The 49,319-nt window shown below is 41.9% G+C and carries 47 protein-coding genes (1 of these 47 only partly in view); 26 read left to right on the top strand and 21 right to left on the bottom strand.

The window, feature by feature from the left end; translation table 11 throughout:
• Positions 1-986: 986 nt before the first annotated feature.
• Positions 987-2,087 (bottom strand): hypothetical protein, encoded by a 1,101-nt coding sequence (locus tag ABEB05_RS13555; RefSeq protein ID WP_265790946.1) that lies wholly within the window; start codon positions 2,085-2,087, stop codon positions 987-989.
• Positions 2,088-2,205: 118 nt separating this feature from the next.
• Between ABEB05_RS13555 and ABEB05_RS13550 the strand changes: the two genes are divergently transcribed.
• Positions 2,206-4,611, top strand: a complete 2,406-nt coding sequence (locus ABEB05_RS13550) for a BTAD domain-containing putative transcriptional regulator (protein ID WP_265790944.1) — start codon at positions 2,206-2,208, stop codon at positions 4,609-4,611.
• Between the two features lie 1,122 nt (positions 4,612-5,733).
• Here the strand turns inward: ABEB05_RS13550 and ABEB05_RS13545 are convergent.
• The gene (locus ABEB05_RS13545) at positions 5,734-6,909 is read right to left on the bottom strand and encodes a serine hydrolase domain-containing protein (protein WP_345694295.1); all 1,176 of its coding nucleotides are present in this window, start codon (positions 6,907-6,909) and stop codon (positions 5,734-5,736) included.
• A gap of 737 nt (positions 6,910-7,646) precedes the next feature.
• Here ABEB05_RS13545 and ABEB05_RS13540 point away from each other — a divergent pair.
• The 6 genes from ABEB05_RS13540 to ABEB05_RS13515 all read left to right on the top strand — a co-directional run bounded on the left by ABEB05_RS13540 (position 7,647) and on the right by ABEB05_RS13515 (position 12,356).
• Entirely contained in the window at positions 7,647-7,856 is a 210-nt protein-coding gene (locus ABEB05_RS13540; protein ID WP_265790941.1) for a hypothetical protein, read from the top strand.
• Position 7,857: 1 nt separating this feature from the next.
• Positions 7,858-8,016 (top strand): hypothetical protein, encoded by a 159-nt coding sequence (locus ABEB05_RS13535; RefSeq protein WP_265790939.1) that lies wholly within the window; start codon positions 7,858-7,860, stop codon positions 8,014-8,016.
• A gap of 324 nt (positions 8,017-8,340) precedes the next feature.
• Positions 8,341-10,026 carry a hypothetical protein gene (locus ABEB05_RS13530; RefSeq protein WP_265790937.1) on the top strand — a complete coding sequence of 562 codons (1,686 nt, stop codon included), beginning with the start codon at positions 8,341-8,343 and terminating at the stop codon, positions 10,024-10,026.
• A 315-nt stretch (positions 10,027-10,341) separates the two neighbouring features.
• Positions 10,342-10,695: a VOC family protein gene (locus ABEB05_RS13525; RefSeq protein WP_265790935.1), complete on the top strand. Its 354-nt coding sequence runs from the start codon at positions 10,342-10,344 to the stop codon at positions 10,693-10,695.
• 254 nt (positions 10,696-10,949) lie between these two features.
• A complete protein-coding gene (locus ABEB05_RS13520; protein WP_265790933.1) occupies positions 10,950-11,705 on the top strand; it encodes a hypothetical protein in 756 nt (251 codons plus the stop codon).
• Between the two features lie 255 nt (positions 11,706-11,960).
• Complete coding sequence (locus ABEB05_RS13515) at positions 11,961-12,356, top strand: hypothetical protein (protein ID WP_265790931.1); 396 nt, start codon at positions 11,961-11,963, stop codon at positions 12,354-12,356.
• A 34-nt stretch (positions 12,357-12,390) separates the two neighbouring features.
• Here ABEB05_RS13515 and ABEB05_RS13510 read toward each other — a convergent pair whose 3' ends face one another.
• Positions 12,391-13,371, bottom strand: coding sequence for a GlxA family transcriptional regulator (locus ABEB05_RS13510; RefSeq protein ID WP_265790929.1), 981 nt, complete (start codon positions 13,369-13,371; stop codon positions 12,391-12,393).
• Positions 13,372-13,556: 185 nt separating this feature from the next.
• Between ABEB05_RS13510 and ABEB05_RS13505 the strand changes: the two genes are divergently transcribed.
• The 6 genes from ABEB05_RS13505 (at position 13,557) to ABEB05_RS13480 (ending at position 17,172) form a co-directional block, all read left to right on the top strand.
• Positions 13,557-14,003, top strand: coding sequence for a DinB family protein (locus ABEB05_RS13505; RefSeq protein ID WP_265790927.1), 447 nt, complete (start codon positions 13,557-13,559; stop codon positions 14,001-14,003).
• A 278-nt stretch (positions 14,004-14,281) separates the two neighbouring features.
• Entirely contained in the window at positions 14,282-14,587 is a 306-nt protein-coding gene (locus ABEB05_RS13500) for a putative quinol monooxygenase (RefSeq protein ID WP_265790925.1), read from the top strand.
• Between the two features lie 539 nt (positions 14,588-15,126).
• Positions 15,127-15,711, top strand: coding sequence for a Crp/Fnr family transcriptional regulator (locus tag ABEB05_RS13495; RefSeq protein ID WP_265790923.1), 585 nt, complete (start codon positions 15,127-15,129; stop codon positions 15,709-15,711).
• Positions 15,712-15,798: 87 nt separating this feature from the next.
• The gene (locus tag ABEB05_RS13490; protein ID WP_265790921.1) at positions 15,799-16,194 is read left to right on the top strand and encodes a VOC family protein; all 396 of its coding nucleotides are present in this window, start codon (positions 15,799-15,801) and stop codon (positions 16,192-16,194) included.
• Positions 16,195-16,210: 16 nt separating this feature from the next.
• Complete coding sequence (locus ABEB05_RS13485) at positions 16,211-16,714, top strand: DUF4199 domain-containing protein (protein WP_265790919.1); 504 nt, start codon at positions 16,211-16,213, stop codon at positions 16,712-16,714.
• 11 nt (positions 16,715-16,725) lie between these two features.
• Entirely contained in the window at positions 16,726-17,172 is a 447-nt protein-coding gene (locus ABEB05_RS13480) for an SRPBCC family protein (protein ID WP_265790917.1), read from the top strand.
• A gap of 250 nt (positions 17,173-17,422) precedes the next feature.
• Here the strand turns inward: ABEB05_RS13480 and ABEB05_RS13475 are convergent, their stop codons facing one another.
• The 4 genes from ABEB05_RS13475 to ABEB05_RS13460 form a co-directional block, all read right to left on the bottom strand.
• Positions 17,423-19,351 carry a methyltransferase domain-containing protein gene (locus ABEB05_RS13475; RefSeq protein ID WP_265790916.1) on the bottom strand — a complete coding sequence of 643 codons (1,929 nt, stop codon included), beginning with the start codon at positions 19,349-19,351 and terminating at the stop codon, positions 17,423-17,425.
• A 326-nt stretch (positions 19,352-19,677) separates the two neighbouring features.
• Positions 19,678-21,117: an esterase/lipase family protein gene (locus ABEB05_RS13470; RefSeq protein ID WP_265790914.1), complete on the bottom strand. Its 1,440-nt coding sequence runs from the start codon at positions 21,115-21,117 to the stop codon at positions 19,678-19,680.
• 277 nt (positions 21,118-21,394) lie between these two features.
• A complete protein-coding gene (locus ABEB05_RS13465; RefSeq protein ID WP_265790912.1) occupies positions 21,395-22,783 on the bottom strand; it encodes a glycoside hydrolase family 140 protein in 1,389 nt (462 codons plus the stop codon).
• Positions 22,784-22,795: 12 nt separating this feature from the next.
• Positions 22,796-23,032, bottom strand: coding sequence for a DUF5060 domain-containing protein (locus tag ABEB05_RS13460; protein ID WP_265790910.1), 237 nt, complete (start codon positions 23,030-23,032; stop codon positions 22,796-22,798).
• Positions 23,033-23,293: 261 nt separating this feature from the next.
• Between ABEB05_RS13460 and ABEB05_RS13455 the strand changes: the two genes are divergently transcribed.
• From ABEB05_RS13455 to ABEB05_RS13410, 10 genes are all read left to right on the top strand, one after another.
• Positions 23,294-23,920 (top strand): hypothetical protein, encoded by a 627-nt coding sequence (locus tag ABEB05_RS13455; protein ID WP_265790908.1) that lies wholly within the window; start codon positions 23,294-23,296, stop codon positions 23,918-23,920.
• Positions 23,921-23,932: 12 nt separating this feature from the next.
• Complete coding sequence (locus ABEB05_RS13450) at positions 23,933-24,232, top strand: winged helix-turn-helix domain-containing protein (RefSeq protein ID WP_265790906.1); 300 nt, start codon at positions 23,933-23,935, stop codon at positions 24,230-24,232.
• Positions 24,233-24,289: 57 nt separating this feature from the next.
• Positions 24,290-24,484, top strand: coding sequence for a hypothetical protein (locus ABEB05_RS13445; protein ID WP_265790904.1), 195 nt, complete (start codon positions 24,290-24,292; stop codon positions 24,482-24,484).
• A gap of 70 nt (positions 24,485-24,554) precedes the next feature.
• Entirely contained in the window at positions 24,555-25,142 is a 588-nt protein-coding gene (locus tag ABEB05_RS13440; RefSeq protein WP_265790902.1) for a hypothetical protein, read from the top strand.
• 7 nt (positions 25,143-25,149) lie between these two features.
• The gene (creD, locus tag ABEB05_RS13435; RefSeq protein WP_265790900.1) at positions 25,150-26,481 is read left to right on the top strand and encodes a cell envelope integrity protein CreD; all 1,332 of its coding nucleotides are present in this window, start codon (positions 25,150-25,152) and stop codon (positions 26,479-26,481) included.
• A gap of 80 nt (positions 26,482-26,561) precedes the next feature.
• A complete protein-coding gene (locus ABEB05_RS13430) occupies positions 26,562-26,990 on the top strand; it encodes a hypothetical protein (protein ID WP_265790898.1) in 429 nt (142 codons plus the stop codon).
• A 69-nt stretch (positions 26,991-27,059) separates the two neighbouring features.
• Positions 27,060-28,991 (top strand): sialate O-acetylesterase, encoded by a 1,932-nt coding sequence (locus tag ABEB05_RS13425; RefSeq protein WP_345694299.1) that lies wholly within the window; start codon positions 27,060-27,062, stop codon positions 28,989-28,991.
• A gap of 198 nt (positions 28,992-29,189) precedes the next feature.
• On the top strand, positions 29,190-29,558 hold the full coding sequence (locus tag ABEB05_RS13420) for a hypothetical protein (RefSeq protein WP_265790896.1): 369 nt from the start codon (positions 29,190-29,192) through the stop codon (positions 29,556-29,558).
• Between the two features lie 115 nt (positions 29,559-29,673).
• Positions 29,674-30,606, top strand: a complete 933-nt coding sequence (locus ABEB05_RS13415) for a M28 family peptidase (protein ID WP_265790895.1) — start codon at positions 29,674-29,676, stop codon at positions 30,604-30,606.
• Between the two features lie 199 nt (positions 30,607-30,805).
• Entirely contained in the window at positions 30,806-32,767 is a 1,962-nt protein-coding gene (locus ABEB05_RS13410) for a fructose-1,6-bisphosphatase (protein ID WP_265790894.1), read from the top strand.
• Between the two features lie 72 nt (positions 32,768-32,839).
• On the opposite strand, the gene ABEB05_RS13405 is transcribed toward ABEB05_RS13410, so the two are convergent.
• The 7 genes from ABEB05_RS13405 to trhA form a co-directional block, all read right to left on the bottom strand.
• Positions 32,840-33,412: a DUF2911 domain-containing protein gene (locus tag ABEB05_RS13405; RefSeq protein WP_265790893.1), complete on the bottom strand. Its 573-nt coding sequence runs from the start codon at positions 33,410-33,412 to the stop codon at positions 32,840-32,842.
• Between the two features lie 68 nt (positions 33,413-33,480).
• Positions 33,481-36,351: a TolB family protein gene (locus ABEB05_RS13400; protein WP_265790892.1), complete on the bottom strand. Its 2,871-nt coding sequence runs from the start codon at positions 36,349-36,351 to the stop codon at positions 33,481-33,483.
• Positions 36,352-36,588: 237 nt separating this feature from the next.
• Positions 36,589-37,335 carry an SDR family oxidoreductase gene (locus ABEB05_RS13395; RefSeq protein ID WP_265790891.1) on the bottom strand — a complete coding sequence of 249 codons (747 nt, stop codon included), beginning with the start codon at positions 37,333-37,335 and terminating at the stop codon, positions 36,589-36,591.
• Between the two features lie 67 nt (positions 37,336-37,402).
• On the bottom strand, positions 37,403-38,011 hold the full coding sequence (locus ABEB05_RS13390; RefSeq protein WP_265790890.1) for a Crp/Fnr family transcriptional regulator: 609 nt from the start codon (positions 38,009-38,011) through the stop codon (positions 37,403-37,405).
• An 11-nt stretch (positions 38,012-38,022) separates the two neighbouring features.
• Positions 38,023-38,601 carry an NAD(P)H-dependent oxidoreductase gene (locus tag ABEB05_RS13385; protein WP_265790889.1) on the bottom strand — a complete coding sequence of 193 codons (579 nt, stop codon included), beginning with the start codon at positions 38,599-38,601 and terminating at the stop codon, positions 38,023-38,025.
• An 80-nt stretch (positions 38,602-38,681) separates the two neighbouring features.
• Positions 38,682-39,248, bottom strand: a complete 567-nt coding sequence (locus ABEB05_RS13380; protein WP_265790888.1) for a Crp/Fnr family transcriptional regulator — start codon at positions 39,246-39,248, stop codon at positions 38,682-38,684.
• Positions 39,249-39,368: 120 nt separating this feature from the next.
• Positions 39,369-40,046 carry a PAQR family membrane homeostasis protein TrhA gene (gene trhA, locus ABEB05_RS13375; protein WP_265790887.1) on the bottom strand — a complete coding sequence of 226 codons (678 nt, stop codon included), beginning with the start codon at positions 40,044-40,046 and terminating at the stop codon, positions 39,369-39,371.
• A 148-nt stretch (positions 40,047-40,194) separates the two neighbouring features.
• Between trhA and ABEB05_RS13370 the strand changes: the two genes are divergently transcribed.
• On the top strand, positions 40,195-40,638 hold the full coding sequence (locus tag ABEB05_RS13370) for a hypothetical protein (protein WP_265790886.1): 444 nt from the start codon (positions 40,195-40,197) through the stop codon (positions 40,636-40,638).
• Positions 40,639-40,709: 71 nt separating this feature from the next.
• Here the strand turns inward: ABEB05_RS13370 and ABEB05_RS13365 are convergent, their stop codons facing one another.
• Positions 40,710-41,162 (bottom strand): fasciclin domain-containing protein, encoded by a 453-nt coding sequence (locus ABEB05_RS13365; RefSeq protein WP_265790885.1) that lies wholly within the window; start codon positions 41,160-41,162, stop codon positions 40,710-40,712.
• A gap of 212 nt (positions 41,163-41,374) precedes the next feature.
• On the opposite strand from ABEB05_RS13365, the gene ABEB05_RS13360 reads away from it, so the two are divergent.
• On the top strand, positions 41,375-42,268 hold the full coding sequence (locus ABEB05_RS13360; RefSeq protein ID WP_265790884.1) for a DUF72 domain-containing protein: 894 nt from the start codon (positions 41,375-41,377) through the stop codon (positions 42,266-42,268).
• 85 nt (positions 42,269-42,353) lie between these two features.
• Positions 42,354-43,451: a Gfo/Idh/MocA family protein gene (locus tag ABEB05_RS13355; protein WP_265790883.1), complete on the top strand. Its 1,098-nt coding sequence runs from the start codon at positions 42,354-42,356 to the stop codon at positions 43,449-43,451.
• A gap of 79 nt (positions 43,452-43,530) precedes the next feature.
• Here ABEB05_RS13355 and ABEB05_RS13350 read toward each other — a convergent pair whose 3' ends face one another.
• The 6 genes from ABEB05_RS13350 to ABEB05_RS13325 all read right to left on the bottom strand — a co-directional run.
• Positions 43,531-44,904 carry a cytochrome-c peroxidase gene (locus ABEB05_RS13350; protein WP_265790882.1) on the bottom strand — a complete coding sequence of 458 codons (1,374 nt, stop codon included), beginning with the start codon at positions 44,902-44,904 and terminating at the stop codon, positions 43,531-43,533.
• Between the two features lie 143 nt (positions 44,905-45,047).
• Positions 45,048-45,932 carry an RNA polymerase sigma-70 factor gene (locus tag ABEB05_RS13345; protein ID WP_265790881.1) on the bottom strand — a complete coding sequence of 295 codons (885 nt, stop codon included), beginning with the start codon at positions 45,930-45,932 and terminating at the stop codon, positions 45,048-45,050.
• 35 nt (positions 45,933-45,967) lie between these two features.
• A complete protein-coding gene (locus ABEB05_RS13340) occupies positions 45,968-46,546 on the bottom strand; it encodes a carboxymuconolactone decarboxylase family protein (RefSeq protein WP_345694294.1) in 579 nt (192 codons plus the stop codon).
• Positions 46,547-46,744: 198 nt separating this feature from the next.
• The gene (locus ABEB05_RS13335; protein WP_265790879.1) at positions 46,745-47,161 is read right to left on the bottom strand and encodes a DUF1801 domain-containing protein; all 417 of its coding nucleotides are present in this window, start codon (positions 47,159-47,161) and stop codon (positions 46,745-46,747) included.
• Positions 47,162-47,330: 169 nt separating this feature from the next.
• Positions 47,331-48,611 (bottom strand): serpin family protein, encoded by a 1,281-nt coding sequence (locus ABEB05_RS13330; RefSeq protein WP_265790878.1) that lies wholly within the window; start codon positions 48,609-48,611, stop codon positions 47,331-47,333.
• 114 nt (positions 48,612-48,725) lie between these two features.
• A protein-coding gene (locus tag ABEB05_RS13325; RefSeq protein ID WP_265790876.1) for a class I SAM-dependent methyltransferase crosses the window boundary here: on the bottom strand, positions 48,726-49,319 show its 3' portion. Its footprint extends 63 nt past the window's final position; 594 of the gene's 657 nt are visible here — the last part of the coding sequence; its start codon lies beyond the right edge, outside the window; the stop codon is at positions 48,726-48,728.

Here is a 49,319-nt window from a genome sequence, read left to right as displayed (position 1 = left end):
GAATGTCCATTCCTGCGTAATGTGTAGTTGTATTCATAAGAGGACCTCCTGTTGGGTTGGTAGTGAATGTGGATTCTTACCAATCTACAGGTGTCCTCTTTCTAATGCATAATACCGGACAAACATCCCTCCTGCGCTAAATTGATAATCGGCCGATAGCTTATAGCGCAGGCCTGGCTACGGAGAACATAGCACCTGTTCTTGCCCGTAGTTAACCTTTCATTTGTAAACAATTTCAGTACGTTGGCGCCAGCACCTTAAGCGCGGGATTGTTATGTTTCTAAAACTAAATCCTAATTAAAGGAAAAAATGGATCAGTACTATCTGGAAGCCACACAAGAGTCGGGAAAAGTATTCTTCTCCCAAGATATACCTGAGGAGTTTTATATGCTAAATCTGCTACAATTTTGAGAGCTGGCCGATTATTCTGACTTCCCAAAACTAAACCCAACGGAATCAATTTCAGGGAAGAAAGGCTACCAGAGATATATAAAACATACTCTTCCTTTGCTTAATGCAATCGGCAGTGAAGTTGTATTTCAAGGGAGTCGCGGAACGTTCCTGATTGGACCGCAAGCAGAGCAATGGGATTGGATGCTTCTTGTTCGCCACAAATCACGTAAAGCGTTTATGGGTTTGGCTTCTAACAAAGAGTATCTGGCTGGGAAAGACCATCGAAATGCTGCACTACATGGCTCAAGGTTGCTGCCAATTGTGGAGGGTTCATACGCAACATAATCAGTGCTTCAGCGGGATGCCCCGTCACCTTTTTGGGCTTTTAGGCCCTTCGTTCGTTATTTAACTAATCAACCTTAATTCGTGTGCCGGTTATGCGTAATTTCGTTATTCTCCGGAATAAAAACATTAGAAAAATAAGTGCGATATTAATCAAGCCCTGACTATATTCATAAGTCAGGGCTTGATTATACAGCTTGCTCAAGCGTTTCAAATATTAGTCACGGCAGTCAATGAACTCAATTAGTGCTTCACTGGGCAGCTGTATTGCCAAAAGGAACAGTGAACGTTTTTAGCATTCCTTTTGATTGCGGATCGGGTACTTCTGCTATCCATGCATAATCACCGGGTACTAAGTTGACGTTGAAATATGCCGTGTTGCCACCCAGCATTTCCATAGCACCACCGATGAAAGTGGCTCCCTCCGGAGCTCGGTTTACGAGACCATCCATTTCAGTCCAGTCCATCCATATCCCCAATTCTTCAAGTAACTGCGAATCATAACCCTCATCAAAATATACAAGCTGTACATTATGGCCCAACAAGTGCTCATAACCGAAAGCTGGTTGCTCCCCGAAATGAATGGCGACAGTATGTGCTCCGGGACGCACTAGTTCTGGGTTCTCTATTCCTGATTGCGAAATCATTACGTCCATAGTGGCACGCGGTTCCCGTTCACCGGAAGCTTGACCCGTAACTGTAACCATTTCCAACATTCCGTTATAAGAATGGAATTCCCCATTTTCATCTCTTACATAACATTCTGCAATATAGACCCCCTCGGTGAGGTGCACTGTTGTCTCTGAGACCTGTCCTGGAGAGGTTATTCCCGGGCCCCCAACCGTTATTGCGTTTGGAAACCAAGGCGCGGAAGACAGCACTGCACCAAATAAATTATTCACAAAGACTCCAAACCCGATATCCCCATTTATGTAGGGGTTCCACTCCTCTTGAAAGGGTGCGGTAACAGTTTGGTACCAGTGATCTAATAACGTTTGATTTGCAGCCTCGGCAGCGTCTATCGCTCCCTGAGGTACCTCATATAGAAGGAAGAAATGATCAACATGAGTGGCATTCTTCAATCTAAATCGAGTCCAGCCTTCCGGCACTTCGTTTACATTCAGGTTGAATAGGTGTTCATCGGAATCATGGTCGTGTTCGGTGGTTATTTCAACCACGTTTGGCCCGCCTTTTACAACAAGTTTTGATTTCTGCTGGCTATTTTTATCCGCGTTAACTTTTTCTATATCAAAGGAAGAACTTTGAAAATCCGAGCAGGCGGAAAACATTAAGAATATTATTACTAGTGATACTGTATGTAACTGATAATAGAACCATTTAAAATGTTTCATAAGACCTCGTTTTTAGGTGAATAGATTTAGGTTCAGTATTACTATAAGGGAGCCCTCTTTGTTTAATCCGTTATTCCTCTTAGATTGCAACTAAGAAAGAAATTTATCCGGCAATGATATGATTAACTTTCGTATTCTCGGCTCCTTAACTATCCAAGAGGACAACAAGGAGCATGATCACTCGTTTTTGTATGGGCCAAAAAGATTAGCTCTTTTTACATATCTACTGCTTGCCCGCCCCCGCGGGTATCACAGAAGAGATAGGTTAATAGCTATTTTTTGGCCTGATATGGGCCAAAAAAATGCCAGGAATGCGCTCAGCAATCTTCTTTATAATATTCGGGATGCTTTGGGAAAGGAGATTATCATTAACAGGGGCATGGAAGAAATAGCTATAAATAGGGATCTGGTCTGGTGTGATGTAATAGAATTTGAGGAGGCAATGGACAAAGGTCAATTCCAAAAAGCTATTGACTTCTATAAGGGAGATATGCTTCAGGGATTACACGTAAAAAAAATTTCCAATCATTTTCAGGACTGGCTTGATAGAGAAAGAGCAAGACTCCGAAAGCGGGCGGCCGATGGATACATTTTACTTTCTGATGAATTAGAAGAGGAAGGTAACATCAGTTACGCAGTAGAGATGGCGGCAAAAGCTATACAGCTGATACCTTTGTCCCAGCAGCACCAGAGTAGCTATTTAAAACTTTTAGTACGCAATGGTCTAAATAGCAATGCTGTAAGAGCCTACGATGAGTATAAATTGCATCTGGAGAAAGAATTGGGAGTACAACCTCCCGATGACCTTCAGTTGCTTGCTAAAAACCTAAAGAAAGGATATTTCTCTAAACAGGCCCAAAATGAGCAAGATATAGCCCCAGAAAATCCCCAATCTTTCTCCCCTAATAAAAAATCAAAGGCAAGCTCTGCTGAAGAAAATACACGGGGAGCTAACAAAATTTCAGATCAACCGCCTGTTAAACCCACGAGTAAAAAAATGATATTTTGGCCTGCAGGGGCAATCGTTGCTGGTATCATCATTCTGTTAATAGGATTCTATACTTGGAGCTGGCAGCCAAACCAACAGTCCGCAGGCATAATCGGCGAAGGTCATACTATAGCGGTTTTGCCATTTACATATATTAATGCACCTGACAGCATTGATTATTTTAGCATCGGGATGACCGAAGAAATACTTACAAAGTTGGCGCGCGTGCCCGACTTGTCAGTGATCTCCCGAACTTCAGTAATGCAATACCTGGGTCAGCAAAAGGGTATTCGGGAAATTGCTCGTGAACTTGGAGTTAACGCAGTTGTTGAGGGAAGCGTGCAGAGAGCCGGAGACGATATCCGGATTACCGCTAAATTAATCAATGCCCGGTCCGGTCATAACTTATGGACGAAAAGCTACTACAGAAGAATGGAAAATATTCTTGCTGTGCAGAGTGAAGTTGCAACTCATATAGCGGATGAACTTGAGGCTGAATTGCTGCCTGTAGAACGACAGTATATTTCCGACCAAAGAGATGTAAATGAAATTGCATACCATCTTTATCTGAGGGGTAAATATTTGTTGGATATGAATGAACCCGGCAATATTGTTAGTGCCGTTGAGTATTTTGAAGAATCTATTAACATCGATTCAACATTTGCTCCAGCCTATTCTGAATTGGCACTAGCGATTCAACGCCTGGGGCGAATTTCCAGATTCAATAAAAATGTGACAGGAGTTGAAGGAATATCTATTGAAAATGCATCAAGATTAGCAATGGAAGCTTCTGAAAAGGCTCTTTCCCTGGATTCAACAATGGTTAATGCTTATCTGGTACAGGCCATTGCTTACGGGTATGTATACAGAAACTGGGAACAGAGTAAAAATTCATTCGAGCGGGCATTGGAGTTGAATCCCAGTCACAGTGAAACATTAGTTGAATATGGATGGCATCATTTGAGAATGGGCGATATTAATGAGGCCTTAATTAAAATGGAGAAAGCCGTAAGCGTTGACCCAGTATCCTGGGCGGCCCACCATGGTTTAGGATATACCTATTACTGTGATCGAAAATATGAAAATGCTATCACAGAACTGGAGACCTCGTTAAAACTTGGCAGCTTATATCCCAATACTAAAAAGTATTTGAGTACAGCCCGTTTAAAACGGAGCCAACAACTTTTTAACAAGGGTAGAGAAGAAGAGGCCATTGCATTAATTGAGAATGCAAGTACAATGCTTAATGAAATATGGGGACATAATACCGGTTGGAAAAAAACCATCATCTCTGCAGCAATGGGGCAAAGGGCTGAAACTCTTAAAAGCTTTAAAAATGATTCTTTACCTAACCCGCCACGACTTTACTCTTCATTAATGATTGGTGAAATAGAAGTTGCATTACAGCTTATAGACCAAAATCTAAGATTCAACCATCGCGTATTTATTGATCCCATATTTGATTCAATTCGCAGCGATGTACGATTTAAGAAACTTGTTGAAACGAAACTTGAACGGAAGTTTGACGTTCTGTAGATACTTTTTCAGGCAAAATATACATCCCTTATTTTAAAAGGAATTTTTGAAGAATATATTGTAAGCTACTATTTAAGTACCACTTATTTTCTCCATATTAACTAAAAGAAAATAATGGAAGCATAAACAGCGTATCAACTTGGCAGGTCTCCCTCCTGCGCTAAAGTGATATTCGGCTGAAGATTATAGCACTAGGCATGGCTTTGGAGGGCACGGCGTCTGTTCTGTTTTTTAGTTTTCCGTTCATTATTAATCAACTCAACATTCTTGCGCCTTCCGCTTAAACGCTGGGTCGTTATAGGGCTTACAGTTAAAAACAACGCAGTTCGTACAATAAATACTTTGATATACTCTCATTTCTACATTAATACTCATGGGTCTTATGAAGCAAACGCCTTAGAGTGGGTCTTCTCTGAGCCGTTGCAGCAAGACGTTATATAAGTTTTTATTTCGATGAGAACATGAATTTAAAATTATAAATGAAGCTAGCACGAGCTGAATTGTAAAATGCTAATGCTGGTGATCATTACATAAATTGAACTTGGACATGGATAAGTCTTGACTCATAATTGCCATTACTACTCTTCATTTCAGCATGTTCTAATAATGATGAGCCTGAATTCGATTTAATTATTGCCAACGTATTCCTGATTGATAGGACCGGAAAGGGTGTTCAATCGGGCGTGAACGTCTATGTAGAGGATGACACCATTGCAAGTAATTGACGAAATGAAATTAATCATTCCCATAGGGTGATTGACGGTTCTGGAAAATACTTGATTCCCGGCCTGTTTGATAGCCATTATCATCTGCAGGATGTTCCTAATGATACAGTGTTGAGTTCGCTATCACTGAAGCAACTTGAAACCACTGGAGAGATCACAACTCCCCACCTTTTTTTACTAGCCTTATGGGTAGCTGAAGAGAATCCGGCACCGAAATCCGCACTTGCATAGCTCCGACCGTTAAATAATTTCAAGTTTACTCATAAGGCACCCTATAATAACGGCATCAAGCGGATTGGTAAAAGCTTGATTATGGCCCTCTACATTGCGATTATCGTTTTGTCTGTTAAATTGGGTGCATAGTCTCCAAACTGCTAATGCGTAAGGTCGTTATACCTCACTCTGAAATAACCTCGGAAGAATTTGATTTGAAGTGATTGAAGAAGTCTGGAATAACTGTTAACGGATAGCTAGAGTGGGTATTGATAAGAATGCAGATTCCCACACCATCATCAGGAGAAAAAGCTATTTCGCTACGGTATCCGTTTACATATCCTCCGTGGTATACAATCTTCTGACCATGATTATCAAGAACTCTCCAACCCATTCCATAATGCGATTTGTTCACCCCATCCCAATACCTGCTAAATCGTCGATTATTGATGGTAGCTAACGGATCATAAATCTCTTCAAGTGTTTCTTCAGAAATAACATCAGGATAATGCCCTGTTAACAGAAGCAACCACCTGCCCATATCTGAGGCAGAAGCATTGATCCCGCCGGAAGAAACTGCATTGTAATATTTCTTTGAAATGGAAGTGGGAACGTGCCCCCGTGATCGGGAATAATACACATGAGGCAAAGCTGTATTTCCGGAAGATCGTATGCTGTCATAGCTTGCCGAGGAATGATCCATCGCTAATGGCTCGAACAGTTTTTCATCCAGCAGTGTGTTAAAATCGGCGTTGGTTTGGACTTCCAGCACTTTTTCTATCGTTGAATAGGCCGCATTCTGGTAGGCAAGTTGTTCACCTTCTTTTGCGATCAAAGGAACTTGTTCCAATCGTGGTATAATGCGGTTCAAGGAAAGTCCATCTTCCACCAAATTCGTATACGCATGGCGTGGTAAACCTGAGGTATGAGATAATAAATGCCTAATTTGAACCCGATCAGTCTGGTCCGGATTATTCAGCTTAAATTGTTCCACGTAATGGGATACAGGCATATTCCAGCTTACGACTCCTTCTTCTACAAATACTCCCGTCAGAACCGATGCGAAACCTTTAGATACACTTCCCAATCTAAATACGGTATGTTCATCTACTTCTTCTCCCTTCCCTTTCTCTTTTACACCAAAGCCTTTTTGTAATACAACCCGACCATCCTTTACGATGGCAACTGCTGCCCCGGGGATGAGATTGGCGTTTAGCCCTTCTTCAAAATTGTGTTCAAATTGTTCCAGGTAGAGAGCCAAGGATTCATCCATCACCCACACCTCGGGTTCAGGCTCTACAACTTCGGGCTCCGACTTGATATCGGTAAAGGCCAAATGAAACCCCAAAATAATAATCATTAGAAGAAATGCAGAGAAAATCCGAATCACAGAATATCGATGTGTGGCTTAAAATTGCTGTTCCTGTTGTTGGTACCAGTTATAACCAACAAATATTACAAACTAACTTCTATAAAACAGCACTGAGCTAAAATTTAGTTCGAATGTAACTTATTGTACAGAGTGAAAGTTAACATAATGATTATTCATATTGGCTTCCAATCGCAAATAAATCGGGATAAGTCTTAGAGAATGTGAAAAATACTTTACCTAGGCAACCTTGGCTGCAGGAATTCGCAAAAATATCAAAGAAATATACTCAAGTAGTTTGTTTAGAGGTGAATTTATGTGCTATTAAACTAACCACCAATATGAAGTTGGAAACGACCGCAGTGCCTGAAGTTTAGCCGAGTTTCAGAATTAGAGGCTGGAACCTCACAGTAACCAGATGATATTGTTCCCGATGAGATATAATCCGTGTATTAAGGGGACGGGCCTCCCACCTACAATCAGCCGAAGCTTAAGGCATGGCTTCGGAGGACAAGCGCCCTTTCTTTTCCGCCTGCCATTTATTAGTTAACCTTTTGTAAGTAATAGTAAACAATTTCAACAGAATGGCGCCTGCTCCTTAAGCACTGGGTCATTATCAACCAGTAACCGCGCAGGATATTGAGGAATATGATACATGTCCTGATGATCCCACCTATCAATTGATTCCAGGCTACCATCCGGCATTTGTAGACTTACAGATAGATGATATGGGACGACCATGGTTCAATTTAGGAGAGTTGGAAGACGATGTGAACACGTGGATAATTTTAGATGATGAGGGATTATTGGTTGCATCTGTTACATTGCCAAGCACATTCAATGTTCAGCAAATTCACGGGCAAAATATTTATGGGATTAATCAGAACGACATTGGCCAACAAACGATCATGGTTTATTCCGTATCTGTTTTAGATTGAATTGAAGGGATCTCTTTTTGAATTTTTACCTGTGATTGCCAACCTGCCATTCAAGGGAACGTACCGCCCCGAGAAGTTAGTATTCAGCATCCAACTTATCCATGAAGAAGGCCAATGGCAGGTAATCCGCGAAACAGCTTTCGTTCAGCCGATCAAATAGTCCTCAATTTTGACGTATTGATCAGCGTATAACCAACCTTTAAACTGACACACCTTGCTCTCCTACCCCAAGGTTTCGGTGAGCCGGCACTCCCAATTTCTGGCTTTTTTGCTTTCCGTTCGTTATTTATCATATCAACACAGAATCAAACAGCGCCTTCCTGATGTTGTAGTTTCGAAATAGTACGGACGGCACACCGGTCCGCGTTGGGCTTTTTTAATACACCCACAGACAGCAGACATAAATTTGAATGAAACCACCATTATGACCATGAGTATGCTGAACCGCCTTATATTACCTGTCAAAATATTGTGTATTCTGCTCATGTCCGTGATTTGTCTGCCAGCTGGCTACGGCTATAGCCAAACGGTGGTCGTTGATGCATCCGACTTTCTCGATCGCCTGCAGCACGATCATTATATCACCGACGCCGATCGGCTTGATCTTTCCTGGGTATTCAATAATACCGGACTCTATATCGGCTCCCGGTCTCAGTATGTCATTGATGTGGATATCCCCGAAGAGGGAACTTGGCATCTTTTCGCCCGCACTCACGGGAACGAGGAGAGTTATATGAGAATTGCTGTGGATAACAAGCTTAGTGACGGACTCGTGGGGAATGCCCCCATGGACGTGGTCCATAACGGGACGTTTGAGCTGCAAAAGGGCACGGTTCCGGTTCGGCTAATGCAAATAGATGACGGACCCGTTTTTGATGTTCTTGTGCTGACAAAAAACAAAGATTTTACGGAAAAGGATCTGTCAAAACATGAATTTCACCCGGATGTGAAGTTATTAAAAGATTACGACATCCCGGAAGCCAGCTCTGTCAAGTTTGGTGATCTGACAGGGAACGGGCAAACCGATTTCCTTCTGCTCACGCCGGACTATTCCGCCATCGGATTTAATAACAAGGGGGAGCAGCTTTGGGCGTGGGAGTCACCGGAGGAGTATAGCGACCGGCGGGCTAGTTTCGAGGCGCCGGGTCTAGTATGGGACTTGGACCGGGATGGAGCTTCAGAGGCAATTTTTTGGTATTATGAAAATGGAACCGAATGGCTGGTAGCAGCCGATGGGGAGACGGGAGAAATCATACATCAAGCGGAATGGCCCACAGCCCCGCTGCCTCATGCCTATAATAATTTTCGCTTAGCCGTCGGCAACCTTGATGGCGGCTACCCGGATAATGTTATCGTGTATACCGATCATGGCGGCCAAAGTAATGTATCGGCCTACAGCAGCGAGCTGGAACGGATCTGGAAGCACAAGGAAGATAAACAGAAAGATCACCTGGGCCATTATGTCTATCCACGTGACTTTACAGGTGACGGGAAAGATGAAGTGGCGGTCGGTTCTATGCTTCTAAGTCCTGAAGGAGAGGAGATATGGAACCGGTTTGACCTGTTTTACAACAACCGTGATCATGTGGACAGCTACCGGTTTGACGACCTGAACGGAGATGGCGTTGACGAGATGATTGCGGCCCACAGTGAAGTCGGGGCATTGGTTTACGATTCCCGAAACGGAGATATCCTCTGGCAAAATACGGCCGAACATACCCAGCAGGTTGAAACCGGGAACTACCTTCAAGGTGTTGAAGGCCCGCAGGTGGCTTTTGGCGCGCGGACCTACGGAAACCGGTCAGCCGGTGAGCATTATCTTTGGGCCCAGGTGCAGTGGTATACCCCGGACGGTGAGCTGGTTAAACTGTGGCCTGAAAAGCCGATCAACGGGAATCCTGTTTTTGTGAAAGGAGACTGGGATGGTGACGGACAGGAGGACCTGTTCTGGCACAAATTCAAAATGCAGGATGATGGCAGCGGCACCCTTTATTTTGGGGATATGGTTTATCATATGTTTGACTTTACGGGGAATGGCGCTGATGAGGTCATCACTCTGGGTGATGGCAGACTTCGCATTTACGGTCATCGCGATCCGTCCACTTCAGAAGACAGGAAGTTCGACCCGGACTATATAAAGAATCGCATCGCCAACCATACGCATTATTGATCGGATAAATGCTTATTAACTATGCTGGATATATTATTTTACACCAATCCCTTGAAATGCAATATGAAGAAAAGATCTGTTGATTCTTTTTTGCCTTGTCCCCCCCCTCCCACAAAAGGCTAACTCGTACAGGCAAGTGGTCCTCGCTCTTTGCGCTTCTTATACATCAGATTGTTAGCCATACTTAACGCCTTCCCCAAAATCATTTAAATTAATTTTGTAAGAATACTGTAATTTAAATTGTTATATGTATAGGCTATTTGCAATTTACACAGGAAAAAAGAGGCTGGATCCTATAATATAAATTTTAATCCTATGAGTAAGCACGAATCAATAAATTATGTAGAATTTCCTTCTAATAATTTATCAGCTACAAAAGAGTTCTTTAAAAAGGTATTTGGATGGTCCTTTGAAGATTATGGCCCTGAGTATACTGCCTTTGCAGATGCGGGATTAGAAGGGGGCTTTTTTAAGGCTGATCAAAAAAGCAGCACGGAAAATGGGGCTGCTCTGATTATATTTTACAGTAATGATTTGGAAGCTACCCAGGCTAAAATTCAGGAAGCGGGTGGAAAGATCATAAAACCAATCTTTTCATTTCCCGGAGGACGCAGGTTTCATTTCACAGAACCAAGTGGTAATGAATTGGCTGTTTGGTCAGATCAGTAGCGGCCAAACTGAACAGCCAAGTAAATAAATTATGCCTCGCGTTAGCTATCGGTTTCGATTTGTTCAGTTTTAGAGTACATTAAAATAAACTAACCACTATTCTACCCTTATGTTAGGCCCAAATTACATTGCACTTGCCGGGGATTTGTTTGAAGCTTCGTCTATAATCCGAAAATAGATTTTGTGGCGAGGAAGGGATATTATGTATTCTGTTTTTAGCATAGATATGGACCTATAAACCAATGACTGGCATATTGAAACCATTCTATATTACCGTTCTGTTTACTTTTATCTCATTACAGGCCTATTCACAACCTGATTTTGCTTTCATACAAAATGATTGGATTTCATCAGTCAACAAGGGAGAGTCATTTCAACAACTGCTATTTCCTAAAGGATACCTGTTATATTTTAATGGGAATCCTACCTTCTCAAGCCAAGAGAATCCTGTGGATGATTTTGGGATTGACGGGGAACTGGCTGACTATCAGCAAATAAAACAATTCGAGCATGATCAATTTCGATTTCTTACGCTGGCAGACGTTTCGCTGGATCAAAAGGTGTGTTCATTGCTAACGGGCTGGAGGAAGACAGAAACCAAGTGGAGTAAAGAGATCGATATTTTGCTTGCTCAAACTTCTGACTCCAATGTTTCAGATTCTGCTAAACAGCAATTGAACAACGAGAGAAAAGAATGGATTGAATTTGCTAATAGGCATGACCCGGCGGAACATATCCGTACTTCTTATACAAAAGATGCGGTGTATTTTAGCAATGGAATGCGCTCAGACGGCCATTCGGGGATTACGGAACGCTATGCATACATGAAAAACCCGAATTACCAGGTTGATCTCGAAGTAGCGTACCTGCGACAGACTTCGGATACCCAAATTATTGAAGTCGGCCGCTATTTTACTGGCAAAGTACATCGTGGAAGCGGCGGCATTTACGTAATTTTATGGCAAAAGCAGGCTGAAGACTGGCAGATCGGGATGGATTTTAATTTTTGACGGGTTAATTTGATATATGTATTACGATTGTATCATTAACCTAAGGAAGAAGCTTCTTTTCGGAAAATACTTCCCCCCTCTTGCTCCTCTGCGCTTTAAGTCTCAAAGCTCCGGTGAGCAGGGCCTGCCTACTTAACTTCTGGCTTTTTGTCTTCTCGTTTATTATTTAGCAAAATCAACATTTATGCGTGTGTCCCTTATGCATCATTACCGTTAAGTGTTTTCAACTAGATCAGGAAATAAATTTGTTTTTCCTTGCTAGACCTGTTTAAGCCTATACCTGTTTATATAAAGCTATTCTCTGATAGAATAGAAATAACCAGATTAGACAATGGAGAAACTATATCAAGGAATGCTTCTAAAAAATTTTCAAATTCCAGACTGGTACTTGCCCATTTTGAGAATGCGCAAATGTTGCTAAGATCAATGTTAAGCAAATGGGCAGCAAAGATATTAATATTTCAGAGAGGATTTAATGTCGTGAATCAGCAAATTGAAAAAATGGATGACGGTCTTTCAGAGATTGAAAGACATGCGTTAACCGAAATTGCTGAATATTCTGGGGCAAAAAATGTACATGCAATTGGACATGCAAGAAAATTAACCAATGAAAAAGCCCGAAGTTTATTAAGTAAAAGCAAAAACACTTAAACAAGTACTTCAAAGATGTTTTGTCAATGTCTTATCAAACCACCGTCTCTTTATTATACCGGTTCCTATACTCCACGGGTGTTAGACTCGTAATTTCTTTAAATACCCTGCGAAACGCACTAGCATCGGAATAGCCCACCTCATACATTACTTCCGTAACCGTTTTACTGTCTACCTCCAGTTGTTTTTTAGCTGCTTCTACTTTTACCCGTTGTATATATTCAAACGGAGTATTTCCCGTGGCATTGATAAATCTTCGGTCAAATTGCCGTCGGCTGACCGCAAATTGGGAGGCCAGTTGCTTGACTGATATTTTTTCATCTACATTACTTTCAATATGGGCTTGCGCCTGTTGGATTATTTCATCCCCGTGCATCTTTTGCCCTTTAAATATGACAAATGCCGACTGGCTTTGCCTGTCCATTTCTATCTGAAATACTTTGGAACATAAAATAGCTGTTTGCCGGTCATAATATTTCTCAACAAGATAAATCATCAGGTTCAGGAAAGAGTAAGCCCCGCCATTTGTATAAATACCATATTCATCTGTAATCAATTTATCCGTTTGTAAATCCACTTCGGGAAACATCTTTTCGAAATTGTCCGCAACAGACCAGTGGGTAGAGCAGCTTTTTCCATCCAGCAACCCTGTAGATGCAAGTATAAATGCACCGGTGCATATGCTTGCCACTTCAGCTCCGTTTTTATACTGTTTGGCAATCCAGTTAATTAACTCTTCGTTTCCCTTTACCGCTTTTTGATAATTATGATTCAGCGAGGGAATAATGATGAGATTGGTTTTGGATATAGACGATATGTTGGTCTGTGGCTTCACGGAAAACAAGTCGCCATAGAAATCCACTTCTTTTGAGGTGCCGGCTAATTCGATTTCAAATAATGATCTTTTACCGCTTTTCTCCCAAAGCTTATTAGCTCTTGTAAATATATTGTAAGGACCTACAATGCTTTCCAGGTTATTTTGTCCCTCAGGAACGATGATAGTAAGGTGATTCATAATGTTTTCTTATTAAGGTAGAAACTTAAGGATGTCTAAATCAACCCACTATAAAGTCTATTTTACCCACTGGCAAAGTAGTCTTTAGACTGTTTACTTGTTGTATGAGCGTTAAAACATTGAGCGGTCGACTGCATATAATCATACAGGCACCAGCAAAAAATCTTTACTAAAAATTAAAGTACATGCAAAAACAGATTTTACTTCAAATGGTAGAACAGAGCCGAAAAGACTGTTTTAGAATCTTAGAAGACATAAATACGGATAACGTCGATTTCCGTTTAACGGAAGAAACTGCATCAGTCGGTTTCATTTATAGACATATTGGTGAAGCAACTAATTTAATGGCGCAATTCTTTGGGTATGAAACAGACGTTGAAGGAACAACGATGGGGCAAACAGATACAGGAAAAGATTATGACCTTGAAACAAGTCGTATGCTTGTTGAAGATGGTTACACTAAGCTTGAGAAGTTGGTAAATGAAACATCAGAGAATGAATGGCTTGAGGAAATAGAGACTACTTGGTTTGGGAAGCTTTCACGAATTAACCTTTTGGCAATCACCCTCTATCACAATTCCCATCACTGCGGACAAATAGCATCGGCTATCGTGAAGGGAAAGAAGCATTGAAAACTATTCCGTATTTCTCACAAATATTTATGGTGTATTGTTGTAACCTCATGATATAGATTAAACTTATAACAAAGTTTGCGATCAAAAAATAATAACAGTGTAACATACTGTGAACTTTGCCCATCAGCGGCGTTGAAGGTAAAAGTAGCGTGCTCAACGTACCAAGGTACGTTTCCGCTACTATTTTTCCTTCGCCTTGCTGAAGAACAAATTTCTTGATGAGAAATCCGGGCTACCTGCATTGAAATACCAAATCATTCGAAAACCTGACTGAAATGGAAAACTCCGATTTTGTTGTCATGACAACTGCTGAAGCCAAACCCGGAGAAGAAAAGATTGCTCAACAAGCCTTGCGTGATGTCGCCGATGCAGCACGCAAGCAGTCCGGCTGCATTGAGTATCGTGTATTTCGCTCCGCAGAGAATCCTGCCGTAACGGTTAACGTCGAGCAGTGGATCTCAAAAGACGAACGCGACGCGTTTCTAGCGGGCGCAGATGTGGAGAAGTTCGTTTCGGCCGTATCCGGCGCGTTCGTTGAATCACCGCAACCAGAGACGTATGAAATACTGGACGAAGCGTAATACTATGGCCAAAGAGAGCATGAACCTCTCTATTCCCCGGGATCTATTTATGATCCCCGTCAGTAGAGGATAACCCATAATCGTTTTTTAGTTGGTATGCCCTGTACTTCTAGCTACGGTGCGAGGGTAGTTAGAAGTACACTCGGTATGTTCCGGTAAGTACAGTGCGAATGGAGTAGTAAGTACATTCGGTATGTACTTAGAACTCCATGAGGTAGGAAGTAATATGCCCCTTCCGGAAATTTTGAAAAAGCTGTTTTTTGTTGCTCCGTTCTGTTAGCACTTCTCTTAGCAACAATAGCCTTCGCATCGCACGATCGAAAATGACCTCTTTGTCTATTATGCAGGGAACGCCTAACTATGACATATAAAGATCTATCGGAATAGGAAAGCTAGGCTTTGACAAAGTAAAGGCCCTTCTCCTCAGAGACCCTTTCAGGATTTCCTATGTTAAAATATGATTTTACAATACACAATAAGTTTGTTAAATAAATCTTAGGGAATACTTATTACAAGCCAGGATTGGGAAAACTGAGGGTATGGACAAATACACTATGTTAAAGAAGATTTATCAACATCCTGAATTGAATTCCGATGAACTTCAAATAATCTGTTCTGCCCATGATAAAGTGGTTATGAAGAAAGGCGACTACCTTTTAAAAGAGGAACAAGTACCCAATGAGTATTACTGTCTGGAAAGTGGGTTGATACGTTCTTTTGCCACAAACAGTGAAGGGGAAGAAGTAACCACCGGGTTTTTTAGTTCCGATGAAGTTGTCATTGAAGTGGCTTCCCTGTTTCTGCGAACTCCAACTAAAGAAAATATTCACACCCTTACGGATTGCGTATGCTGGAAAATCAGTCTGGATACCTTTCAGCAGTTATTTCAAAAGATTCCGGGTTTTTCCGCATGGGGACGCGACTGGATGTCTGAAGTACTGTTCTCCACCAAGCAGCGTTCGCTTTCCATGATCACCGATTCGGCCACCGAGAGATACCTGACCCTTCGAAAAGAACATCCCGAAATCATACAGCAGGCTCCCCTTAAATATATCGCTTCTTACCTTGGCATTACGGATTCATCCCTGAGCCGAATTCGAAAAGAAGTTGCAAATAAGACGTAATTTCTTGTCATATGGCAAGATGATTTATTAAAAAAATCTGCATTTTTAATTGTTGTTTTTTGAACTATTCACCTAATCATCAATGCTATGAAAAATCCAGTCAATTGGTTCGAAATTTATGTGCAGGATTTGCACCGAGCCAGAAAGTTCTACGAAAAGGTTTTAGGAGTTGAAATGGAGGAAATTATTGTCCCAGACGAAGGTCAGGAGAAGGAAGACCCTGTGTTCCAGATGCTCGGCTTCCCTTTCGTTAATGATGAACCCAATGCAAGCGGTGCTCTTGTAAAGGCCGAAGGTGTGGAGTCCGGAGGAAACAGCACTATGGTTTATTTCACCTGCGATGATTGCAGTGTTGAAGAAGGGCGCGTGGAAAAGGCCGGAGGTAAAATCCAGAAAGAGAAGTTTTCAATTGGAGAATTTGGTTTTTGTTCCATTTGTATGGATAGTGAAGGAAACACCTTCGGACTGCATTCAATGAATTAAAAAGCTGGTGATTCCTATGTTTAATAGTTTTAGAACCGAGATTAAATGGGCGCTAATTTTTGTAGCTACAATGTTGGCATGGATGCTGCTGGAAAGAGTGATCGGCCTCCACGATACCCATATCGATAAGCATGCTATTTATACCAACTTTTTCGCCATTCCAGCCATTGCCGTTTACGTGTTTGCCCTCCTCGATAAGCGGAAAAATGATTATAACGGGGTAATGAACTATAAGCAGGGGTTCCTTTCCGGATTGATTATTACGGTGATTGTAACGGTGCTAACGCCAATAACCCAGTATATAACCACGGTCGTTATTACGCCCGATTTCTTTACCAACATTATTGAATATTCGGTTCAGCAGGGAGAAATGACGCGGGAAGCTGCCGAAGGTCAATTTAATACAAAAAATTATATTATCATGGGAATGGTCGGAGCGCTGATTATGGGAATACTCACCACGTCGGTGGTGGCTTTTTTCACGAAAAAGAATACCCCCACCAGGGAAAATGACATTTGATCCTCAAAAAGATGGCACGAGAAATTACACAGGAGTATACCATAAACTCAGATCCTGGTACAGCATTTGACGTACTGCTCAAACCTTCAATGATTAAGAAATGGTGGTATGCCAGCAGTGCCATTGTAATGCCTGAAGAAGGAGGAATTTATGCGGTAACCTGGGGCGATGACATTGATCATCCGGATTATATCTCCGTTGCAAAAATTGCTAAAATAGTAAAACCGGAATTATTATTGTTAACTCACTTTCAGTATCGGTCGAAAGATGGTACCCTCCCCTTTGAAGCTGATCTGGATGTGGAATTCACTCTCGAGCCCGGTGACTCCGGAACAACGCTGAGGGTCAGCCAGAGAGGTTTTCCTGACGATGAAATAGCAGACGAATTTTATAACGGCTGTGTACAGGGATGGATTGACACCATGACTTCTTTCAAGAAAGTGGTTGAGGAAAAATAACCGCTCCCCATACAACAACTCGGTGTGGGATAAATAAAATGGGGACGCTAAAAGGGTTAATTACGTTTGTTTTCATTGCATTGACGTGTACTGCTGTCTCAGTAATTACTCGCCCGGTTTTCCCGTCTTTCTTGAAGACCCCTTGAAAGCCGGAAGGGTTAATGGCAGAATTTAAATATCCGGATAATTTTTCTGACTTTTATGGGTTATATACAACATCAAAAGCAGATATGAGTATACCAGACGTACGTTAATCTACATTTATCTTCGGATAATTTCTCGGATTAAGTCGCATTGCTGCCGCGTCTAATATTGCCCCAAGCATTTGTGAATAATCCATTTCAGCAAGACTACACATCTTAGCTAAATGGCCGTCCCAGCACCATCCGGGATTTGGATTTACTTCTAAAAGCTTTGGTTCTCCCTTACTGTTTAATCTCCAATCGAAACGGCAATAGTCTCTGCAGTCTAATCTTTTAAATAGCTTGAGACTGTGGTGAATGAGTGCCTGTTCCGTATGTGGCGGTATGGAGGCCGGAATAGATTTCAGGGCGTTCATATAGGGAGAATCCGGTAACCATTTCGCTTCGTAGCCGCATATTTTGGGCAGGTGGTCAGGCAAATTAGAATAGTCCTCTTCAATGATGGGTAGCACAGTGTATTTTTCCGTATTTCCGACAACACCGACGGACAGTTCAGCACCGGTTAAAAATTCTTCAATCAGTATTGGTTTGGCATACCCAAACTGTTTCCGTATTCTATATATGGCATCTGCAAGCTCCTCGACTGAATGGGCCACATTATTTTTTGTAATTCCAAAACTTGAATCGCCGAAATTAGGCTTGGCAATGACCGGAAAAGGAACATTAAGTTCAAATAACTTTTCGTTTTCCGTTATGACAAAAGCATCGGCAACAGGCACATCCACTTCGGTAGCGATGCCTCTTATAAGTGATTTGTCATAGCAGTAGGCCAGCGTCTGGGGATTTGATCCCGTATAAGGGATGTTGAGCATCTCCAGAAGAGAAGGGATATGCAATTCTTTGGTCGCATCATTTTCAAACCCCTCATCACATAAGTTCAAAACAATATCCGCTTTATCCTGTATTTGTTGTAAATCCGAAACCAACGTTTTGTGATTATTCAGATAGTTAAACTTATAATTATCTAATTTATTAAGTGCTTCTACAAGCTTTTCAATGGTATCAAAATCATCCGAATCAAATACTGCATCCGGTTTAACGGCGTCCCTGAGAGAAGGGTCACCCATCACCACAACCACGTTTCGCACTTTTTTCTGGTTTTTCTGGGACGTCCGTTCCTTAACCGCGTTGGCTGTGAGGATAAACCGCTGCTCCATCATGCCCAGGTCTTGATCGCGGAGGGACTCAGGTTTGGTATTTCCGTGAAAACTTACCTTTTGGAAATTTGCTCTTTCAATAAGGTCGGACAACTGTTCTTTTGTGTATAGCCGCTCCGCATAAAATTGATCAACGATCACCCCTTTTTCGCTATGTGTAATGATTTCCCTTGTGATGAGCCGTTCATTATCTTGCGCCAATGATCGTTCCCTGCAAACAAAATGCTTATCATCAATCCATTCCCAACTTCTTGGGGTAAAGTTTTCCCTTATATAGCTACCGTCGGCAATATCCAGTAATACTTTTCCTCCGGGCTTCAATACTCGGAATATCTCCTCAAGTATTTTAATATCATCATCAAGGGTTTCGAAATACCCAAAGCTATTGCCGAGATTTGTTACATAATCAAAGGAATCAGCAGGATATGGCAATTTCCTTATATCTCCTTCTTTAAAGGCAATGGACAGTCCTTTTTCCTTTGAGATCCTCCTGGCTCTTTGGATCAGGTAACGTGAGCGATCTAATCCGAATAAGTTATAACTTCCTCGGGTAGCCAGTTCTATAAGATGACGTCCTTGTCCGCAGGCAAGATCTAAAATAGTATTTCCATCCTCGATATTGAGAATTTCGTGGAAGGTGGTTACCTCCTTTTCAGTAATTCGAGGATCTTCCACAACATCGGCATCTGTTTTTAAGTACATGGAATTAAAAATTCGTTTCCACCAATCCGAGGTCAAATATTGTTCAAGGCTCTCAACGGGTCCTAACGTTTTTGAATGCTTAGAAGATTTCTGTACCTGGTTGCTTCCCTTTTCCATAAAATAGCCTGTCACTTATAATCTTTGAATATATTCGCTGGGAGTCTATTGGGTTTGGCATAATAAACTTCGAACCCGTCCCTCCTTATAATTACTAATTAAATTACGGAATTTTTTGCTAAAGTCGACCCTCCTTCCTTATTTGAATCCGCCAGTGGATGCCAGCGAACCCATCAGTAGAATTAATACCAACCGAGTATTTAGTAGGTAAATAAGCGCAGTTTATCTAAACCATTTATTCCTGGATTGCTACGATGGTGTCACCCCGGTAGGCATACTTTAAAAACACCATTAACATCATCCCAATAAATCATGTTATTAATAATTTAATCGGTATTTGATAGCCAGCCGACTATATTTTTTACTAATTGTGGATTATCCCCATATTTTAAAGTAGTAATTTTCCAACTACTGGATAGCACAACTCTGCCCTTCCCATATTCAAAAGCTATTAAAAGAGGTACAGAAGCCGTTTCCCTAACATTCCAAGTATGGATTGTTCTTCTTTTGTACTCTTTAGGTCCGATTGGTCCTTCTGGATCCCAAATCCTGGAATTTGATGGACTATTTAATGTTAAAACTAACTCTCTGCTCCCAAAGTCTGTATTTATGGTGCATGAAGATATGAAACCTATCTTATTTACATCTTTTGTTATTGCATGATCAATATCTTCTACCTCAAGCTTAACAGCATACTTATCATCCAGTACATTAACATGAACGCGAATTTTATTTTTATTGATATCATTAGGAGCTACCAGATCATCCCCAAAACTATAACCGAACTCCCTGGCAATGCGACTTGGATTCCCACCATGATGGGTGTCAGCGGCATAATATCCCATTAAAAATAATCCCCCTCCTTCATAGACCCATGTTTTGATGTATTCTGCTTCTCTATCTAAGATTTGTGATTCAAAAGGAGGAGCAAAAAACATTACGGATGATCGGTCAATTTGGCTTCGCTCATTTAGTAGATCTGATTTAACTTCAAGTTTTTCTTCTGAAAAACCGTCAATAAATTCTTTATAGCTGTCCCAATTTTCTTGACCATGAGAAAGGTCAAATGTGATTACATTTGATCTTGTTTGATCAATAAAATTTTTCAGTAAAACGAAGCTCAAATCATCATTACTGGTAGGTTTAACAAGATTTATATGTCCCTTGTCCACTATAGTTTCGACTCTTTGATTCCCCCAAAAACTTTTAGCACTTTTTTCCTGAACAACAGCATCTATTCCGGCGACTATGTATTTAATGTCTATTTGTTCTTCGACATTTAATCGAGCCCATTCCTCATTGAGGGTTTTAATGAAAGCGGACTTTTTACATAATTGAGAAAGTTGATTATGTCGCCATGTAATAAACTTTGCTATTGAAGCAAGCTGAGCCCCATTATTTGGAACGGCATACAAGAGTAGTTTTTCAATTCTCAGAACCTTGTTATTTTGTATTTCTTCAACCAGGTACTGGCGAGCAATTAATCCACCCAAGCTATGGCAAACCAGAACAATAGATGTATAACTTGAGTAAAGGTTATTAATCTGAGTCCTTAAACCATCAGATAAGGTCTGGATTTTGGGTGCTTGGCTAAAGAAAGGTATTCTAAATAAAGTGGTCGGGTATTCATAATAACCAACATCATATTGAGTAGAGAGATTTTCATCATTTTTTATTAAATCTAAAAACCCCGAACTATTATGCTGCCACGTTTCCTCGCCCCTTCCACCTAGACCATGGATAAATAGAATTAATTTTTGATTCATAACTCCCCCATTATTTTAATATCCCTAAATTATTGAATCAGATATAATATATATAGTCAATTCGTTTAATTTAACCAATACTCTTATGATGTGAGAGTCCCTAAATAAGAGAAAATGTTCTATATTTTCCCTGCTTAAAGCATCAGAGAATGGAAATTGTTAGTATTGTTATTTATGTAAATGAAAGAGGGAGGAGTATATTTCTGTAAAAAAAAGATTTAGCCAACTCAAAAAAAGAAAACAATTAAGCTATTTAATACTGTCCAAGAGATGAATCTTAATTTTTATGAAGATACAGTACCCAATCCTCACTATTTGGTGCCTCATAGGTCCCGGAACCGTTGAATTGGGCCTCCTGTCGGCTGCCGTCACGTGGATTCATCCACTCCCCCTTTAACTCCGATGCAAGCTGGTCCGTCTCCAGCGTAACTTTCCCGCCCTCCGGCAGGTAAATAATAGCAAAGTCACCATCGGTAGCACTGGCTGTAGCCACATATTTTGTGGGATCGTCTCCCCCGGGCTGTGATGAGAGCAGTTTTTGGTCAGGACGTAGGGTCCACCACTCCGCCGATTTAAAAAGGTTGGCAAGGTGTTTCAGGTCTTCACTGCCAGGCAGCTCCATAGCCCCGTCCCACGGTTTAGCAATTCCGGATCCTTTGTGATTGAGTGGCTCCGAAGGTTTGGTCTCCCAGCTCCATACCCCATGAGCACCGTAGGATACACCGGCCGTTGGTGAACTCAAGAGACTGTAGTAGGCCTGTTGGCGGATATCAAAGGCGGTGTGTCGCTCATCGCGCTCCCAGGCTATGTGGTCTTCGTATCCTGGCTCAGAATTTATGACCGGTAAGATGGGTTCATTATTGTAATTCTGTGCAGGAGGCCCAGAGTGAATCCATCCTATTGTTTCCGGTCCCCCACCGTGACTACTTTGATAAATGATAAAATCGTACCAGCTTTTATCACGGAACTCTTCCAGGTACCATTGTCGTCCCTGGGGATGGACCGTAGCAAGAGCCTCGTGCTGTGGTTCCCGGAATACAGCATCCCCGATTCTTCTCCATCGTTCGCCACTTTCTTCAGAGAAATTTTCATCCCCTGCCAAAAACCAAGCGACATGATGGGCGCCATATCGAGCTGTGATGTACCGGCCTAGTTTAATAGCTTGATCTTCAGGCAGCTTACCGGGCACTTCCTCTTTATCACCGAGTGCCCAGAGCACAACCGGAGCAGCTAATAGCCCCTTTTCATTGATGGTATTCACTCGTTCATCCAGACGTTGGAAAAACCCGGGATTAATTTTGATATCCTCATACCCACTGTAGGCTGTCTGTCCCTGGCGGTCGGTATGTGCTGCCCGCCACTGGGTCGTTACAAACTGAATACCTGTAAAATATTTGGAAAGGCGATCATCGAGGTATGTCTCCCAGTTTTGTTCAGTAGATTTCAGGGCGCCGTTCCATGCCGTATCCATCAGCCAGAAAAAAGGCGTTCCGTCAGCATACGTAAGATAGCGATTGTTTTCTGAAACTTGTACAGCTCCGTGCTTTAGCAATGGGTTCGAAGTGTCGGCTTCAACTACAGCAAACTGCCCTGTTATGCCGTCGAGGCCATTAACTTCAGGTTGTGACTTAGTCTGAAATTTCCAGGTTCCGGTCTCGTCGGGCATGAATCGTACTTTCTACAAGCTATCGCCATCCCAAAAGCTAGGCACTTGGTCTGTATTCCCAGATGGAGAAGTCAATTCGACAGTAAGCTTCAGATCGATTTCCTGATCAACCGGTTCTTCGGCCGTAAGGGTGTATTCCCATCGCCCCCATTGGGCAATTTCCTGCAGTTGATCAGACTTCTGATTAGCACAACTTGCCAGAAGTAGTCCGATTGAAAGAATACTTAGAAGAGAAACCCGTATCCCCATAGATAACTGGCTAGTAAATTGAGGCTTTATAGTAGTAAAATTAAATGACAATAATTAAAAATCACGAATCAATCAATTCTCAGAACTATGTACTCCCATCGTTTTAAGTTGAATAATAACCTTAAGGTGGTTGAGGGTAGGCGTTGTAAGACCTGGTATTCGTTTATCTGGCAGGGAAAACGAAAAATCATCAATTAAATTTTTATAAACTATTGTATAAGAGTAATTTCTGTATTAACTTTGAAATAAAAAGTACTTTGTATGAAAGAAGAACGGGATTATATTCAGGATTTAACAGAAATACGCTCGATGATGGAGCGGTCAACCAAATTTCTATCGCTTTCCGGGTTGGCAGGCATCATGGCGGGTATTTATGCCCTTGTAGGCGTTTGGGTTGTTTATAGTGTATATAATTTTAATCCCCATGACATTATTTTGCTAACTACAGGCTCAGGGGGACTTTTTCCTTACCTACCGCAAGTTGTGATTGTGGCCCTGTCAGTATTAGTACTTGCTGTGGGAACGGCCATTCTGCTTTCCTGGAAGAAGGCAAAAAAGCGGGGTGAAAAAGCATGGAATGCCACATCAAGGCAGATGATAGTCAATATGGCTGTTCCCTTAGCAGCAGGTGGGGTTTTAATAGTGATTCTACTTTCAAAAGGTTTAGTAGGATTGATTGCCCCATTTACGCTGCTGTTTTATGGTCTCGCTCTGTATAGCGCCAGTAAATTCACTTATAAAGACGTGAAGTTTTTGGGGTTGATCCAGATAGGTTTGGGATTGGTGAGCGTCTGGTTTATTGAGTATGGGTTGTTTTTGTGGGCTATCGGTTTTGGAGTAGCTCACATTATTTACGGTATTTACATGCATTTCAGGTACGAACGGTGAAAATATCTATCAATGAAAGTATCTATCGATGATTTACATAAGGCGTTCGAGAGTCGTGTGCGGCTGGGTATCATGGCAGCGTTAGCTGTAAATGATACACTCGATTTCACATCATTGAAGGAATATCTGGATGTGACCGACGGTAACCTGGCAACGCACCTCAAAAAATTAGAAAAAGAAGAGTTTATTGGAGTGGAAAAGTCTTTTATAGACAACAAGCCCAACACTAAATATTACATGACCGAAGAGGGAAAGGCAGCATTTGACGAGCATCTTAACGTGCTGGAAGAAATTATCAGATCACAAAAGTAATGATAAAAAAATCTCAGTTTTAACTCATACAACTAACGAATGGAAACATCAATAAAAATGAAAAACAGTAAAAAGCTAAAAATACAAACAAGATTATCGGTAGTAATCATTGCGGTCGGGACCGTATTAATGGCAGGGAAAATTTATGCGGATAGTGAACCAGGAGCTATCCCCCTCTTTCTCACTATTTTTGGGGCCGGATGGTATTTTTATACCCGATACAAAATCCAGTTAAAGGACGGAAAAGGATAATTTTTTTAGTCCTGAACTTTGTAACTCAAAGTACTTTTAAATAACAATAAAATGAATAGAGGTAATACACATGAACACCAATCAAAAATTATATCAACCCATCGCCGCTCTTGCATTTACAACTGTATTAATATTATTGATACCCTTAGTAGCAATGCAGTTCACAAATGAAGTGCATTGGACGTTAAGCGATTTTATTTTTGCCGGTGGCCTGCTCTTTGGTACGGGAATCATGTACATACTGGTAACGCGGATACTGGCAACACGAAAGGCAGCCAATTCCGCTTACCGGGTAGCCGTCGGTTTTGCACTTTTTACAGGACTGTTCCTCATTTGGGTGAATGCTGCCGTTGGTATTATAGGGTCGGAAGATAACCCCTTTAATGTGATGTACTTCGGGGTAATCGCTGTGGGAATTATCGGCGGTCTAAGTGCTCGTTTTCAACCACAGGGGATGATACGTACAATGTTTGCCATGGCTCTAGCTCAGGCCTTGATCACTGTTATTGCTCTTATCAGTGGTTTTTACCAGACCTCTCCCAGCACTCTATTCCACATCATGGGGGTAAATGGATTTTTCATCACCTTATTTGTCGTATCCGCACTCTTATTTCGGTACGCTGAGCAAGGGCAGATACCACCGAACGAAAATATGTAGGATTAATATGATGTCATTTTTAAATTTAAAACACTCAATAGGTGCTCGGTTATCCATCATTGCATTCCTTACGCTTGTACTTCTAATTCCATCATTCTTAATTCAGGATTTAATTTCAGAGCGGGAAAGTCGAAGAGATTCTGTTGTAGAGGAAGTCAGTCAAAAATGGGGAAAGGGTCAAAAAATTACAGGTCCTGTCATCAGTGTTCCCTATAGGTATTACTTTGGAAATGATGATGAGGTTGAACAAGCTATCCGTTACGCACATTTTTTACCAGAGGATTTGAGTATTGAAGGCTCCATTGTCCCCGAGGAGCGCTATCGTGGTATTTATAAAGTCATTGTCTATAATAGCAGTCTTTCAATCTCCGGTAACTTTGCATCCATAGTGCCCAGTAGTTTAAACATACCACCAGAAGATTTTATGATTGAAGAGGCATTTGTTTCGGTTGGTATTTCTGATATGACCGGCATTAAAGAGGCCATTATAATTAACTGGGATAATGAAGAATACACCGCTAATCCGGGAATAGAATCTAATGATGTGCTGGAATCAGGTATTTCTATTTCACCCGAACTTATCGCCGGCAAGAAATCTCACTTTAATTTTGAAATAAACCTGAATGGAAGTTCAGGCTTGCTCTTTACGCCAGTTGGAGAACAGACGAATGTTCAACTTACATCCGGCTGGCCCAATCCAAGCTTTACCGGCAACTTCTTACCCGCCGACAGAGAAATAAACTCATCCGGGTTTAATGCTGCGTGGAATGTGTTGCACTTGAATCGAAATTTTCCACAACAATGGGTGGGGGCAAATCAGCGAATATCAGATTCTGCATTTGGGGTCGATCTTCTGCTTTCGGTGGATGAGTACCAAAAAACAATGCGTACAGCTAAATATGCAATCATGTTTATTTCACTAACATTCTTGACATTTTTTATGATTGAGCTGTTGAGTAAAAGAGTTATCCATCCTGTACAATACCTCTTGATCGGTTTGGCGCTTTTGGTTTTTTATACACTCTTGCTTGCTATCTCCGAATACCTTGTTTTTAAAGTTGCGTATCTATTAGCCTCAGCAGCAATTATACTATTGATTACAATCTACTCTTATAGTGTTTTATCAGATAAACTTAAGACAGGCATTGTCTTTGGGGTCTTAGTCATTCTCTATGGGTATTTATACATCTTGATGCAGTTGCAGGATTATGCGCTGCTGATGGGTAGTTTGGGATTATTTGTAATATTGGCATTGGTCATGTTCTTGACAAGGAATATTGATTGGTTCAAAATAATGAGTCATCAAAACCAAGGTGCAATTAAATCAAAAACCAATTAGCCAGAGTATACTGAACAAAAGCATTTATTGTTAAATCCTATGTTGTATTTCTGAGGGGCAAATAGTAAACTAAGTTGCATGTGACTGATAGAGGGATTGCTTTAATAAAAATTAGGGTCATGACTTTAAATAACCAGGGCAATATCCCTGCCGGACTTTATATCCTGAGCGGAGTTTTGCTATTCTCTATCTTCGGTATTTTGTATTATTCCATTTCTGTTCCTTCCTACCTATATTTGGCGATAATTTTAATTCCCCTATTAATTTATATGGGTGTTGGAATTATTAAAAAATGGCCTGGAGCAAAGCAAACGGTAGTAGTTGTCGCAATGCTTTTATTTATCGGAGCAGTTGTAGATATTGGTGTTGCCCTTTTTATCGAAGGTATTCAAGTACTGAGAAGTACCGGAAGTATTATTGAGATTATTATTCGATTGGCCATGTTGCCAGTTGTGTATTTCTATTTCAGAAGCGAAGAAGTTAAATCTTATTTTGAACAAGTTCCCTGATTTGCGCTAAAAGCAGACTTTGAACACCTACCTAATAGATATTTTCTTATCCATTTTTAAATACAAATGATGAAAATTAAAAAACTTGGAATACTTGCTTTACTAGTCCTCTTTTCAACACCTGCATTAGCTCAGCTTACGTTACCGCAGCTGGTTAGCGATGGAATGGTACTCCAGAGAAATGAAGAAGTTAAGATCTGGGGTTGGTCCGACTCTGGGAAGAAAGTTAAAGTTACTTTTTTGGACTCGGTTTATACTACTACTGCCAGTGGTTCCGGTGAATGGGCGGTGCATTTATCACCCATGGAAGCCGGCGGACCTTATGAAATGCAGATTGTATCGGATACCGAGAAAACAATCGAAGATATAATGATTGGTGAAGTTTGGATAGCCTCGGGGCAATCCAATATGGAGCTCCCCATGCAGCGTGTCGCTCCTCTTTACAAAGAGGAGATTGCTACGGCTGACTATCCCCATATTCGTCACTTTGAAGTTCCTCAAAGGTATAACTTTGATCATCCAGAGAAGGATTTACCAACCGGCGAATGGATCCCTACCACCCCCGAAAGTGTTCACCAACGGTCTGCCGTTGCTCATTTTTATGCCAAACATCTGCATGAGAAGTATGAAGTACCCATCGGAATTATCAACTCAAGTCTGGGCGGGTCTCCGATAGAATCCTGGGTGAGTGAAGAAGCTCTTAAATCATTTCCTGAGTATTATGAGGAAGCCCTTCGGTTTAGAGATGACGAGCTGATTAAACAGATCGAAAAGGCTGATCAGCAGCGAATATCCGAATGGTACAGATCTTCTACCGAAAAAGATGCAGGACATAAAGGAGCCCGGCCCTGGTATGCCAACAGTACCGATGTTTCGGATTGGAATACCATGGATGTGCCTGGTTATTGGGCGGATACAGAGACCGATTCGATAAATGGCGTAATGTGGTTTCGAAAAGAAATAGAAATTCCTGAAAGCATGGCGGGTAAGCCGGCTCGCCTGGAGATGGGACGCATCGTAGATGCCGATTCCACTTTTGTGAATGGGGTTTTTGTAGGGAACACAACGTATCAATATCCCCCACGTTGGTATGACATTTCTGGAAATGTGCTGCGGGAAGGTAAAAACAATATAACCGTGCGAGTTGTAAATGAAAGAGGACCTGGTGGATTCTTTTATGACAAGCCCTATGAAATTACAACCGAAACCGACACAGTAGATCTTAAGGGTGAATGGAAGTACAAGGTAGGAGCTGAGATGGAGCCGCTGGAAAGCCAGACGTTTATCCGCTGGAAACCATTGGGCTTATATAATGCAATGGTTGCCCCATTGGTAGATTACCATATTAAGGGAGCGATATGGTACCAGGGAGAATCCAATGTTGATCGCCCAGAGGAGTACCAGGAATTGTTCCCGGCAATGATTGAGGACTGGAGAGAAAGCTGGAAGCAGGGAGATTTTCCCTTCCTCTATGTACAGCTGGCCAATTATATGAAGCCATCTGAACAGCCATCCGATAGCGATTGGGCCCGGCTGCGGGAAGCGCAGCTACAAACTCTGGAAGTGCCCCGTACGGGCATGGCCGTCGCCATAGATATCGGGGAATGGAACGACATTCACCCGTTAAATAAAAAAGAGGTGGGTGATCGGCTTGCCCTCGCGGCACGGGGCATTGCGTATAATGAAGATATTGTTTACTCTGGCCCCATTTATCAATCTATGAAAATAGAAGGTGATTCAATCCGACTTTCTTTTGATCACACCGGGAGCGGATTGAAGGCCTTGGGAGACAATAAGTTGCATCACTTTGCTATTGCCGGAAACGATCAGGAGTTCAAATGGGCACAGGCAAAAATTGATGGAGATGATGTGGTTGTCTGGAATGATGAAATAGAGAATCCATTACATGTTCGATACGCTTGGGCCGATAATCCTGAGAAAGCAAATCTGTATAATAGCGAAGGGCTTCCGGCTTCACCTTTCAGAACTGATGACTGGTGACTCAAATATTTAATATTAATAACATGCAAAAAGTGATAGAACTACAGAAACCGAGTGAGTAGTTATGAGTTATGGCTAAAGACCCAATGAATTTGTAGTTTAGGGGATATTTTTTCGAAATTAGTCAAAAAACACTTCACGCCTTAAGTACAAAGGTTGATATACCACAATTTTGCCAGTGCATAACTCAAAGACCTGATGAAAAATATCTTACTAGTTGCTGTCTGTTTAATTGTTGCCTGTAGTTCAACTCCTGAACTGAAAGAAGGACACTGGACAGGGCATCTTACTCCTATGAATCATCCCGAAATGTCCATTCCTGTCAGTTATGAGGTGGCATATACGGAAAACGGTCTGGATATTAATATTATCGGATCTGATGGAATTTCGGCCAGTGCACAGAATCCCCATATCGAAAGGGACACCCTGTTTTTTATGTTCAACGAGCCCGAAGAGCAAGTGACTTTAGAGTGTGAGCTTGCGCGAAATAATGCAAGCGGATTTTCCGGGGAATGTACGGACTCATCCGGAAAATGGGCTCAATTTACAATGGTATCTCCAGACTAAGACGGTGTATCATAAACAGGCCGCTTAAACAATTATACACCATTGGATGTTAAAAAATGAAGTGCGCTGTTGTGTCTTTAGGAAACCGTGATATTCACAATCTGAGCGGATGATAATGGTTGAATCAGATAAGCAAAATAACGGCGATCAACTTTCTCAAAATCAGAGAGAGTTGGCTGATAAATTGGAAGAAGATGTCCGTTACCTGTCGGAATATATTGGAGAGCGGAACATGCGGAGGCCTGTCAGGATGGAGAAAACTGCGGCTTGGATAGAAGACCGGATGCACCGGGCAGGCTATTCGGTAACCCGGCAGACCTATCAGATACAGAGTGGGGCATTCCAGGGAAGTTCGGCTGATAACGTCATTGCAGAATTGAAAGGCAAGAGAAATCCTGAGGAAATTATTATTATCGGGGCTCATTATGATACGGTGCCTGGTTCTCCCGGCGCCAATGACAACAGCTCAGCGGTTGCCGTACTATTAATGCTGGCCGAATGGTTTAAGGATTCTTCCCAATCCAGAACAATCCGGTTTGTGTCTTTTGCAAACGAAGAACCTCCCTTTTTTAAAACCGAAGATATGGGCAGCTACGCCTATGCCCGGAAAGCGAAAGAAAATGGTGAGCAAATTAAAGCAATGATAGCCATGGATGGGCTGGGATATTTTAGCGACCAAGAGGGGAGTCAACGATTTCCATTGCCGGGATTGGGACTGTTTTATCCGAGTACGGCAAATTTTATTGTATTTGCATCACGGGTTGCGGACAGGGACCTCATGAATAAATCTCTGGATACCTTTCGAAAAAGTACGGAATTAAAGGCTGAGGGCGTGGCTTTACCCGGCATTACACCAGGGGTAAGCTGGTCGGATCACTGGTCATTTTGGCAGTTTGACTATCCGGCATTTATGATTACAGACACGCTGCCGTTTCGCGATCCAAACTATCACTCTCCCGCTGATACGGCCGAACGTCTGGATTACCACCACATGGCGCTAATTGCAGAGGGATTAAAGCATATTATCTCTAGTTTGGCCTCTGGTTGATAACGTTAAAAGAAGGCTTTGAAAACCTAAGACATCATCTTCAATTTAGTTCAGGATCTTTGTTTAAACTGGCTTAAATCCCAAAAGCGGATTCTCAAATTGTATTGTTAATTTGGTTTACGTTTGGATGAAGATTTCAGTTAATTACGAATCAGATTACAACTGGGAAATATTAATGTCAGCATAAAAATTAATTACTATGTCAGAAGCCGTTGATAAAAAGCAATATTTGGAGTTGCTGGCTAAACAGTATCCTACTATCAGGTCCGCTTCCACCGAGATTATAAATCTTAGTGCTATATTGGAGCTACCAAAGGGAACCGAACACTTTATTTCAGATATCCACGGAGAGTATGAATCATTTCTGCATGTACTTCGAAATGGATCGGGTTCAATAAAACGTCGAATAGATGAGCTCTTTAAAGATACCCTTGATACCCGAAAAAGAAAGAATCTTGCAACGCTGATCTATTATCCCGAAAAAAAGTTACCGTATATACTGAAAGACGTTCAAGAGCCAGACGAGTGGTATAGAGAAACACTTTTTAAGCTTATCAAGTTGTGCAGGGTCTTTTCATCAAAATATACGCGAAGCAAAGTGAGGAAAACCCTCCCGGAAGATTTTAGCTACATAATTGAGGAGCTGCTGCACGAACAGGAAAGTATCGTAAATCGACAGGAATATTACAGTAGTATTATTAGTACTATTATTGATACTCAGAGAGCTGATGCCTTCATCATTGCAATGGCCCGCCTAATACAGCGGTTGACGATTGCCCGGCTGCATGTCATTGGGGATGTATACGACCGGGGTCCCGGCGCGCATATTATTATGGATAGACTAGTAGAACATCATTCAGTCGATTTTCAGTGGGGTAATCACGATATCGTCTGGATGGGGGCGGCTGCCGGAAGCAAAGCCTGTATTGCAAATGTGATACGCGTTTCTCTGCGTTATGCCAATATGGAAACCCTTGAGAATGGATATGGAATCAGCATTCTTCCCCTGATGTCCCTTGCCGTAAATGTGTATGGTGATGATCCATGCGAGCAGTTTCGACCGAAACAGGCGTTAGAGGGATATACCGAAAATGAACAGCTTTTGATGGCCCGGATGCAAAAGGCGATCTCAATAATCCAGCTGAAACTGGAAGGGCAAATTGTACAACGCAGGCCTCAATACCAGATGAATGACCGCCTCCTGCTGGACAAAATTGACTATGAGGAAGGGACAGTTGGGATCGGTGATAAAACCTATCCACTGCTTGACACTCATTTCCCAACCATTGATCCGGAAAATCCGTATGAGTTATCTAATCTGGAAAAGGCTGTAATGGAGAAGCTCAGAATCTCGTTTGAAAACAGTGAGCGGTTGCAGGAGCATGTACGCTTTCTATTTGCAAAAGGAAGCATGTACAGAGTACAAAATAGTAACCTATTATACCATGGCTGTATCCCGATGACGCACAACGGGAAACTGTGTCATTTTATACTGGACGGTGTAAATCACACGCCCAAAAAATTTATGGACCGGCTGGAACGTCTGGCAAGACAGGGCTACTTTGCGAAAGATGATATTGATAAGAAACAGTATGGTAAAGATACTATGTGGTACCTGTGGTGCGGAGCCCAGTCTCCCCTTTTTGGGAAGAACAAAATGGCCACCTTCGAACGGTACTTTATTGATGATCCCGAAACCCATAAGGAGGAGATGAACCACTATTATGATTTTCGCACAGAAGAGGATGTAGCTGAGGCCATTTTGTCAGAGTTTGGGGTCGACCCAGATACCGGACACATCATCAACGGGCATGTGCCGGTAAAGGTAAAGAAGGGAGAAAGCCCGGTAAAAGCGGGAGGTAAGCTTATTGTTATAGACGGAGGGTTTGCTAAAGCTTACCAGGAAAAAACAGGCATTGCTGGCTATACGCTTATTTACAACTCCTATGGGTTGGTGTTAGCCGCACACCAACCCTTTGAATCTACACAGAAAGCGATTGAAGAGGAGCAGGATATCCATTCAGAAACAAAAATCCTGGAGGAGAATAAAGAACGGATCCGCGTTTGCGATACCGACAACGGTCGCAAGACACAAAAGCGAATTGATGATCTTAAAGAGCTGCTGCAGGCATACCGGTCGGGATTAATAAATGAAGCGTAACAATGATTATGCTTCCCTGGGTGTTGGCCTGAGAATCTGTCTTAAGTGTTAGCAACAGGTAGTTGCTAAATTTTACTCTTCCGCTTCCAGAAATCGGATTGGAATACTTACTTCAGTTTGATCCCACTGCATAACCAGACTGGTGGAGTCGTCAATAACGTCTGTAAAGCGAATGGTAAAAGGTTCAGTGGAGGTTTCCTTTTCAATAGCTGGGACTTCAATACGAAACACATCATATTCGGACTGGTACTCAAAAGCGCCCCATTGGCCCAGCTCACTGTTCAGAATGATGGTCCACGGTTCATCTTTCCTGGGAATAGTAAATAGTGCATACGTGCCGGCTTTGAGTTCTTCGCCGCCAAAAGATATATCTTTTGTGGATGTCAGTTCTGTGGCTTCATTAGCTCCCGTTCTCCAGATCTCATTATAGGGTACGAGCTGACCAAAAATATCGCGTCCTCTTTTATAGGGTTGTCCATAAACTATTTTCACATAGGTATCGGATGGTTGATGCAACGCTTTGGCAATAGCTATTGGGCTTTTACGTCGGATAGGCTCGGTTTCTTCCTGTTGCTGTTGGCTGCAGCTTCCCAGAATTAATAGCATCAACAGGGGAATAAAAAGTTTATCAATGGATAATGGCATAAGATTGCGGATAAATATTGACCTTTAATTAGTTGGCTGATAGAGATTAACAGTGGGGTAAGATATGTTTAAAAACTATCGATAAAAAATTGGTGGTTTTTGCGAGTGGGCTCATAGCCGTATCCCGCACCGATATCAAAAGACAAGTTCGAAATTCTAAACTGCATTCGGAGCTGTAATCCAAACACTGACCGTGACCGTTCATACCAGTTAGTAGAGGCCGGACTGGTTACAGAGTTAGAAAAAGCGACCAAATACAGGTTTTTTAAGTAAAACGGTAACAGAAAGCCCCCATTATCTGCAAAGGCCAGCGGGATGGTATAACGAGTGCTAAGACTCAATAAATTGTTGGCCGTGGGTAGTACCTTCTCAGAAAACCCATCGGAAACAAGGGATTGATTATTAAAAATGAGTCCCGATTGTGTTAACCCCTGAAGACCAACTCTAAACGATTGGTTCCAGCGTCGGAGTGGAGAGAAATAGCTGAACATTCCCGCTCTGAGTGCGGTAGACTGGGGCTGTGTTAATTGTATCTCTCCATTATTTACAGCAAAGCTGAGCTCTCTGTCACTTAAATAATGTTCAATTTCAGAGAAAAGAGTTATCCCGGTATTCGGTTGAACATCACGAATATTCTGCTGGAGGCGAATGTTAAACTGACTATACAAATTAGCAACAGCCAGATCTGAAAAGTCTGAGGATGGGAGCTCTTCCCTTGTATCGAAAAAGCGAATTTGGGAGTACCGTATTTCCGGTTCTATATATACAGAAGAGGAATAAATATTGTTATTCAGCCGAACATTTAGCGGGATACTGAGAGACAAAGCTCTGTTTTGGCGGAGCAATGTAAACAAGCCGCGGTCTTCCTGTTCAAATGCAAGGTAGTCAGGCTCGCTGTAAAGCTTTGCCTTGAAGCCCGGGAAAAAACTCTTGTTTTGATAAGTAATTTCATACCAGCTACGATCTTTGAAATAAGTAAATTCAGCTGAATAGCTTTGATCGGCAAGCAGGCTGTTGCTGTGAAGTGCAAATCCGGCCTGATAGTTGTTACTGTTGCCCACTTCCTTAAAGGATGGCAGAATTGTTCTTGGTTTCAGCCAACGTCCGCCAGTAGTATAAGTGTCTGTTTCCCAGTGTTTTGACTGGGCATAAACAGAATCCGAAACTACGGGTGATGTTGTAACTGTAGTTGTTGTCTCAGAAGTCTGCCACTTGTCCGGCTCAATGGTTTTATTTAAAAAGTCGGATTGGTTGAGTATAGCCGGCAAACGTTCATTCTTGTGTTGGCGGATAAATGCAATACGTTGGCCATCGGGACTATAGCTTCCTTCAAAAGCATTGAAGGGAGTATTAGTCATCTCCCTGATGGTGTTTTCATCAAGATTAAATTCATAGAGCTGCTGGATACCTGTAAAATCACTACTAAAAAGCAGTTTATTTTCATCCGGATGCCATTCAGGATCAAAAACGGAGCCATTTTTAAACGAAACATCCGGCGTGCCGTGCAATTCCTGTGATAGTTGGCTGCGTCGGGCAATCCAGAGTGCTTGGTTCCCATCTTTATTGGCAATTATAGCTATTTGATGTTGATGGCTCTTGGGATGTGCAGTTACTGCAGTAATCTCATAATCGCGGCGTGAGAATACTTCTGAAATTGAATCTGCAGTAACGGAAGTTATAGCCGAGGAGGCCGGGCGAGTTTGCAGGGCCCACAGTTCATCATCTTTCACATAGGTTGGAGCATATACTCGTCCGCCTTTGGTAATCTGTTTCCGGGTATTCGTTGAAAAATCAAATTCGAGCAGCTCTGCCTTTGTGGTATTGTCATAAATGGGATCTGCTTGGTAGTAGCCGAAAATCATTTTTGACCGGTCCCCGGATAAGTCATAGCGGTAGTCGCCAACTGAATTGGTAGTTAGAATCCGTTTTATTTCTTCGGAGTCCAGATCATAGCGATAAAATCCGGGACGAGCGTTATAGAACGACCCGTAAAAAACGAGCGTGGAATCAGACAACCACTTGGGACGGCGTATCTCTCGCCCCTTAAAGGGAATGGATAATGTTTGATAGGAAGAGCTTGGGCCCCTTAAGGTTTTCTGCTTGTCTTTTACCAGCTGATCGTACAGTTGGCCAGGCCATTTCCCGGTCGTATGGCGCAGTGCTGCACCATATCCCAGAAAGGGATAGTTCATATAGAAGGAGAGTGTTTCCCTAGATATATTCTCTCCAAAGTTTTGATGAAGCCAGTTTGTAAAAGCATACCCCCCGATATAATGGCGATTGAATGGCCGGGTATCGGATGATCTCTGCAGCATTTGTCCCATTGACCAGCGTCGATTACTCTTAAAAGTGGCTTTAAATTGATTAGTAAATAACGGGAAATTGCCACGTCCTCCTTGTGCAGATACACTTTTTGTTTCGTGGTATACGGCAAGGCCTTCATTGATTCCGGAAGGAATAGCCCCGTGGAAAGAGCGGGCAACATCGGGTGAAAACAGGCTGATAAATTGAGGTAAGTTATTGCTGCCCAGATTGCTGTACTGCAAGGCGTGGACCAGTTCGTGAGGGACTACATTTTCGAGCCAGCCACCTGTTTGGGGATTAAGGGACTTCCCTTTAATAGGCGGAAATTCTATCTCAGATCTGAAATGGTGAGAAGTGACAAAGCCGTTTGAGCGATCGTTGTAATCGTTGAGGATAACCGGAAAGTCATTGAGCTCTCCCCCAACTAATTTTTGGACACTTCCATATTGTTCTTCCAGAATTTGGCCCGTTCTCAAAGCTATAGAATCATTGCCTGTGGCGTAAACAATCTTAAAGTGAGGAGTTCTTAACTGCTCCAATTGCTGTGGTGGACGGTATTGAGTGGTATAGAATTGGGCCTGGGCATAAGTACATATTCCACAAAATAATAACAGCAGAACTAAAAAATTACGCATGTACTGTTCAGATTTTCACGATCGGATTGACGGCAATCTAAGGAATATTGACTGAAGTTTTTACTAAAAAATTAACTCTTGAAATTATTGCCACTTTTCCGTTGCTAGAGGCCGGCTGAGTTTTGAAGCCCTCCGATTAGGGTTTATGTAGCACCCAAAGAGATTACCTTTCTAATTTTATCAAGTAGTAATCTGTTTGCAAAAGGGGCGCCACGAAACAATTCAAAAAATATTTCATTAACGGTTAGCGAGGCTGTTGAGTTTTTTAAAAGCAAAATTGGGTGCAATCCGTGAAAGAAGATAGAGTAATTTAACCTTGCCTACCCGGATTTCCTCTTTTCCTTTTTTAAGTCCTGTCAGCATACCCTGGACTGCCTCTTCTGTTGAAATAGCAATTGCGGGCGGATTTCCTTTATGCCAGGGAGTATCGACCGCCGGAAAAAGGACTTCGATAACGTCGATTGGGGAAGAATTCAGTTGTGATCTCAGTACCTGGGTAAATGAATGCAGGGCTGCTTTGGTGGCATTATAAAATGGGTAAGTTGCTCTGGGTACATACACCAATCCCGTAGTAATATTGATGATTCTCGCCCTTTTATTCTTTTGCAAGATGGGAATAAAAAGTTTAGAGAGTCGAATCGGGCCCATCAGTTTTGTTTGCACTTCAGTATTCGCTTTTTCGAGGATATAGTCATCTTCAAAAAAATGATCAGTATGGACGATGGCTGCATTGTTAATAAGAATGTTGCAATCGGGATGTTCATTATGGATCCAACTAGCCAGTTTATTACATTCATCCGCTCTTGATATGTCGCACTGCAAATAGTGAATGTCAGGAAGGAGCCGTTTTGCTTTCTCCAGCTTGTCTATTGATCTTCCGCAGATCAATACTCGGTTATCCTGCTTTGTGAGTTGCTTAGCGAGTTCAAATCCTATACCAGAGCTTCCGCCGGTAATGAGTACCGTATTGTTTTGGAGTGTCATAATAATCCTTATATGATTGATTTTGACACAAACTAAGTACCGAAAAACCGGATCGCATTGATCTATGTTAACGGATCAGTTTTTTTCGGATACGACTGAGTGATTCCGGAGCAATGCCCAGATAGGAAGCTATAATATGCTGTTTGACTCTTGATTCCAGGTCGGGATAGCGCTTTAGAAAAGTCTGATACCGCTGTTCCGCATCCAGCAATAAAAATTCGCGCTCCCGGGTTACTTTTGCCAAGTATCCCTTTTGGAGGAGCGCTACTAAAAATTCATTCCAGCAGGGACTTTCCAAAAACAGCTGTTGAAATCGGTCATAAGGGACTACTTCAACGATTGACTCTTCCAGGGCTTGAATGGTATAATGGGATGGACTGTTTTCAAGAATAGCATCGTAGGAGCTTATTACCATACCTTTGTTGAAAAATCCTTTGGTAAATTCTGATCCCTGTTCGGAAGTGTAAAAGTACCGGAACAGCCCTTTTGTTACAAAGCCAATCGTCCGCGGAGATTGACCAGCGCGAATAAAATTCTCTCCAGCCTCAATATGTTTTATAGAGATCAGGTCAATAAACTTTTCTTCCTGTTCTTCGGGGAGTGTAGTTATGGCTTTAATTAAATCTACAAAGTGACGGATGCTAAGGGTTCGATTTTTATGATCTAAAATGTTCATTTTTTAAGCTGTTATTTCTGATTAACTCCTAATTGATATACTTGGTCCACCCACTTTTCTCTCTGTTTTTGGTCTGATGATTTTATGCTCCCTATATAATTTACTGATACTGGATTTACACCACAAAATTGTAAGATACTTTTCTTTAGTGACTTAACGCTGGGACTCCCATAATAAAACCGATAATACCAAGCAGGTTGATCAATAGTAGTAATAATACGAGCTGTTTTACCCTTTAATAACTTTTCCCACCAAATGGAGTCTTCTTTATAACGAAACGCAAAACCAGGTAAAAAAAGACGGTCGATAAACCCTTTTAAGATCGCAGGGAATCCGCCCCACCAAACAGGATGAATCCATACCAAATGATTGGCCGCAGCTATTTTTTCCTTTGCTTCGAGCAAATCCGGTTCCAGTGGCATCTTTTTTTTGTAGCCATATTCCAGGTTAGGGTTAAAATCTAAATCAGCAATGATAATTTCGTTAACCTGCGAGTTCGATTGCAGGGCTCCCTTTTTATAAGCCTCAACTAATGCAGAATTAAAACTATTTTTATTGGGATGTCCGTTGATAATAAGAATCTCTTTCATATTTTTGCCTCAGGTATTAATAGGATTTATTGTTGCAGGCAAAGATAGGCGCCGGTACTTTTTTTCTATAAGACAAATGTCTAGAAAGTGACTTTCTGTCTGATTCTACTCAGATGTCGGGGCGTTATTCCCAAATATGAAGCAAGGTATTGCAAAGGGATTTGTTGGATATATCTTGGATGAGTTTCCATGAGATCAATATATCTTTGTTTTGCATCTTTTTTTTGATAAGAGAATACCCTTTTTTCTAAATTTAGATATTCCTGTTCGGCAAAATGTTTTTGGAGCTTTATCCAGTTAGGACTGCCATGGGTTAACTGGTCCACAAGATCACGTTTTTGAAAAACGAGCAGCTCAGTATCTGTAATAGCTTGTATATTTTCAGGAGTGGGTTTTCCAGTAATTAAAGAGGAATAAGCAGTCATAAAGTTATTTTGGAATGTAATACAATAAGTTATCTCCTCGGCGTCTTCATTGGTGTAGTAGGAACGCAGTATTCCCTCATTGATAAAAGCTATTTCATTACAAACACTATTTTCCCGGATAAAGTATTCTCCTTTATCGAGAGTTCTGGCCGTAGAAAAGTTATGGAGTTGCTCTATTTCTTTCTCCGTTAAAATGTTGAGTGATTTTAAAAAGTCATGCATGTATCAGGAGATAGTTTGTATTTAAACAAAGCTAATTTCTCTATTTAGAATTTGCAAAAAGTGATTGGCTAAATGAATATAGAGTATGGAAGAAGGAAAAAAATGTCCCTCTATTCTAGATTACCCTAAATAGCCGGGAAGATAGCTATAGATAGCCCAGAAGTGCGAAAATGTACCGGCCAATACAAACAGGTGCCAGATTTCGTGATGACCAAACCATTCCGGGATGGGATTTGGTTTTTGAATACCGTAAATAATGGCGCCAAGGGTGTATGCAAGTCCACCAATGGCGATCCATATTAGAAAGGCCAGTGGGAGTTTTGCAATAAGCGTGGGGAAAGTGATGACGGCCAGCCATCCCATGCCCAAATAAAAAGAGGTGGATAGCCATCGGGGGGCTTCCATCCATAGAAATTTCTTGATAATGCCAATGATAGCCAGTCCCCATACCGTTGCAAAGAGCCCCCATTTCCAGCTACCCTCAAGTACCAGCAGGCAGATGGGCGTATAGGTCCCGGCAATGAGCACGTAGATCATGATGTGATCCAGCTTCTGGAAAACCTTCAGTGTTTTCTCTTTTACGGGGAGGGCGTGAAAAAGCGTGCTGGAGGTATAGAGGAGGACCATACTAAGCCCAAACATTGAGAAAGCAATGATATGGCTTACTGAACCGCGGCTTATCGCCTCATGGAGTAACAGGATAAGTCCGATAATAGCCGCAACGGCACCAAGGCCGTGAGTCAGGCTGTTAACCGGTTCCCGGATATAGCGTTTTATTTTTTCAATGTTGTATGTCATATATCAAAGATACGAAATAATTCCGTGCTAAAGAATATAGCCAATGTAGGTTTATCTTTTCGTTCTGTGACAAATACATGAGCTGATTTATCAACAAGGCACGTATAACAAAGTGAGCAATAATATTATCAAGTAGAAAAAAAGGTTTATGGATGTAACAATGAATCAATTTGGAATTAGAAGAGTATTAAACTCATTTTTTACAATTCTATTTTTGTGTGCATTGCTGGTCGGCTGTAAGGATTCGGCTACCGGAAGTGAGGAGCTTAACAAAAGTACGAAAACCTATGATCTGGTTTTAGCAACAGATGGATCCACGCTCGGAAAGGTAACTACGGAACGGATAACCAAAGAAGATGATGCCTATATTGATGAGGGCTTTTTTGTTACGCTTAGCATAGATGTATCGGATTTTAAAGCACCTTACGAAATATATGTGAATAACGAAGATGGTTATTGCGGGACATGGGATGTACAGTCAGGCGAAAAAGCAGAAATGCCCTGTGACTACGACCATTTTATGGCAAATACTGAGGAGCTTAGAGTAGTTTCAGAAGATGGGGATGGGGTTGAAGCCTATGCAAGTCCCTAAATAGATCAAATAGACAAAGCCCTTCCATCTGATGGGGAGGGCTTTTAAAATATAGATATTTAATTATGCTATTATTGTTGCTGTCCTCCTTTCTTCTTTACTACTTGGTCTACCACATGAACGGTACCATTCGAAGCAGAATTATCAGATTTTTCAACACTTACATCCAGCATTGATTCAACTTTATCGGAGGGAAGGTCTCCCTGGTAGAGATGACCTTGAACAAGTCCTTGAACTTTTTGGGGGTTTTGCTTCAACTCATCCACATTGGTTCCGGATGCTTCCAAGGCCTCGTTACTGGGGGCTATGACGGTATATGGCCCCTGCTCTTGTAGTACATTGGCAAAACCAGACTCGCTGAGTAGGTCAGCAAAATCAGATGCCGCCTCGGTACCTTCCACGACTTCTACCACGGTATCTCCCTGGGTGCCCTGATCCTGGGCATTTAGTGCCTGGGGGTTAAGGGTTATCGCGAAAGCTAAAATTAACGACGTTGTGGTGATTAATTTTAGTAGTTTTTTCATAAAATAGTTCGTTTAATTCAAATTAAACTTATGTTTCTAACCTTGTAACATTCTTTTTATCCTTTTAGGAACCCATTTGTTCAGTAAAAAAATTAAAAAACTTCTTATGGTTATTTTACATAACCAGCTATTTTGGAATTTTTTAGTAGGTGCTAGTTTTGTATCGTTATCGTATTAATGCTTATTTCAGAAGCTCTAATTAAATTGATACTATGAAATTTGGACGCGTAGATAATCCCGGGACAATAGACTTTTCCCTTCCAAAAGACCATCCCGACACTACCAACCTATTGTCTGATTCTAAAAATGATGAAAACCTGAACGTTTATGTAGGATGTGCAAAGTGGAATAAAAAAGACCTCAAAAATTTCTATCCGAAAGGAGTAGGCGACGAACTCACATACTACGCCAAACAGTTTAATTCGGTTGAGCTGAATGCTACATTCTATAATACTTTTGGCGAGGATCAAATATCACAATGGTATGAAAAGGTCCCGGAAGGATTTAAGTTCTTTCCAAAAGTCAATCGCTATATCAGTCATCTCAAGTGGCTAAATGATATCGAGGAGGCAACCGATAACTTTTATGATAGTATTGTACACTTTAAAGAAAAACTGGGAACGACTTTTCTGCAGCTTCGTGGAAAGTTTCAACCTAAGTTTTTCGACCGGGTAGCTAATTTTGTTGAATATTGGCCGGAAGGAGTGCCTCTGGCTATAGAATTCCGCCATACCGATTGGTTTAATGATCCCGAAGTTGCGGAAGAACTCTATGAGCTGTTGGAAGAGAATAATGTTGCCAATATAATTACGGATACCGCGGCGCGCCGTGACTTGTTGCATATGCGACTTACGAATAACGAAGCGTTTGTTCGGTATGTGGGCGCAAATCATCCTACGGACGTCAGTCGGCTGGATGATTGGGCAGATCGCCTAAAAAAGTGGAATGATGAAGGATTACAGAAGATTCACTTTTTTGTACATCAGAATAAAGAGCGAAAATCTCCACAGCTGGCGGCGCATTTTATCAAGCAGTTAAACAGTGTTCTTCAGACGGATTTGAATATTCCGGAAATGCCAGAAGGTATGCAGAAAGACTTGTTCTAAACCTTGGAAGGGAATAAATCTTTGGATTATTAATAACCTATATATATCCTATTAAAAAATCTTGTTAACCAAATAGTGGCCAGATATGTCTGATAACATTTCCAGAAAGCAGTTTCTCAAGCAAGCCGGATCCGCCTTAGCAGTTGCTTCCATAGGATTCCCTTCCATTATTATTCCAAACAAAAAAGATAAGCTTGGCGTAGCGCTGGTAGGATTGGGCAGTTACAGTACTGGCCGGCTGGCCCCTGGCCTACAGCAAACGGAACACTGCGAGTTACGCGGAATTGTTACCGGATCACCTTCCAAAATTCCTACATGGCAAAAGAAATACGATATCCCCGATGCCAATGTCTATAATTATGAAACCATGCATGAAGTTGCCAATAACGACGACATTGATATAATATATGTGGTTGTTCCAACCGGACTGCATGCTAAGTATTCTATCATCGGGGCAGAGGCTGGTAAGCACGTCTGGTGTGAAAAACCGATGGCCATGAATGTGCAAGAGTGCCAGTCGATTATCGACGCCGCCAATAAGAATGGTGTTTCTCTTTCTATTGGCTACCGGATGCAGCATGAACCGAATACAAAGACAATCATAGAGTGGGGTAAAGAAGAGAAATATGGAGCTATAACCGGAGTACAGACCGGAGCTGGATACAGCGGAAGTCACCCAGAAGGAAACTGGCGACGGGATGCTGAGCTCGGAGGCGGAGCTTTGTACGATATGGGAGTATATCCCATTAATGGAGCCCGGTATTCAACCGGTACGATGGAACCCATTGCTGTTCGGGGTAGACAATGGTCCGAGCGTAAGGAAATGTATGATGAAGTCGATGAGTTTACAGAATTTGAACTGGAATTCCCGGGAGGAGTTATTGCAGACGGAGAAACAAGTTTCGGAAAATCTATGAACTATCTGGAAGTAAATTGTACGGACGGCTGGTATAAGTTGGAACCGTTTCAATCGTATAGCGGCGTGCAAGGCGTTACAAGTGATGGCAAAGAATTGCCGCCAGACCCGAATCACCAGCAGGCCCGGCAAATGGATAATGAAGCGCTTGCTATAAAAGAAGGCCGGGATCCTATTGTACCGGGATCAGAAGGCTTAAAGGACATCAGGATTGTGCAGGCTATTATGGAATCTTCTGAAAAAGATCGAGCCTGGATAGATCTGTAAGGTGTACTATTTATATCTACTTTTATCTTTTGTAGGAAGAATATCGGGGATCTTTACCCTTCTTAAAATAACCATATATTTAATCATCCACCGGCAATCCACTGGGAACGGAATCAGGAATAACGCTTGATAAATTTTGGGCTTCGGGAGTTGTCAGAGAGTTTAAAAACGCTGTAATTTCGTTTACTTCTTTCTCTGTAAGCCGAGTGGGAGTGATAAGGGCAGGGTCAAGAGTTTCCAATAGCTTCGATTTAATATCGTCACTCCCAAGGTAAGTTTCCTGAATATCAGGTGCTAATTGAGTAACATCATAATTGGTTAGCGCATGCTCGGGATCCAAATGATGTTTTATAGCATCCTTAAGGTTGGTGTATGCTCCATTATGCATCCATGGACCCGTTATAGCAACGTTTCGGAGCGGAGGTGTTCGAAACTTAAACTGATCGATTTCCTGATTTGTTACATGATATCTTCCCAGGTCTAAAGGAGCCGCCTCTCCTTTGCCAGGACCTATTTGGGGTACCGCAATATTATGATGTTCCTGATCACTCAAAAGAGGCCCATTATGACACTGAGCACATTTAGCCTTTCCAAAAAATAAGAGACCTCCCCTTTTAGCTTTTCGGCTGAGTGCTTCTTGGTTGCCCTCAAGGTATTGATCCCACGGACTGTCAGTGAAAGTCAATGCCGAAATCTGGAAGGCAGCAAGTGCATTAGCTGCATGAACAAAACTCAGTTCTTCTTCAGGGACATTCGGATAGGCTTCCTTAAACAGTTGTACATATTCGGGAATTTCCATTAGTCGCAGCATCAGGCGGCGCCATACTTCCGGAGAGTTATCATCTTCTACCATGGCTATCTCATTGGGTTCACCAAAAACATCTTCACTTCCTTGCTCTCCAAGCATTTCACCCCGATCGATTACCGGCGTTAGCGCTTGTACGGCCAGCATGTTATCTAACCCTTCCGGCAAATCGTCTCCCAACGGGGAAATAAACCCTGATTTCGTTTTGGCAATTCGACTATCAGATAAAATAGCATGATATTCCGGAAGTCCCCGATTAATGACAATAGTTGCATTGCGGGGATTTCGCGCATTTGCATCCGCCATAATGCGATCAGGCCCTTCTCCCTGCCCGTCTACTCCTATAGATAAGGATTGACCATCCGTTGTTTGATGCTTTAGGTTGTGGCAGGTGGCGCAGGAAACATCTTTGGTTCCGCTTAGTAATTTGTCATGATAGAGCATGCGCCCCAGCTCTGCCTTGGCCTCTGGTGGTTCTTTTATCGATTGTAAATTGTCAGTTCCCATCTGGCCAGCAAGTTTCTGTAAACGGCTGTCAAGGCCGTTACTTGATGATTCTCCATCATCATCAATATTAGTAATATCTGTACAGCCAGAAACCAGAGCTATAAGTAATAATAGCAGTCCATACCTAACTTTATTAAACATGAGGTATCCCAACAGTATTTTAGTCAAATAGGTAAAACCGTCTTAATTTCTTTTATACTCCTTTAATACTTCCAGGTTCCATTAGGCTCAATAATTTGTATTCATATTATAGAACTCTGTGGAAGTAGGGAGTGGCAAGGATACTATTTCTCAATCTTTTTGGGTAAATGTTGGAGTTTATCCGGATTTAACACCACAAAAATGTTCTGAATGATGCCGTTTTTGATATGAAAGGACCATACATTGAAAAGTTTATCGTCGAGATAGATCATCATACCCGGCTCTCTGTTGATACCTCTGAAAATGATATCTACTGTTTGTCCTTCTTCTTTATGTTTCTGTATGCCAACCATGAACCGGGCAATTTTATTAGCTCCGTATATCGGCTTACGCGCTGCTGTTACCTTGCCGCCTCCGTCAGAATACAGGATGGCCTCCTCTGCCAACATGCTCTCAATTTCTGATATATTTCCCTTTTGTACTGCTTCTATAAAAGCCGTTACCAGTTCGTGCTGTTTTGGGTTAGATTTTTCGAGGGTGGGCCTGTTTGCTTTTACCTGATCACGTGAACGCTGGGCAATTTTTCTGCAATGTGATTCTGTTTTATCAATTACTTCAGCGATGGAGGCATAATCGTAATCAAAAACTTCCCGGAGCAGAAACACCGCTCGCTGAACCGGGCTGAGTTGTTCCAACGTAAAGAGCAGAGCCATGGAGAGCGATTCTGAAAGTTCAATCTGGTTTTGGGGGTTTTCCTCTTCTGATGATACCAAAGGCTCTGGCAGGTTGGGACCGATATATTGTTCCCTTCGGTTTTGGGCAGATTTTAACTCATCCAGACATAAATTACTTACGATCCTGGACAGATAGGCCCTGTGCGAGTGGATTTGATCCGGATCCTGTTTTTGCCAGCGTAAAAAGGCCTCCTGCACCGCATCTTTGGCCGGTGCAATGCGCCCCAACATACTGTACGCCAATCTGAAAAGTTCAGGTCGATATTGCTCGAATAGCTCGGCGGGATTCTCCATATCCAAAAATAATGAATTTACTGAGATAGTGTGTTTTAGTTCCCGTTCATAAGCTCACATAATTCGTCAGAGCCTATATTCATGGGAGCATTCATCAAGTTATAAAAATTTTCAATGGCATTGAGGAGGGTAATTTGGACAATACTCCGCTCGTTGAAATACTCTTGAAGTCGTTCAAAGGTGGCATCAGCAACGTGCTTGTTGCGGGTGACCTCGTCGATATAGGATAGCATGGCCTTTTCGGCTTTGCTAAACCGGTCGCTTTCTTCAAACCGGAGCAGGTCATCAAAAACTTCGGGATTCATATCCTCTTTTTGGGCGTTTGCTTTTCCGATATCCACACAAAAGGCACAACCGTTGAGCGTGGCAATATATACCTTGATTAAATGTTTGAGTTTGGGTTCAAGCGTACATTTCTGTTCTGTTTGCATTATCTTCCGGGAAAGTCCGAGCCCTTCGGGAAACCGGGCATAGTGTACTTTTAGCGGGGTAAGCACCTTGCCGATCATTCGTTCGGTGTACCAATACGCCAGCTTTAATTTTAAGGATTGGGGATTTTCAATCGGAGTTAGCCGAGGTTCGGATTTGGCTTGTATAGTTTGTTCTTTTGTCATAGTCATTGTAGATGCCTTTGTTTGTTAATAGAAGACTTCTATCCTTAAGACGAGACAGCACCCAGGAATGTGACAAAGATCTTTATTTTATTTTTTTTACTCTGCTTGGTAATATTACTATTATCTACTTCGTTTCGGTTTTTTCCGTGTGTTTTAGATTATTGGCCTCATCTTACTAATCCTAAAAAGAGAGAAGATTTAGTTGTATTTGGCCCTCATATAATCTACCGATTCTTTAATGAGTTTTTTAAGTATGTCGAGATCAACCTGTTCTAACCTTTTGATATAGAGACAGGATTTTCCTGTTTTATACTTGCCCAATCGACTCATCAGATCATCATAGTTATCGAATCCAGCCATAATATATAGGCTGAGGTTCTTTTTCCGCGGAGAGAACCCAGTAAGAAACCAGTCGCCCTCACGGCCACTCTCATATTGGTAATGATACTGTCCAAAACCGATAATAGATGATCCCCACATTTTGGGTTCTTCACCAGTGATACTTTTCATTATACCTAATATCTTAAAACTGTCTTTCCGTTTCTGCCTGTCATCAATCGCATTGAGGAACTCTTTGACATCATTCTCTGTGGGTTGTGTTTTCAGGGTCGCCATGATGCTGTGGTAAGTTGTATTTGCAGTCAGGTTATGTTAAAGCTATACCTTCATTCTGTTATTATAACTTTAAATATTTCCCAGCTAAGAAGCTACTGCATATACAACATTTAGATGAGGATGGATTAGAGGAATCGTTACTCATTGCAGCCTTAACACGAAACATCTGCTATGAGGATGAAGGGTCGTTCATGGTACCCATGAAAAGTATCGTTTCTGATTCCACTTCCCGAATGACGTAGAAGAAGGGTCGGTCGAAGTTTATTTGTACCGATTGTGGTCCCACACTGGTAAGATTCATTCCAACCGAGGTAGCAGCAGCTGCTTCGGTCCCTTCCTCATTTACCCTGACAAAGGTTTTATGGCGGGTATCGCTGATATGGAGATCATTATGGGCGGGGTTAATCCGGCTGAAGTCTGATTTTGCCGGGTTGAAAGCATCGACAATGCCCATTTCCTGCAGCACCTTTTTGAAGTTTTCAATCTCATATTCTGTTTCAAACTTGGGCATATCCAGTGTGAGGGTTACGTTATTAAATCCTTCAGTGAGCTCCTGCCACTTATTCCAATTCAGATCGTTTACCCAGTTTTCAAGCCCCACATCTTTATCGGGTAAGACCAAGGTCATGGAAAATCCGGCATCGCCATAGTACAGATTGACCGCCTCATAATCTTCCCCCTTCCGGTAGTGCATGTCTTCCTGTTCTTCCTGGTGCATCATATCGGTCTCGATGGTACTTCCATCCGCAAGATGAAAAGGTTTGGTTTGGGTATTTTCAGGATCAAACGGCACCGTCCAGTCACCATCGAAGTAAATGGCATTAATAAGATACATGACCGTAAGCGGATCAATAGGTCCCTGTAATATTTCATCAATCAGGCCTTCGGTTTTATCGTCTACCCAGCTGTTTATCCGATCAACTGTTGCAGGATCATCAAAGTCCGCGGCTTCAATGACGGCATCATAATAGTCCTGATTTGTTACCAGAAAGTCTTCTTCAATAGAGAAGGAATCGCGGTACCAGATAGAGTTGGCGATATTGAACTGCACGTTATCATCAAACTGGCTGAGCAGCTCTAAAAGTTCGCGTGCCGACTCGTTAATTTCTTCGCGGCTCATTCCCTCCATGCCAAAGGTCTCCTGCATCTGTGTATAGGTTTCTCCCTCGGCCCCGTTCATGGTCATCCCGTAGGCCATCAGGATACTCAACGGAGATACAAAGTGATTTTGATCCGGGGCGTCATCGACCAGTTGATGCATTAGGGCAAAGCCGAAATGGCCGGAACCATCAACCAGCTCTGCTTCCTGCTCAGAAAGCTGGCGCGGCAGTTCCCTCCGTTCAAATTCTTCCGGGCCATCCTGGCCGGTACTTAAAGAACTGCATCCGATAAAGAGTATACTTATAACAAGAGAAGCTAATAACAAATAGTTGGGTTTCGTGTTCTTCATATCGTCAGGCAATAATATTAAAAACTGTTTCTGTCTTTTATTTTTGCAGTTACCTTTACATACACAAGAAATGTTGTTTGTAACTACTTTAGGATATAAAATTTAGAGAGGCCTTTATTGACGCTCAGCCAACAGGCAGGCATCGGTAATTTCGACCGGATTGCCATCGGCTGCTTCTTTCTCATAAACATTTTTCTGCTCGTAAATTATGTTAAAGTCATATTGGGATAGCAGGATATTAAGTTCTTCCGGCTCATAATGAATGAAGTTCTGCTTAGTGAATTCCAGGTGTTCAACGGAGTTCCGGGGGCGGTATCCCAAGAGGAGTTTACCACTAGGCTTAAGCACGCGGGCAATTTCATTAAGGTAGGGCTTGGGAGGATCCCAGAAGTAAATAATATTGAGTCCAACCACTAAGTCAAACGACTGATCGGGAACTGGCATATCGGCGGCGTCGGCACAATGAATGGTAAGCCTGTTATTTGCAATAAGATCGGGATGAAAGCTGCGGGCTGCCTCACACATCTCTTCAGAGAAGTCCACGCCGGTAATGGTAACATCCGGATTCATTTCAAAATAATGAGACAGGTGCCTGCCATTTCCGAACCCAATTTCTAACACCTGCCGGAGTCCTTCCGTCTCCAACATTTTCCATCCCAATTCATATAATTTCTGGTTGGACTCATTCAGTTTGTTTGCCACTTTGCT

The sequence above is a fragment of the Fodinibius salicampi genome (assembly GCF_039545095.1).
GTDB classification, from domain to species: domain Bacteria; phylum Bacteroidota; class Rhodothermia; order Balneolales; family Balneolaceae; genus Fodinibius; species Fodinibius salicampi.
The sequence above is the reverse complement of the archived record's forward strand: the minus strand, read 5'-3'. Positions and strand labels throughout refer to the sequence as shown.

Coding starts and splice junctions, on each gene's coding strand:
- ABEB05_RS13555 (WP_265790946.1), bottom strand. CDS start 2,087: ATGAAACATTTTAAATGGTTCTATTATCAGTTACATACAGTATCACTA.
- ABEB05_RS13550 (WP_265790944.1), top strand. CDS start 2,206: ATGATTAACTTTCGTATTCTCGGCTCCTTAACTATCCAAGAGGACAAC.
- ABEB05_RS13545 (WP_345694295.1), bottom strand. CDS start 6,909: ATGATTATTATTTTGGGGTTTCATTTGGCCTTTACCGATATCAAGTCG.
- ABEB05_RS13540 (WP_265790941.1), top strand. CDS start 7,647: ATGGGACGACCATGGTTCAATTTAGGAGAGTTGGAAGACGATGTGAAC.
- ABEB05_RS13530 (WP_265790937.1), top strand. CDS start 8,341: ATGTCCGTGATTTGTCTGCCAGCTGGCTACGGCTATAGCCAAACGGTG.
- ABEB05_RS13525 (WP_265790935.1), top strand. CDS start 10,342: ATGAGTAAGCACGAATCAATAAATTATGTAGAATTTCCTTCTAATAAT.
- ABEB05_RS13510 (WP_265790929.1), bottom strand. CDS start 13,371: ATGAATCACCTTACTATCATCGTTCCTGAGGGACAAAATAACCTGGAA.
- ABEB05_RS13505 (WP_265790927.1), top strand. CDS start 13,557: ATGCAAAAACAGATTTTACTTCAAATGGTAGAACAGAGCCGAAAAGAC.
- ABEB05_RS13500 (WP_265790925.1), top strand. CDS start 14,282: ATGGAAAACTCCGATTTTGTTGTCATGACAACTGCTGAAGCCAAACCC.
- ABEB05_RS13495 (WP_265790923.1), top strand. CDS start 15,127: ATGGACAAATACACTATGTTAAAGAAGATTTATCAACATCCTGAATTG.
- ABEB05_RS13490 (WP_265790921.1), top strand. CDS start 15,799: ATGAAAAATCCAGTCAATTGGTTCGAAATTTATGTGCAGGATTTGCAC.
- ABEB05_RS13485 (WP_265790919.1), top strand. CDS start 16,211: ATGTTTAATAGTTTTAGAACCGAGATTAAATGGGCGCTAATTTTTGTA.
- ABEB05_RS13480 (WP_265790917.1), top strand. CDS start 16,726: ATGGCACGAGAAATTACACAGGAGTATACCATAAACTCAGATCCTGGT.
- ABEB05_RS13475 (WP_265790916.1), bottom strand. CDS start 19,351: ATGGAAAAGGGAAGCAACCAGGTACAGAAATCTTCTAAGCATTCAAAA.
- ABEB05_RS13470 (WP_265790914.1), bottom strand. CDS start 21,117: ATGAATCAAAAATTAATTCTATTTATCCATGGTCTAGGTGGAAGGGGC.
- ABEB05_RS13465 (WP_265790912.1), bottom strand. CDS start 22,783: ATGCCCGACGAGACCGGAACCTGGAAATTTCAGACTAAGTCACAACCT.
- ABEB05_RS13460 (WP_265790910.1), bottom strand. CDS start 23,032: ATGGGGATACGGGTTTCTCTTCTAAGTATTCTTTCAATCGGACTACTT.
- ABEB05_RS13455 (WP_265790908.1), top strand. CDS start 23,294: ATGAAAGAAGAACGGGATTATATTCAGGATTTAACAGAAATACGCTCG.
- ABEB05_RS13450 (WP_265790906.1), top strand. CDS start 23,933: ATGAAAGTATCTATCGATGATTTACATAAGGCGTTCGAGAGTCGTGTG.
- ABEB05_RS13445 (WP_265790904.1), top strand. CDS start 24,290: ATGAAAAACAGTAAAAAGCTAAAAATACAAACAAGATTATCGGTAGTA.
- ABEB05_RS13440 (WP_265790902.1), top strand. CDS start 24,555: ATGAACACCAATCAAAAATTATATCAACCCATCGCCGCTCTTGCATTT.
- creD (WP_265790900.1), top strand. CDS start 25,150: ATGATGTCATTTTTAAATTTAAAACACTCAATAGGTGCTCGGTTATCC.
- ABEB05_RS13425 (WP_345694299.1), top strand. CDS start 27,060: ATGAAAATTAAAAAACTTGGAATACTTGCTTTACTAGTCCTCTTTTCA.
- ABEB05_RS13420 (WP_265790896.1), top strand. CDS start 29,190: ATGAAAAATATCTTACTAGTTGCTGTCTGTTTAATTGTTGCCTGTAGT.
- ABEB05_RS13415 (WP_265790895.1), top strand. CDS start 29,674: ATGGTTGAATCAGATAAGCAAAATAACGGCGATCAACTTTCTCAAAAT.
- ABEB05_RS13410 (WP_265790894.1), top strand. CDS start 30,806: ATGTCAGAAGCCGTTGATAAAAAGCAATATTTGGAGTTGCTGGCTAAA.
- ABEB05_RS13405 (WP_265790893.1), bottom strand. CDS start 33,412: ATGCCATTATCCATTGATAAACTTTTTATTCCCCTGTTGATGCTATTA.
- ABEB05_RS13400 (WP_265790892.1), bottom strand. CDS start 36,351: ATGCGTAATTTTTTAGTTCTGCTGTTATTATTTTGTGGAATATGTACT.
- ABEB05_RS13395 (WP_265790891.1), bottom strand. CDS start 37,335: ATGACACTCCAAAACAATACGGTACTCATTACCGGCGGAAGCTCTGGT.
- ABEB05_RS13390 (WP_265790890.1), bottom strand. CDS start 38,011: ATGAACATTTTAGATCATAAAAATCGAACCCTTAGCATCCGTCACTTT.
- ABEB05_RS13385 (WP_265790889.1), bottom strand. CDS start 38,601: ATGAAAGAGATTCTTATTATCAACGGACATCCCAATAAAAATAGTTTT.
- ABEB05_RS13380 (WP_265790888.1), bottom strand. CDS start 39,248: ATGCATGACTTTTTAAAATCACTCAACATTTTAACGGAGAAAGAAATA.
- trhA (WP_265790887.1), bottom strand. CDS start 40,046: ATGACATACAACATTGAAAAAATAAAACGCTATATCCGGGAACCGGTT.
- ABEB05_RS13370 (WP_265790886.1), top strand. CDS start 40,195: ATGGATGTAACAATGAATCAATTTGGAATTAGAAGAGTATTAAACTCA.
- ABEB05_RS13365 (WP_265790885.1), bottom strand. CDS start 41,162: ATGAAAAAACTACTAAAATTAATCACCACAACGTCGTTAATTTTAGCT.
- ABEB05_RS13360 (WP_265790884.1), top strand. CDS start 41,375: ATGAAATTTGGACGCGTAGATAATCCCGGGACAATAGACTTTTCCCTT.
- ABEB05_RS13355 (WP_265790883.1), top strand. CDS start 42,354: ATGTCTGATAACATTTCCAGAAAGCAGTTTCTCAAGCAAGCCGGATCC.
- ABEB05_RS13350 (WP_265790882.1), bottom strand. CDS start 44,904: ATGTTTAATAAAGTTAGGTATGGACTGCTATTATTACTTATAGCTCTG.
- ABEB05_RS13345 (WP_265790881.1), bottom strand. CDS start 45,932: ATGGAGAATCCCGCCGAGCTATTCGAGCAATATCGACCTGAACTTTTC.
- ABEB05_RS13340 (WP_345694294.1), bottom strand. CDS start 46,546: ATGACAAAAGAACAAACTATACAAGCCAAATCCGAACCTCGGCTAACT.
- ABEB05_RS13335 (WP_265790879.1), bottom strand. CDS start 47,161: ATGGCGACCCTGAAAACACAACCCACAGAGAATGATGTCAAAGAGTTC.
- ABEB05_RS13330 (WP_265790878.1), bottom strand. CDS start 48,611: ATGAAGAACACGAAACCCAACTATTTGTTATTAGCTTCTCTTGTTATA.